Annotated in this window: 46 protein-coding genes, 1 tRNA gene and 1 riboswitch (2 of these 48 cut by a window edge); of the genes, 33 read left to right on the top strand and 14 right to left on the bottom strand. The window is 72.5% G+C overall.

Features of this window, described 5'->3' with window-relative positions; genetic code table 11:
• Together IE108_RS16730 and IE108_RS16725 are read left to right on the top strand one after the other, a co-directional pair.
• Nucleotides 1-1,956, top strand: partial view of an SUKH-4 family immunity protein gene (locus IE108_RS16730; RefSeq protein ID WP_064728299.1) — the 3' portion only. It extends 660 nt beyond the left edge of the window; only the last 1,956 of its 2,616 coding nucleotides appear in the window; its start codon lies beyond the left edge, outside the window; its stop codon occupies nucleotides 1,954-1,956.
• A 165-nt stretch (nucleotides 1,957-2,121) separates the two neighbouring features.
• On the top strand, nucleotides 2,122-3,012 hold the full coding sequence (locus IE108_RS16725; protein WP_064731798.1) for a hypothetical protein: 891 nt from the start codon (nucleotides 2,122-2,124) through the stop codon (nucleotides 3,010-3,012).
• A gap of 31 nt (nucleotides 3,013-3,043) precedes the next feature.
• On the opposite strand, the gene IE108_RS16720 is transcribed toward IE108_RS16725, so the two are convergent.
• Both IE108_RS16720 and IE108_RS16715 read right to left on the bottom strand, forming a co-directional pair.
• Nucleotides 3,044-4,654, bottom strand: a complete 1,611-nt coding sequence (locus IE108_RS16720; RefSeq protein ID WP_161346038.1) for a sodium/solute symporter — start codon at nucleotides 4,652-4,654, stop codon at nucleotides 3,044-3,046.
• Nucleotides 4,651-5,112 carry a DUF485 domain-containing protein gene (locus IE108_RS16715; protein ID WP_064728297.1) on the bottom strand — a complete coding sequence of 154 codons (462 nt, stop codon included), beginning with the start codon at nucleotides 5,110-5,112 and terminating at the stop codon, nucleotides 4,651-4,653. Before IE108_RS16715 ends, IE108_RS16720 begins: the two co-directional genes overlap by 4 nt.
• A 508-nt stretch (nucleotides 5,113-5,620) precedes the next feature.
• Between IE108_RS16715 and IE108_RS16710 the strand changes: the two genes are divergently transcribed.
• The 3 genes from IE108_RS16710 (at nucleotide 5,621) to mfd (ending at nucleotide 13,042) form a co-directional block, all read left to right on the top strand.
• Complete coding sequence (locus tag IE108_RS16710; RefSeq protein ID WP_064728296.1) at nucleotides 5,621-6,409, top strand: ABC transporter ATP-binding protein; 789 nt, start codon at nucleotides 5,621-5,623, stop codon at nucleotides 6,407-6,409.
• A complete protein-coding gene (locus IE108_RS16705) occupies nucleotides 6,406-8,970 on the top strand; it encodes an ABC transporter permease (RefSeq protein WP_064728295.1) in 2,565 nt (854 codons plus the stop codon). The genes IE108_RS16710 and IE108_RS16705 overlap by 4 nt, the downstream gene beginning before the upstream one ends.
• 538 nt (nucleotides 8,971-9,508) lie before the next feature.
• Nucleotides 9,509-13,042, top strand: coding sequence for a transcription-repair coupling factor (mfd, locus tag IE108_RS16700; protein ID WP_064728294.1), 3,534 nt, complete (start codon nucleotides 9,509-9,511; stop codon nucleotides 13,040-13,042).
• A gap of 101 nt (nucleotides 13,043-13,143) precedes the next feature.
• Here the strand turns inward: mfd and IE108_RS16695 are convergent, their stop codons facing one another.
• Entirely contained in the window at nucleotides 13,144-13,344 is a 201-nt protein-coding gene (locus IE108_RS16695; protein WP_064728293.1) for an antitoxin, read from the bottom strand.
• A 135-nt stretch (nucleotides 13,345-13,479) separates the two neighbouring features.
• Here IE108_RS16695 and IE108_RS16690 point away from each other — a divergent pair, with 135 nt between their 5' ends.
• The 14 genes from IE108_RS16690 to IE108_RS16625 all read left to right on the top strand — a co-directional run bounded on the left by IE108_RS16690 (nucleotide 13,480) and on the right by IE108_RS16625 (nucleotide 28,865).
• Nucleotides 13,480-14,250, top strand: a complete 771-nt coding sequence (locus IE108_RS16690) for an HNH endonuclease family protein (protein ID WP_064728292.1) — start codon at nucleotides 13,480-13,482, stop codon at nucleotides 14,248-14,250.
• A gap of 121 nt (nucleotides 14,251-14,371) precedes the next feature.
• The gene (locus IE108_RS16685; protein WP_064728291.1) at nucleotides 14,372-14,935 is read left to right on the top strand and encodes a hypothetical protein; all 564 of its coding nucleotides are present in this window, start codon (nucleotides 14,372-14,374) and stop codon (nucleotides 14,933-14,935) included.
• 38 nt (nucleotides 14,936-14,973) lie between these two features.
• Nucleotides 14,974-16,464, top strand: coding sequence for a serine/threonine-protein kinase (locus IE108_RS16680; RefSeq protein ID WP_257784800.1), 1,491 nt, complete (start codon nucleotides 14,974-14,976; stop codon nucleotides 16,462-16,464).
• A 147-nt stretch (nucleotides 16,465-16,611) separates the two neighbouring features.
• Nucleotides 16,612-17,259, top strand: coding sequence for a SurA N-terminal domain-containing protein (locus tag IE108_RS16675; protein ID WP_064728289.1), 648 nt, complete (start codon nucleotides 16,612-16,614; stop codon nucleotides 17,257-17,259).
• A gap of 65 nt (nucleotides 17,260-17,324) precedes the next feature.
• Entirely contained in the window at nucleotides 17,325-18,302 is a 978-nt protein-coding gene (locus IE108_RS16670) for a nucleoside triphosphate pyrophosphohydrolase (protein WP_189397680.1), read from the top strand.
• Nucleotides 18,299-19,603: a cytochrome P450 family protein gene (locus tag IE108_RS16665; protein WP_064728287.1), complete on the top strand. Its 1,305-nt coding sequence runs from the start codon at nucleotides 18,299-18,301 to the stop codon at nucleotides 19,601-19,603. The genes IE108_RS16670 and IE108_RS16665 overlap by 4 nt, the downstream gene beginning before the upstream one ends.
• A gap of 142 nt (nucleotides 19,604-19,745) precedes the next feature.
• On the top strand, nucleotides 19,746-20,774 hold the full coding sequence (locus tag IE108_RS16660) for a LysM peptidoglycan-binding domain-containing protein (protein WP_064728286.1): 1,029 nt from the start codon (nucleotides 19,746-19,748) through the stop codon (nucleotides 20,772-20,774).
• A gap of 183 nt (nucleotides 20,775-20,957) precedes the next feature.
• Nucleotides 20,958-21,124, top strand: a riboswitch (cyclic di-AMP (ydaO/yuaA leader).
• Between the two features lie 3 nt (nucleotides 21,125-21,127).
• Nucleotides 21,128-21,844, top strand: a complete 717-nt coding sequence (locus IE108_RS16655; protein ID WP_064728285.1) for a transglycosylase family protein — start codon at nucleotides 21,128-21,130, stop codon at nucleotides 21,842-21,844.
• Nucleotides 21,845-22,092: 248 nt separating this feature from the next.
• Nucleotides 22,093-23,373 carry a phosphopyruvate hydratase gene (gene eno, locus IE108_RS16650; protein WP_079030721.1) on the top strand — a complete coding sequence of 427 codons (1,281 nt, stop codon included), beginning with the start codon at nucleotides 22,093-22,095 and terminating at the stop codon, nucleotides 23,371-23,373.
• 99 nt (nucleotides 23,374-23,472) lie between these two features.
• Entirely contained in the window at nucleotides 23,473-23,955 is a 483-nt protein-coding gene (locus IE108_RS16645; protein ID WP_064728284.1) for an FtsB family cell division protein, read from the top strand.
• Between the two features lie 45 nt (nucleotides 23,956-24,000).
• The gene (locus IE108_RS16640) at nucleotides 24,001-24,552 is read left to right on the top strand and encodes a DUF501 domain-containing protein (RefSeq protein WP_064728283.1); all 552 of its coding nucleotides are present in this window, start codon (nucleotides 24,001-24,003) and stop codon (nucleotides 24,550-24,552) included.
• Complete coding sequence (locus IE108_RS16635) at nucleotides 24,549-25,490, top strand: Ppx/GppA phosphatase family protein (protein WP_064728282.1); 942 nt, start codon at nucleotides 24,549-24,551, stop codon at nucleotides 25,488-25,490. Before IE108_RS16640 ends, IE108_RS16635 begins: the two co-directional genes overlap by 4 nt.
• 418 nt (nucleotides 25,491-25,908) lie before the next feature.
• Nucleotides 25,909-27,318, top strand: coding sequence for an NAD(P)/FAD-dependent oxidoreductase (locus IE108_RS16630; RefSeq protein ID WP_079163534.1), 1,410 nt, complete (start codon nucleotides 25,909-25,911; stop codon nucleotides 27,316-27,318).
• Nucleotides 27,319-27,548: 230 nt separating this feature from the next.
• On the top strand, nucleotides 27,549-28,865 hold the full coding sequence (locus IE108_RS16625) for an SAM-dependent methyltransferase (protein WP_064728280.1): 1,317 nt from the start codon (nucleotides 27,549-27,551) through the stop codon (nucleotides 28,863-28,865).
• A 72-nt stretch (nucleotides 28,866-28,937) separates the two neighbouring features.
• Here the strand turns inward: IE108_RS16625 and IE108_RS16620 are convergent, their stop codons facing one another.
• On the bottom strand, nucleotides 28,938-31,469 hold the full coding sequence (locus IE108_RS16620) for an ABC transporter permease (protein WP_064728279.1): 2,532 nt from the start codon (nucleotides 31,467-31,469) through the stop codon (nucleotides 28,938-28,940).
• 80 nt (nucleotides 31,470-31,549) lie between these two features.
• A complete protein-coding gene (locus tag IE108_RS16615) occupies nucleotides 31,550-32,320 on the bottom strand; it encodes an ABC transporter ATP-binding protein (RefSeq protein WP_064728278.1) in 771 nt (256 codons plus the stop codon).
• Between the two features lie 416 nt (nucleotides 32,321-32,736).
• Here IE108_RS16615 and IE108_RS16610 point away from each other — a divergent pair.
• The 4 genes from IE108_RS16610 (at nucleotide 32,737) to IE108_RS16595 (ending at nucleotide 37,657) form a co-directional block, all read left to right on the top strand.
• Nucleotides 32,737-32,820: transfer RNA gene (locus IE108_RS16610), tRNA-Leu, on the top strand.
• Nucleotides 32,821-33,009: 189 nt separating this feature from the next.
• A complete protein-coding gene (locus IE108_RS16605; RefSeq protein WP_064728277.1) occupies nucleotides 33,010-34,188 on the top strand; it encodes a 4-hydroxybenzoate 3-monooxygenase in 1,179 nt (392 codons plus the stop codon).
• A gap of 168 nt (nucleotides 34,189-34,356) precedes the next feature.
• A complete protein-coding gene (locus tag IE108_RS16600; protein ID WP_064728276.1) occupies nucleotides 34,357-35,277 on the top strand; it encodes a Bax inhibitor-1/YccA family protein in 921 nt (306 codons plus the stop codon).
• A 547-nt stretch (nucleotides 35,278-35,824) separates the two neighbouring features.
• Entirely contained in the window at nucleotides 35,825-37,657 is a 1,833-nt protein-coding gene (locus IE108_RS16595; RefSeq protein WP_229851886.1) for an FG-GAP repeat domain-containing protein, read from the top strand.
• Between the two features lie 116 nt (nucleotides 37,658-37,773).
• Here the strand turns inward: IE108_RS16595 and IE108_RS16590 are convergent, their stop codons facing one another.
• Nucleotides 37,774-38,004, bottom strand: a complete 231-nt coding sequence (locus IE108_RS16590; protein ID WP_064728274.1) for a DUF4287 domain-containing protein — start codon at nucleotides 38,002-38,004, stop codon at nucleotides 37,774-37,776.
• A gap of 103 nt (nucleotides 38,005-38,107) precedes the next feature.
• Here IE108_RS16590 and IE108_RS16585 point away from each other — a divergent pair, with 103 nt between their 5' ends.
• The gene (locus IE108_RS16585) at nucleotides 38,108-38,419 is read left to right on the top strand and encodes a hypothetical protein (RefSeq protein ID WP_181849167.1); all 312 of its coding nucleotides are present in this window, start codon (nucleotides 38,108-38,110) and stop codon (nucleotides 38,417-38,419) included.
• Nucleotides 38,420-38,437: 18 nt separating this feature from the next.
• Here the strand turns inward: IE108_RS16585 and IE108_RS16580 are convergent, their stop codons facing one another.
• The 3 genes from IE108_RS16580 to IE108_RS16570 form a co-directional block, all read right to left on the bottom strand.
• The gene (locus IE108_RS16580; protein WP_064728272.1) at nucleotides 38,438-39,247 is read right to left on the bottom strand and encodes a hypothetical protein; all 810 of its coding nucleotides are present in this window, start codon (nucleotides 39,245-39,247) and stop codon (nucleotides 38,438-38,440) included.
• 296 nt (nucleotides 39,248-39,543) lie between these two features.
• Complete coding sequence (locus IE108_RS16575) at nucleotides 39,544-40,764, bottom strand: acetyl-CoA C-acetyltransferase (RefSeq protein ID WP_064728271.1); 1,221 nt, start codon at nucleotides 40,762-40,764, stop codon at nucleotides 39,544-39,546.
• A 278-nt stretch (nucleotides 40,765-41,042) separates the two neighbouring features.
• On the bottom strand, nucleotides 41,043-42,065 hold the full coding sequence (locus IE108_RS16570) for an SGNH/GDSL hydrolase family protein (protein WP_064728270.1): 1,023 nt from the start codon (nucleotides 42,063-42,065) through the stop codon (nucleotides 41,043-41,045).
• A gap of 169 nt (nucleotides 42,066-42,234) precedes the next feature.
• Between IE108_RS16570 and IE108_RS16565 the strand changes: the two genes are divergently transcribed.
• Entirely contained in the window at nucleotides 42,235-43,620 is a 1,386-nt protein-coding gene (locus tag IE108_RS16565) for a cystathionine beta-synthase (RefSeq protein WP_064728269.1), read from the top strand.
• 366 nt (nucleotides 43,621-43,986) lie between these two features.
• Here the strand turns inward: IE108_RS16565 and IE108_RS16560 are convergent, their stop codons facing one another.
• Complete coding sequence (locus tag IE108_RS16560) at nucleotides 43,987-44,421, bottom strand: hypothetical protein (protein WP_079163533.1); 435 nt, start codon at nucleotides 44,419-44,421, stop codon at nucleotides 43,987-43,989.
• 97 nt (nucleotides 44,422-44,518) lie between these two features.
• Entirely contained in the window at nucleotides 44,519-44,977 is a 459-nt protein-coding gene (locus tag IE108_RS16555) for a protein-tyrosine phosphatase family protein (RefSeq protein ID WP_064728267.1), read from the bottom strand.
• Nucleotides 44,978-45,089: 112 nt separating this feature from the next.
• Between IE108_RS16555 and IE108_RS16550 the strand changes: the two genes are divergently transcribed.
• Both IE108_RS16550 and IE108_RS16545 read left to right on the top strand, forming a co-directional pair.
• Entirely contained in the window at nucleotides 45,090-45,968 is an 879-nt protein-coding gene (locus IE108_RS16550; protein ID WP_064728266.1) for a MurR/RpiR family transcriptional regulator, read from the top strand.
• Between the two features lie 111 nt (nucleotides 45,969-46,079).
• Entirely contained in the window at nucleotides 46,080-46,667 is a 588-nt protein-coding gene (locus tag IE108_RS16545) for a hypothetical protein (protein ID WP_064728265.1), read from the top strand.
• A 93-nt stretch (nucleotides 46,668-46,760) separates the two neighbouring features.
• On the opposite strand, the gene IE108_RS16540 is transcribed toward IE108_RS16545, so the two are convergent.
• A complete protein-coding gene (locus tag IE108_RS16540; RefSeq protein WP_064731797.1) occupies nucleotides 46,761-48,146 on the bottom strand; it encodes a type III PLP-dependent enzyme domain-containing protein in 1,386 nt (461 codons plus the stop codon).
• 178 nt (nucleotides 48,147-48,324) lie between these two features.
• Here IE108_RS16540 and hutU point away from each other — a divergent pair, with 178 nt between their 5' ends.
• The 4 genes from hutU to hutI are packed head-to-tail and all read left to right on the top strand — an operon-like array spanning nucleotide 48,325 to nucleotide 53,775.
• The gene (gene hutU / locus IE108_RS16535; RefSeq protein WP_064728264.1) at nucleotides 48,325-49,998 is read left to right on the top strand and encodes a urocanate hydratase; all 1,674 of its coding nucleotides are present in this window, start codon (nucleotides 48,325-48,327) and stop codon (nucleotides 49,996-49,998) included.
• Nucleotides 49,995-51,212 (top strand): allantoate amidohydrolase, encoded by a 1,218-nt coding sequence (locus IE108_RS16530; RefSeq protein ID WP_064728263.1) that lies wholly within the window; start codon nucleotides 49,995-49,997, stop codon nucleotides 51,210-51,212. Before hutU ends, IE108_RS16530 begins: the two co-directional genes overlap by 4 nt.
• Complete coding sequence (locus IE108_RS16525) at nucleotides 51,209-52,558, top strand: formimidoylglutamate deiminase (RefSeq protein WP_064728262.1); 1,350 nt, start codon at nucleotides 51,209-51,211, stop codon at nucleotides 52,556-52,558. The genes IE108_RS16530 and IE108_RS16525 overlap by 4 nt, the downstream gene beginning before the upstream one ends.
• A 41-nt stretch (nucleotides 52,559-52,599) precedes the next feature.
• Nucleotides 52,600-53,775 (top strand): imidazolonepropionase, encoded by a 1,176-nt coding sequence (hutI, locus tag IE108_RS16520; RefSeq protein ID WP_064728261.1) that lies wholly within the window; start codon nucleotides 52,600-52,602, stop codon nucleotides 53,773-53,775.
• Between the two features lie 67 nt (nucleotides 53,776-53,842).
• Here the strand turns inward: hutI and IE108_RS16515 are convergent, their stop codons facing one another.
• A complete protein-coding gene (locus IE108_RS16515) occupies nucleotides 53,843-54,769 on the bottom strand; it encodes an RNA polymerase sigma factor SigF (protein ID WP_064728260.1) in 927 nt (308 codons plus the stop codon).
• A gap of 240 nt (nucleotides 54,770-55,009) precedes the next feature.
• Between IE108_RS16515 and IE108_RS16510 the strand changes: the two genes are divergently transcribed.
• The gene (locus IE108_RS16510; protein WP_064728259.1) at nucleotides 55,010-55,387 is read left to right on the top strand and encodes an STAS domain-containing protein; all 378 of its coding nucleotides are present in this window, start codon (nucleotides 55,010-55,012) and stop codon (nucleotides 55,385-55,387) included.
• A gap of 197 nt (nucleotides 55,388-55,584) precedes the next feature.
• A complete protein-coding gene (locus tag IE108_RS16505) occupies nucleotides 55,585-56,214 on the top strand; it encodes an ATP-binding protein (RefSeq protein WP_064728258.1) in 630 nt (209 codons plus the stop codon).
• Nucleotides 56,215-56,249: 35 nt separating this feature from the next.
• Here IE108_RS16505 and IE108_RS16500 read toward each other — a convergent pair whose 3' ends face one another.
• On the bottom strand, nucleotides 56,250-57,671 hold the 3' portion of the coding sequence (locus IE108_RS16500) for an APC family permease (protein ID WP_064728257.1). 84 nt of this gene lie beyond the right edge of the window; 1,422 of the gene's 1,506 nt are visible here — the last part of the coding sequence; its start codon lies off the right edge, out of view; its stop codon occupies nucleotides 56,250-56,252.

The following is a 57,671-nucleotide window of genomic DNA, read 5'->3' as shown; positions in this document are numbered from 1 at the left end:
CTGCCGCACACCGTGTTCTCGCCGCCGCTGAGCGGCGCCGACGACGAGACGCCGCCGCCCGCGACGCCGGACGCCAAGACGGCGCTGATGTCGGGCGGCAGTTCGCTGCCGCCGACGGCGCTGTCGCCGGCGCTCGACGACCCGGCCGGGCCGGCCGCGTCCGCCGGTGCGGGCACGCCGCCGCCCGGTCCCGGTACGCCTCCCCCGGTGCCGTCCGCCGGTCCGGGTGTGCCCGCCGCCCCGTCCAGGCCGCTCCCGCCCGACGCGGGGGACATCGCCGACGCCGCGACCAGCAAGGCGGCGCCTCCGCCGCGCCGCGGTGGTGCTCCGGCCACGCCGCCTCCGCCCGGTGCCCCGGGTGTGCCGGGCGGGCGGCCGGGTGGCACGCCGCCGCCGTCGGGGACACCGGCGCCGGGTGCGCCGGCGGGCGGTTACGTGCCGACCCAGTTGGTGTCCTCGCTCGGTCCCGAGGGGCCGGGGGCGCCTGGTGGCCCGGGTACGCCGGGTGGACCCGGCACGCCGCCTCCGCCGGCTGCGCAGGGGACGCCGCCCGGACCGCAGGCGCCGGGCACCCCGCCGCCGCCGAGCACGCCGGGTGCCCCCGGTGCGACGCCGCCGGGCGGCATGCACCACGCCGCCACGATGCTGGCCGACCCGGGCCGCACGGGCGGCGGTGCGCCGCAGCCTCCGGGTCCCCCCGGTGCACCTGGTGCCCCCGCGGCTCCCGGTGCGCCCGGTGGCCCGGGGATGCCGCCGCCCCCGCCCGCCGCTCCGGGGTCCGCGGGCGGCGCGGGCGGTGCCGTGCACCACGCGCAGACCGTGCTGGCCGCGCCCTCGCTGGGCGGTCCCGGTGGAATCGGCGCGCCTCCGCCGCCGCCCGGCGCGCCGGGTGTCCCCGGTGGCGGGCAGCCGATGCCGCCCGGAGCCGTGCCGCCGCCCGGTCAGCCGCAGGCGTACGGCTATCCGCAGCCGCCCGCCGGTCAGCCGACCGTCGGCCCGGGCTACCAGGCCGTGCTCCGCTACCGCGCCCACGACGGCTCCGAGCAGCAGCTGATCCGGCGTTCGGCGCCGGGCACGCCGCACCCGGAGTGGCAGATGTTCCACGAGCTGCGGTCCATGAACGTGCCGCCGGACCAGGTGCTGGAGCTGCACACCGAGCTGGAGTCGTGCGAGCTGCCGGGCGCGTACTGCGCGCGGATGATCCGGGAGCAGTGGCCGCAGGCGCGGATCACCTCGATCGCGCCGTACGGCACGGACCACGCGAGCCGGCAGCAGGGCATGCGGGAACTCCTCGCGCACCAGGGCGAGCTGCACCAGGTGGCCGACGGCCCGGCCCGTCCGGCTCCGGTGCGGGCGCCGCTGCCCCAGGTGCAGCCGGTGCCGCCGGTGCCGCCGGAGGTCATCGGGCAGGAGCTGGGCGGCGCGTTCGGACCGGGCGTCTTCCGGTTCGAGCAGGCCGCGGTGTCCCGGCAGGGCGTGCCGCCGGTCGTGGCGCACACGCTGGTGGCCGCGGGCCTGCCGATGGACATGGGGCCGTTCTTCTGGGCGCAGGCCCAGCCGGGCCGGCCGGTGCCGACGCTGGCGGAACTCGCCGCCGAGCGGGGGGTGCAGCCGGCCCCGGACGCGGGCTCGTACCTGGTCGTCGGCAGCGACTTCGGCCGCGCGGTCTGCGTGCAGTACGGCACCGCGGCCATCGTGGCGGTGCCCGTGGAGGCGGGGCCGGGCGGTGCGCCGGTGCCGCCGCAGTTCGTGAACTCGGGGCTGCCGGAGTTCGCGCGCTCCCTGGCGCTGCTGGGCCGGATGTGGCGGCTCAGGTTCGGTCTGAACCAGGAGCAGGCGGGCCGCTGGACCGTCGACTTCCAGGCGCAGCTGGCGGCGCTGGACCCGGCGGCGCTGGGCTCGCCGGAGAGCTGGTGGTCGGTGCTGCTGGAGCAGATGTGGGACGGGCTGCTCTGAGGCGGCGGCGTTCCTGACGCGACGGAGGGCGGGGCCCGGTCGACCGGTGAGGCGACCGGGCCCCGCCCTTTGCGTGCGGTGTGTCGCATTATGAGGGCTTACGTCCGATCCATAAAGTCGGTTAAGTCCATTTAGTGCGGCAGGTTCACCACAGGGGTGATCAGCATGAGCAGCGCAGCGGCGACTGACGACGGATTCGCGACCGTACGCGGGCGTGAGCGCGGCTACCGTCCGGAGCAGGTGGAGGAGTACGTCGCGGCGCTCTCCGGCGACCGCGACGCCGCCTGGGAGCGGGCCGCCCGGCTCACCGTGCTCGCCCGGGAGATGGAGGAGGACCTGGACGACCTGCGGGACGAGGTCGCTCAGCTCACCACGCAGGATTACGAGGCGCTCGGGGAGGGCGCGCGGCGGCTGTTCCGGCTCGGTGAGGAGGAGGCCGAGGCGGTGCGGGAGCGGGCGCGCGGCGCGGGCGAGGACGGGATGCGCGAGGCGCGGGCGTACGCGGACGGCGTGCTGGAGGCGGCCCGGGCGCAGGCCGACGCGGTGCGCGCGGAGGCGGACGAACGGGCCCGGCAGCGGCTGCTCGTGGCCCGTGCGGAGGCCGACGAGGTGCGCGTCGGGGCGCGCCGCGAGGTCAAGGCGGGGCGCGGCGAGGTGCTGTCCGTGCTGCGCGAGGCGCGGGCGCACGCCGAGGGCACGCTCGCCGACCTCGAACGGGAGCACGCCGGGCGGCTGGCCGACGAGGAGCGGGCCGAGGCGGAGCGGGCCGAGGCGCTGGACGCGCACCACGCGGAGGCGGTCGCGCGCGCCGAGGAGGGCGTGCGCGAGGCGGAGCGGGCGCTGGCCGAGGAGGGCGAGGCGGCCCGCCGTACCCAGGAGGAGGCGCGGGCCCGGGCGGCCGAGGTGGTCGCCGGGGCCCGGGTGCGGCAGGAGGAGATCGTCCGCGAGACCGAGCGGGTGCTGCGCGAACACGGGGAGCGGTGGGACGAGTTGCAGGCCCACATGGCCTCCGTGCGCAGCAACCTCAGTTCGCTGACGGGCCGGGCGGTCGAGTAGACCGCCCGGGACCGCCGTGCGGCCCGCGGCGTCAGCCGCCCCTGCGCACCGCGCCCGCCAGGATCCAGCCCTCCACCGCCTCGTACTGCCGGCGCTGCTCCTCGGCCTTGCGCCGGCCGGAGAGCATGGTGCCGATCCACCCGCAGGCGAAGCCGAACGGGATGGAGACCAGGCCGGTCGTGGTGAACGGGAACCAGTTGAAGTCGGCCTCGGGGAAGGCGGAGACGGGTGAACCCGAGACCAGGTTGGTGCCCGGCATCAGCAGCAGGACGGCCAGCGAGCCGCCGATGAGGGTGGCGAGCAGTCCGGTGCGGGTGTAGCGGCGCCAGAAGAGGCCGTAGACCAGGGCGGGGGCTATGGCCGAGGCGCCGAGGCAGAACGACAGCGTCACCAGTGGCTGGAGGCTGCGGTGCTGGACCAGGGTCGCCAGGATGATCGCGGGGACCCCGACGGCCAGCGCGGAGACCCGGGCGAGGGCCATCTCGCGGCGCGGCGACATCTCCCTCACGCGGGTGGCGAAGACGTCGTGCGCCAGGGAGTTGGCGCAGGCGAGGATCATGCCGCCGACGGAGGCGAGCAGGGTGAGGAAGACGGCCGTGGTGACCGTCGTGAAGAGGAACGTTTCGGCGGTGGACACCTCGGGGCCGAAGGCGGCCTGTGAGCCGAGCAGGTAGGCGGTGTTGCCCTGCGGATCGACGGCGGCCACCACCGCCCGCCCCACCAGCGCCGTCGCGCCGAAGCCGATGACCGTGACGACCAGCACGAACAGCGCCACGCTGGACACCGCCCAGGACATCGAGCGGCGCACCTGGCGGGCCGAGGACGCGGTGTACATGCGCATGGTGACGTGCGGGAGGCAGGCGCCGCCGAGCACGACGGTCAGGTGCGCCGTGATCATGTCCGCGTCGGGGTGGGGCCCGCCGGCGAACTGGAGCCCCGAGTGCAGGAAGGCCGAGCCGGCCCCGCTGCGGTCCGCCGCCGCGCCGAACAGCGCGCCGGGGTCCCAGTCGAAGCGGTGCAGGATCAGCACGGCCACCACGGCGCCCGAGCCGAGCAGCATCACGATCTTGAGGATCTGGATGAGGGCGGTGCCCTTCATGCCGCCGATCGCCGCGTAGCTGATCATCAGCACGCCCAGCCCGATGATGCACCCGGTCTCCAGCGACTCGCCGGAGAAGCCGAGCACGAAGGCGAGCAGCTGGCCGGTGCCCGCGAGCTGCACCAGCATCAGCGGCAGCAGGGCGGCGAGGGTGACCGCGCAGGCGACGACCCGCACGGCCCGGCCGGGCATCCGGCGGGCGAGCGCGTCGCCCATGGTGAACCGGCCCGCGTTGCGCAGGGGTTCGGCCAGCAGGAACATCAGCAGCATCAGGGACAGGGCGGTGCTGAGCGCCAGTACGACACCGTCGTGGCCGAACAGGGCGATGACCCCGCCGGTGCCGAGGACGGACGCCGCCGAGATGTAGTCGCCGGCGATCGCGAGGCCGTTGCGCATCGGGGACAGGGAGCTGTACCCGGTGTAGAACTCGTCGAGGTCGTCCCGGTCGGGGCCGGTCATCACGCACAGCAGCAGCGTGACGGTGGCGACCGCGGTGAAGCCGACCAGGGACATGGTCTGCGCGTTGCCGCTGAACTCCGTCATCGGCCCGCCCCCCGCCGGGCGTCCAGTTCGGCCTCCTTGCGGATGCGGTCGGCGAGCGGGTCCACGCGGCGCCGGGCGGTCTGCTCGTAGAGCGCGATCGCCAGCCAGGTGACCGGCAGCTGGACCAGGGCGAGCAGCAGTCCGGTGGGCAGCCCGTCGGTGACGGTGCCGGTCATGAAGCCGGGCGCGTAGGCGGACAGGAGCAGGAACAGCGTGAAGTAGCCGAGCGCGGTGAGCGTGGCGGTGCGCCGCTGCCAGCGGTAGGCGCCGCGCAGCACCCGCAGGTCGCGGTGGCTGCCCAGCGGATCGCGCCGCCGGCTCCGGTGGGGCGCCTGGTGGGGGGCCGGCGCGTGGGGCGGAAACGGCGGTGGAGAGGGCGGCTGGTACGGCGGTTGGTACGGCGGTTGATGCGCCGGTGGCGGGTGGTGCGGGTACGACGGGGACGGGTCGTAGGTCATCCCGGTTCTCCTTGCGCGGCTGGGGTCCGAGCGACGGACCGCAGGGAGGTGGGGGGTGGGGAGCCACGCACGTTACTCGCCAGTCACCTCCTGCGCTGCCTTTTGGCCGAACTGGACGGTCGGTATGCCCGGCGGCGTGCGCGCGCTTGCTCCTCACGTGACGGAAGGGTGGAGGCTCGGTGCGTCCAAGGGTGGAGACCGACCCCGAGTACTGCTCCACCGAAGGGTGGACAGCCCCTAGGGGTACCTCCGTACTACGGCTCGGGGAGGGTTCGTACCGACGGAGGACGAGAGGGGCCGGGGGGCGTCCTTAATCTGGCTTTACGCCGCTGGGGGGCGGCGGACCGGACCCGCGGGGGTGGGGTTTTCCCCCGCAGAAGAGTGCGCTGAACACCAGCGCGCCCGCCCCGTGGTTCCGGCCAGACTCTTCGGGACGGCAGCACGGCACCCCGCGACAGCGCGAGACGGCACCGGCGGCTCACTCGATGACCGACATAGGAGACTTGACATGACATCGGCCGTAAGTATTCCCACGCACGGGGGCACCGGAGGGCGTACGGCCGTTGCCGCGCGAGCGCGGCAGGTCGTGAAGGCCTACGGTTCGGGTGAGACGCGCGTGGTCGCCCTCGACCACGTGGACGTGGACATCGCCCGCGGGCAGTTCACCGCCATCATGGGGCCGTCCGGCTCCGGCAAGTCCACGCTGATGCACTGCCTGGCCGGCCTGGACACGGTCACCAGCGGGCAGATCCACCTCGACGAGACCGAGATCACCGGCCTCAAGGACAAGAAGCTCACGCGGCTGCGCCGGGACCGGATCGGCTTCATCTTCCAGGCGTTCAACCTGCTCCCGACGCTCAACGCGATCGAGAACATCACGCTGCCCATGGACATCGCCGGCCGTAAGTACGACAAGGCCTGGCTGGACCGGGTCGTGGAGACCGTGGGGCTGGCCGGGCGGCTCAAGCACCGGCCCACCCAGCTCTCCGGCGGCCAGCAGCAGCGGGTCGCGGTGGCCCGGGCCCTGGCCGCCCGGCCCGAGATCATCTTCGGCGACGAGCCGACGGGCAACCTCGACTCGCGGGCCGGCGCCGAGGTGCTGGGCTTCCTGCGCCGCTCGGTCACCGAACTGGGCCAGACCATCGTCATGGTCACCCACGACCCGGTCGCCGCGAGCTACGCGGACCGGGTGCTGTACCTCGCCGACGGCCGGATCGTCGACGAGATGCTGAGCCCGACCGCCGAAGCCGTCCTCGACCGCATGAAGGACTTCGACGCCCGGGGGCGCACGTCATGACCGTCCTCAAGACCTCGATGCGCAACTTCTTCGCGCACAAGGGCCGGATGGCGCTCTCGGCGGTGGCGGTGCTGCTGTCGGTGGCGTTCGTGTGCGGCACCCTCGTGTTCACCGACACGATGAACACCACCTTCGACAAGCTCTTCGCCGTCACCTCCTCCGACGTGACGGTCATGCCCAAGGACGCCAAGGCCGAGGACACCCCGCAGAACGGCGTGCCCGAGGCCCTGCCCGCCGCCGCACTGGAGAAGGCCCGGACGGCCGAGGGCGTCAAGTCCGCCGAGGGCGCCGTCAGTTCGATGAACGTCACGGTCGTCGACGGCGACAACGACAACGTCGGCGCCACCAGCGGCGCCCCGACGATCGCCGGAAACTGGACGCGGAACGACCTCCGGTCCATGGAGATCACCAGCGGCCACGCCCCGCGCGGCCCCACCGAGGTGATGGTCGACGCCGACACCGCCGACAAGCACGACCTGAAGCTCGGCGACGAACTGCGCACCATCGCCCAGACCGGCGACTTCAAGGCGAAGATCGTCGGCATCGCCTCCTTCACGGTGACCAACCCCGGCGCCGCCGTCGTCTACTACGACACGGCCACCGCCCAGCGCGAACTGCTCGGCGCCACCGGCAGGTTCACCCAGTTCAACGTCACCGCCGAGGCCGGGGTCTCCGACGCGCGGCTCAAGCAGAACGTCGCCGCCGCCCTCGACGGCCCCTACAAGGTCCAGACGGCCAAGGAGAACTCCGACGAGAACCGCGAGGGCATCGGCGAGTTCATGGACGTCATCAAGTACGCCATGCTCGGCTTCGCCGGCATCGCGTTCCTGGTCGGCATCTTCCTCATCATCAACACCTTCTCCATGCTCGTCGCGCAGCGCACCCGCGAGATCGGCCTGATGCGGGCCATCGGCTCCTCGCGCCGGCAGGTCAACCGCTCCGTGCTGACCGAGGCCCTCTTCCTCGGTGTCGTCGGCTCGGTCCTCGGCGTGGCCGCCGGTGTCGGCATCGCCGTCGGCCTGATGAAGCTGATGTCCGCCGCGGGGATGAACCTGTCCACCGACGACCTCACCATCAAGACGGCGACCCCCGTGGTCGGCCTGGTCCTGGGCATCGTCGTCACCGTCCTGGCCGCCTACCTCCCGGCCCGCCGCGCGGGCAGGATCTCCCCGATGGCCGCCCTGCGCGACGCCGGCACGCCGGCCGACGGCAAGGTCGGCCGGATCCGCGGCCTGATCGGCCTGGTGCTCACCGGCTCCGGCGCCGCCGCCCTGCTCACGGCGGCCGGGGCCGACAAGGCGAGCGACGGCTCGCTGATGCTCGGCGCGGGCATCGTGCTCTCCCTGATCGGCTTCGTCGTCATCGGCCCGCTGCTGGCCGGCTTCGTGGTCCGGGTCATCAGCGCGGTGCTGCTGCGCGCCTTCGGTCCCGTCGGCCGGCTCGCCGAGCGCAACGCCCTGCGCAACCCGCGCCGCACCGGCGCCACCGGCGCGGCCCTGATGATCGGCCTCGCCCTGGTCGCCTGCCTCTCGGTGGTCGGCTCCTCCATGGTCGCCTCGGCCACCAGCGAGCTGGACAAGACGGTCGGCGCGGACTTCATCGTCCAGGGCAACCAGCGGATCGTGCCGAAGGCCGAGAAGGCGATGCAGGACACGCCCGGCCTGGAGCACGTCACCCGCTACAAGATGCTCGACGCCACCCTGACCTCGCCCGACGGCAAGACCGACGACGAAGGCGTCACGGCCGCCGACCCGACCTACGCCGAGGACGTGCGCCGCGCCACGACGGAGGGCAAGCTCTCCGCCGCCTACGGGCCGGACGCCATGTCCGTCGGCTCGGACTACGCCGAGAAGCACGGCGTCCACGTCGGCGACACCCTCTCGGTCGCCTTCAAGGGCGGCGAGACGGCGAAGCTCAAGGTCGCCGCGATCACCAGCGACGACGTGGCCATCGACCAGGGCGCCCGGTACATGAGCATCGACACGATGCGGAAGTACCTGCCGGCCGAGAGCGTCCCGCCGAACACGATCATGTTCGCCAAGGCCGAGGACGGCAGGGGCGACCAGGCGTACGCGGCGCTGAAGAAGTCCATGGACGCCTACCCGCAGTACCAGGTGGCCGACCAGACCGACTACAAGCAGGAGCTGAAGGACCAGGTGGGCCAGCTGCTGAACATGGTCTACGGCCTGCTCGCCCTGGCGATCATCGTGGCGGTCCTCGGCGTCGTGAACACCCTGGCCCTCTCGGTGGTCGAGCGGACCCGCGAGATCGGCCTGATGCGGGCGATCGGGCTCTCCCGCCGCCAGCTGCGCCGCATGATCCGCATGGAGTCCGTCGTCATCGCCCTCTTCGGCGCGCTGCTCGGCCTCGGCCTGGGCATGGGCTGGGGCGCCACGGCGCAGAAGCTCCTCGCCCTGGAGGGACTGAACGTCCTCGACATCCCGTGGCCGACGATCATCGGCGTCTTCATCGGCTCGGCCTTCGTGGGCCTCTTCGCCGCCCTGGTCCCGGCGTTCCGGGCGGGCCGCATGAACGTCCTGAACGCCATCGCCACCGAGTAGCACCCGACGGCCACCGCACACGGGGGTTGCGGGGGAAACCCGGCGCCGGAAGCCACGAGGCTCCCGGCGCCGGGTCCTTTGCGCGTCAGCCCTTCAACCCACGGAGCGGTCCGTCCTCCGGGCGCTCACTCCGCAACCCACCGAGCGGCCCGTCCCTCCGGGCGCTCACCCAGCAACCGGCCGAGCGGTCCGTCCCTCCGGGCGCTCACCCCCACCGAGCCGCCCGTCACCCCGGGGGTCCGCCCTGCAACCCGCCGAGCCGCCCGTCACCCCGGGGGTCCGCCCTGCAACCCGCCGAGCCGTCCCCGCCCGGGCGTCCACCTCTCCACCCACCGAGTCGGGTGGTGGGTGGGCACAGGCCGGGGGTCCAGGGGGCGGAGCCCCCTGGTACGGCCACCGCGACGCCGCACACCCACCACCCGGCGCCATCCACAGCCCCCGACGCCGCCGCCCGAGGCGTCGTAGGCTGGAGACCCCCGGCCCTCACCGCGTCGGGCTACTCGTGTTGCCCCACACCAGGACGGAAAGCGCCCCCTCCATGAGCCTGCACGGTCTGCTCGACGCCGTCGTCAAGGACACCGCCCTCGCGGAAGCGATCTCGGCGGCCGCAGACGGCAACCGCATGCACGTCGACCTCGTCGGCCCGCCCGCGGCCCGCCCCTTCGCGATCGCCGCCCTGGCCCGCGAGACGTCCCGCCCCGTCCTGGCGGTGACGGCGACGGGACGCGAGGCGGAGGACCTGGCCGCGGCCCTGCGCTCCCTGCTGCCCCCCGAGGGCGTCGTGGAGTACCCCTCCTGGGAGACCCTGCCGCACGAGCGCCTCAGCCCCCGCAGCGACACCGTCGGCCGCCGCCTCGCCGTCCTGCGGCGCCTGGCCCACCCCCGCCCCGACGACCCCGAGACCGGCCCGGTCTCCGTCGTCGTCGCCCCCGTGCGCTCCGTGCTCCAGCCGCAGGTCAAGGGCCTCGGCGACCTGGAGCCCGTCGCCCTGCGCACCGGCGAGAGCGCCGACCTGGAGGCGACCGTCGAGGCCCTGGCGGCCGCGGCGTACGCGCGCGTGGAGCTGGTTGAGAAGCGCGGCGAGTTCGCCGTCCGCGGCGGCATCCTGGACGTCTTCCCGCCGACCGAGGAGCACCCCCTCCGGGTCGAGTTCTGGGGCGACGACATCGAGGAGATCCGCTACTTCAAGGTCGCCGACCAGCGCTCCCTGGAAGTCGCCGAGCACGGCCTGTGGGCCCCGCCCTGCCGCGAGCTGCTGCTCACCCCGGACGTGCGCGAGCGCGCCGCCGCCCTCGCCGAGGACCACCCCGAGCTGGGCGAGCTGCTCGGCAGAATCGCCGAGGGCATCGCGGTCGAGGGCATGGAGTCCCTGGCCCCCGTCCTCGTCGACGACATGGAGCTGCTCCTCGACGTGCTGCCCAAGGGCGCCATGGCCGTCGTCTGCGACCCGGAGCGGGTGCGCACCCGGGCCGCGGACCTGGTGGCGACCTCGCAGGAGTTCCTCCAGGCGTCCTGGGCCGCCACCGCCGGCGGCGGCGAGGCGCCGATCGACGTCGACGCGGCCTCCCTGTGGTCCATCGCGGACGTCCGGGACCGCGCCCGCGAGCTGGACATGATGTGGTGGTCGGTCTCCCCCTTCGCCGCCGACGACGCCCTCGACGAGGCCGACACCCTCAAGCTCGGCATGCACGCCCCCGAGACCTACCGCGGCGACACCGCCAAGGCACTGGCCGACACCAAGGGCTGGCTCGCCGACGGCTGGCGCGCGGTCTACGTCACCGAGGGCCACGGTCCGGCCGCCCGCACCGTCGAGGTCCTCGGCGGCGAGGGCATCGCGGCCCGGCTCGACAACGACCTGGGCACCCTCGGCCCCTCCGTCGTGCACGTCTCCTGCGGCTCGATCGACCACGGCTTCGTCGACCGGAACCTCCGGCTCGCCGTCCTCACCGAGACCGACCTGACCGGCCAGAAGGCGGCGGGCCGCGAGGGCGCCCGGATGCCCGCCCGGCGCCGCAAGACCATCGACCCGCTCACCCTGGAGACCGGCGACTACATCGTCCACGAGCAGCACGGCGTGGGCCGCTACATCGAGATGGTGCAGCGCACCGTGCAGGGCGCCACCCGCGAGTACCTGGTCGTGGAGTACGCCCCCGCCAAGCGCGGCCAGCCCGGCGACCGGCTCTACATCCCCACCGACCAGCTGGAGCAGATCACCAAGTACGTCGGCGGCGAGGCCCCCACCCTGCACCGCCTGGGCGGCGCCGACTGGACCAAGACCAAGGCCCGCGCGAAGAAGGCGGTCAAGGAGATCGCCGCCGACCTGATCAAGCTCTACAGCGCCCGGATGGCCGCCCCGGGACACGCCTTCGGCGCGGACACCCCCTGGCAGCGCGAGCTGGAGGACGCCTTCCCCTACGCGGAGACCCCGGACCAGCTCACCACCATCGCCGAGGTCAAGGACGACATGGAGAAGACGGTCCCCATGGACCGCCTGATCTGCGGCGACGTCGGCTACGGCAAGACCGAGATCGCGGTCCGCGCCGCCTTCAAGGCGGTCCAGGACGGCAAGCAGGTCGCCGTACTCGTGCCGACGACCCTGCTGGTCCAGCAGCACTTCGGGACGTTCAGCGAGCGCTACGCCCAGTTCCCGGTGAGTGTGAAGGCGCTGTCCCGCTTCCAGACCGACACCGAGTCCAAGGCCACCCTGGAGGGCCTGCGCGAGGGCTCGGTGGACATCGTCATCGGCACCCACCGGCTGTTCTCGTCCGAGACGAAGTTCAAGGACCTGGGCCTGGTCATCGTCGACGAGGAGCAGCGCTTCGGCGTCGAGCACAAGGAGCAGCTGAAGAAGCTCCGCGCCAACGTCGACGTGCTGACCATGTCGGCCACCCCCATCCCGCGCACCCTGGAGATGGCGGTCACCGGCATCCGCGAGATGTCCACCATCACCACCCCGCCGGAGGAGCGCCACCCGGTGCTCACCTTCGTCGGCCCCTACGAGCAGAAGCAGATCGGCGCCGCCGTCCGCCGCGAGCTGCTGCGCGAGGGCCAGGTCTTCTACATCCACAACCGCGTCGAGTCCATCGACCGCGCGGCGGCCCGGCTGCGCGAGATCGTCCCCGAGGCGCGCATCGCCACCGCCCACGGCCAGATGTCCGAGCAGGCCCTGGAGCAGGTCGTGGTCGACTTCTGGGAGAAGAAGTTCGACGTCCTGGTCTCCACGACGATCGTCGAGTCCGGCATCGACATCTCCAACGCCAACACCCTCATCGTCGAGCGCGGCGACAACTTCGGCCTCAGCCAGCTGCACCAGCTGCGCGGCCGGGTCGGCCGCGGCCGGGAGCGGGGCTACGCGTACTTCCTCTACCCGCCGGAGAAGCCGCTGACGGAGACCGCGCACGAGCGGTTGGCGACCATCGCCCAGCACACCGAGATGGGCGCGGGCATGTACGTGGCCATGAAGGACCTGGAGATCCGCGGCGCGGGCAACCTGCTCGGCGGCGAGCAGTCCGGCCACATCGCCGGCGTCGGCTTCGACCTGTACGTGCGGATGGTCGGCGAGGCGGTCGCCGACTACCGGGCCTCCCTGGAGGGCGGGGTCGAGGAGGAGCCGCCGCTGGAGGTCAAGATCGAGCTTCCGGTCGACGCGCACGTCCCGCACGACTACGCGCCCGGCGAGCGGCTGCGGCTCCAGGCGTACCGGTCCATCGCCTCCGCCAACAGCGAGGAGGACGTCAAGGCCGTACGCGAGGAACTCGTCGACCGCTACGGCAAACTGCCGGAGCCGGTGGAGAACCTGCTGCTGGTCGCGGGCCTGCGCATGCTCGCGCGGGCGTGCTCCGTGGGCGAGATCGTGCTCCAGGGCAACAACATCCGCTTCGCGCCGGTCGAGTTGCGCGAGTCCCAGGAGCTGAGGCTGAAGCGGCTCTACCCCGGCACCGTCATCAAGGCCGGCAGCCACCAGGTCCTCGTACCGCGCCCGAAGACCGCGAAGGTCGGCGGCAAGCCGCTGCTCGGGCGGGAACTGCTCGGCTGGGTCGGGGAGTTCCTGACCTCGATCCTGGGCTCGTAGGACGCGCCCGGCGACCGCCGGGAACCGGTGAAGCCGTCCCCGGGACATGCGGCTGACGCATGCCCGCGGACGGCTTCACCGGTTCTGGACGCGCCGAGCGGCTACCGCTGCTCCGGCCCGTCACCGCCCCGCTCGCGGCCGAAGCCGAGCTTGCCCTCGGCCTGCTGCTGCGCGGCGTCGACCTGCTTCTCGTACTTGCCGCCGGTGCGCTGGTTGACCTGGCGCTCGGCGGCGTCGGACATCTTCCGTGACTTGTCCTTGTCCTTGCCGGCCATGCTCTTGACCTTGTCGAGGATGCCCATGCAGCAGCTCCTTCCGAGACGTGACTCACTGTCGAAGGTACGACAGATATGTCCGGCATGCCCACTAAAGCCCTCTATGGTCCAGACCTCTCCGTCGCTACGGTGATACCGGCAACGACCAGGGGAGGGGCGCGCATGACGCGGCACAGCAGGATCCGGACCGGATGGACCGCGGGCGCGGCCCTCGCACTGGCCCTGGTCAGCGGATGCGAGGGACTGGAGGACGGCGCCGCCGGCCCCGCGGACAGCGGCGCCGCCGCCCCCGCCGCCGGACCGGCCGTCAGCCCCCTGCGCAACCCGGACGGCACCGGCCCCGGCCTCGCCCCCGTCACCGGGGACGGCCCCGAGAAGACCGCCCGCGACCTCATCGAGGACCTGGCGACCAAGGGACGCGGCCCGAAGACGGGCTACGACCGCGACGAGTTCGGCTACGCCTGGATGGACTCCGCCGACGGCGTCCCCCTCGCCCGCAACGGCTGCGACACCCGCAACGACCTCCTCCAGCGCGACGGCCAGGACGTCCGCTTCCGCTCCGGCTCCGACTGCGTGGTCGTCGCGATGACCCTCGACGACCCCTACACCGGCACGACCATCGAATTCCGCAAGCAGGACGCGAGCGAGGTCCAGATCGACCACGTCGTGCCCCTCTCCTACAGCTGGCAGATGGGCTCCTCCCGCTGGACCGAGGGCAAGCGCAGGCAACTGGCCAACGACCCGCTCAACCTGATCCCCGTCCAGGGCCGCGCCAACTCCGCCAAGCGCGACTCCGGACCCGCCGCCTGGCTGCCCCCGGCCAAGCCGGTCCGGTGCGCGTACGCGGTCCGCTTCGCCCAGGTCGCCGCCAAGTACGACCTCGCCGTGACCGCCCCCGACCGGCAGGCGATGCTCCGCCAGTGCGGCGGCTGACACCAGCGGGATCAGCCGCAGTGATCAGGTCGACAACGGTTCGGTACAACCCCGGGCCCCCTGCCGGTGTCGGCCTATACGCTCGACGCGACATCCGCCCGACCCAGTACCAGGAGCAGCCATGCACGGCCACGGCTACACGCAGCCGGCGAAGCAGCCACCCTCACCCGGGTATCTGGTCTCCCTGCGCGTGCTGTTCGTGACCCTGTCGGTCCTCAGCTGCGGCTTCCTCACCTGGGTGATGCTGCTGCGCCTCGCGGTCGTCACCCGCAGGTCCGTCGACTGGGGCCTGTTCGTCGCCGTCCTGGCCACCGACATCCTCAGCGTCGTACTGATCGGCACCGAACCCGGCGAAGAGATCCACACCACCGGCGGCTACACCGGACTCGTGCTGCTCCTCGGCACCCTCGTCGCCGTGATCGCCTATTACATCGCCGCGGACGTACGCCACTTCCAGCAGCAGCGGTACGGCGGCTACGCCCCGGCCCCGGGCTACGGCTACCCGCAGCAGCCCGCCCCGCCCTACACGGCCACCACCGTGCCCCAGCAGACCGCCCCGCCGCCCCCGAACCACGCACCCCCGCCCGCCCGCATCGACCAGGTCCGCGCCGAACTCGACGAACTCAGCGACTACCTGCGCCGCCACGACGGCAACGGCGGCCCCGGCCACCAGGGCGGAGCGTGAACGCGACGGCGGGCCGGGTCGTCGCCGACCGCTACGAGCTGTCCCACCTCGTCGGACAGGGCGGCATGGGCCAGGTCTGGACCGCCTACGACCGGCGGCTCGACCGGCGCGTCGCCGTCAAGCTGCTGCGCCCGGACAAGGTGGCCGGGCACGAGGCCGACGAACTGCGCCACCGCTTCGTCCGCGAGTGCCGGGTCACCGCCCAGGTCGACCACCCCGGCCTGGTCACCGTCCACGACGCCGGCAGCGAGGGCGAGGAACTCTTCCTCGTCATGCAGTACGTCGACGGCGCCGACCTCGCCGACCACCTCGCCGGACACACCCCCTACCCCTGGCAGTGGGCGGTCGCCGTGGCCGCCCAGCTGTGCGCCGTACTGAGCGCCGTGCACGCCGTGCCGATCGTCCACCGCGACCTCAAGCCCCGCAACGTGATGGTCCGGCAGGACGGCACCGTCACCGTGCTCGACCTGGGCGTCGCCTCCGTCATGGACGCCGACACCACCCGCCTCACCCACACCGGCACCCCCATCGGCTCGCCCGCCTACATGTCGCCCGAGCAGGCCATGGGCGGCGCCGTCGGCCCCTACACCGACCTGTACGCGCTCGGCGTCGTCCTGCACGAACTACTCAGCGGCGACGTGCCGTTCGCCGGCTCCACCGCCCTCGGCACGCTCCACCGCCACCTCTACGAACCGCCGCTGCCCGTCCGACGCGTCCGCCCCGAGGTCCCCGAGGCACTCGAAGCACTCGTCCTGCGGCTGCTCGCCAAGGACCCGCAGCACCGCCCCGACTCCGCGCAGGAGGTGTACGAACACCTCGCCCTGCTGCTCCCCGCGCGCGGCACGCCCACCGGCCGCGCCCAGGACCCCACCCGCCCCTTCGTCCGCCCGCACGCCCCCTGGCCCGACCGCGCCCGCACCCCCGCACCCCGGCCCGCCCCCGCACAGCCCCCCGCCCAGGCCGGCCGCCCGGACGTCGCCCGCGCCGTCGACGAGGTCAAACGCCTCCTCGGCGAGGGCCGCATCACCCAGGCCGTCGACATCCTCGGCGCCATCCTGCCCACCGCCGCCGAACAGCACGGCGAACGCTCCCCGGTCGTCCGCACCCTGCGCCGGCAGTACGCGGCCACCCTCATGGACGACGGCCAGTACCGGCGCGCCCTGCCCGAACTGCGCCGCCTCGCCGACGAACGCGCCGCCGAGGCCGGCCCGGCCGACCCCCAGTGCCTGCGCCACCGCTACGACGCCGCCCAGTGCCTGGAACAGCTCGGCGAACCGGCCGCCGCCCTCGCCGAGTACCGCGCGCTGCTCCCGTACTACGAGAACCAGTACGTCGCCGGCGACCCCGACCTCGCCCACGACGTCCGCCGCCGCGTCGGCCACCTGCTGCTCGCCCTCGGCGACCGCCCAGCCGCCCACGACACGCTCGCCCGGCTGCTGCACGACGTCGAACGCCGCCACGGCCCCGGCCACCCGCTCGCCTCCGACGTCCGCCGCACACTCCACTGGCTGGGCCGGATGCACGGCTGACCCGCACCCCGACGCGCGGCGGCGGGGCGGTGCCCGAAGTCCCGGTGAATCGTTGGTCCAATGGGTTGGCCAGAGCCGGGCCACTGCCTAACATCGATCATCGCAAGACCTTGTGCACCGTCGCACAATCTCCAACGGGAGGTCTCCTTGCACCGCCGCCGTCGCCCCGCGCTCCTCCTCACCGCCGCGATCGCCGCCGCGGCACCCCTGCTCACCGCCTGCGGCGGCGACGCGCATCCCGGCGCCGCGGCCGTCGTCGGCGACCAGCGCATCACCGTCTCCCAGCTGGAGAACCGCGTCGACGAGGTCCGCGCCGCGCAGCGCGCCGCCGTCCCGGACGACACCCAGTACCAGCAGGTCGTCGCCCGCACCGGCACCCTCACCCGCGACACCCTGCACGGCATGGTCCTGGACCAGGTGCTGCACCGCGCCGCCCAGGACGCCGGCGTGACCGTCACCCGCAAGGAGACCCAGGCCATGCGCGCGGGCCTCCAGGAGCAGGCCGGCGGCGCCAAGCAGCTGGAGACGGCCTGGCTCCAGCAGTACGGCGTCGCCCCCGCCCGCCTCGACGAGAACCTCCGCCTCCAGCTGGAGGCCCAGAAGCTCGCCGAGAGCCTCGGCACCGACACCAGCCGCCCCGAGTTCTGGCAGGCCCTGTCCAAGGCCTCCGCCAAGCTCGACGTCGACCTCAACCCGCGCTACGGCACCTGGGACGTCCAGAAGAGCAGCCGGGTCAACGCCGAGACGCCCTGGGTACGCGAGATCACCGCCGCGGGGAGCCAGAAGACGGCGTAACGCTCCCGCGCACGCCCCCTGTGGACAACTCGGGGGGCGTCCGGACCATGCGTTACGTTCGGGGAGTGAACGCAACCACCGCCGACGCGGCCGCCGCCGACCCCGGCCGGATCGTCCTGCTCACCACCAGCCACCGCGTCGCCCCCGGCCTGCTCTCCTGGCCCGCCTGGCAGGCCCTGCGCACCGCCGACCGCGTCCTGTGCGCCGACGGGACCCACCCCCAGCTGCCCTACCTGCGAGAGGCGGGCATACCGGTCGACGAGGCCGCCCCGACCGCCGAGGAACTGGTCGCCGTCTGCGCCGGCGGACACACCGCGGTCGTCGTCGCGACCGGCGAGGGCGACCCCGCGCTCACCGACGGCCTGGCCCGCCTCGCCGGCTCCGGCCGGGTCCGGATGCCCGAGCTGGAACTGCTCCCCGCCTCCTACGACCTCCCCGGCGCCCGCCTCCTCGACCTGGTCCAGGTCATGGACCGCATCCGCCTCGAATGCCCCTGGTCCTCCCGGCGCACCCACGAGAGCCTCGCCAAGTACGCCATCGAGGAGGCCTACGAACTCGTCGAGGCGATCGAGGACGGCGACCGCGACGAACTGCGCGAGGAACTGGGCGACGTCCTCCTCCAGGTCGTCTTCCACGCCCGCATCGCCGAGGAGGACCCCGACGCGCCGTTCTCCGTCGACGACGTGGCCGGCACCATCGTCGACAAGCTCATCCACCGCCACCCCCACGTCTTCGGCGACGAGACCGCCGCCACCCCCGAGGACGTCCGCGAGCACTGGCTGCGCACCAAGGCCGCCGAGAAGCAGCGCACCTCCGTCACCGACGGCGTCCCCCTCGGCCAGCCCGGCCTCGCCCTCGCCGCCAAACTCGCCTCCCGCGTCCGCCAGGCCGGCCTCGACGTCCCCCTCCCCACCGGCGAGGGCATCGGCTACGACCTCCTGACCCTCGCCGCCCGCGCGGAGTCCGAGGGCACGGACCCGGAGGCGGCCCTGAGAGCGGCGGCACGGGCGTACCGGGACGCGATCCGGGGGGTCGAGGGGTGACCTCCCAGCCGCCCGCCGGACCCGCCCCCGAGCTGTTCACCTGGGAGTTCGCCACCGACCCCTACCCCGCCTACGCCTGGCTGCGCGACCACGCCCCCGTGCACCGCACCCGGCTGCCCAGCGGGGTGGAGGCCTGGCTGGTCACCCGGTACGCCGACGCGAAGCAGGCCCTCGCCGACCCGCGGCTCTCCAAGAACCCGGCCCACCACGACGAGCCCGCGCACGCCAAGGGCAAGACCGGCATCCCGGGGGAGCGCAAGGCCGAGCTGATGACCCACCTGCTGAACATCGACCCGCCGGACCACACCCGGCTGCGCCGACTGGTCAGCAAGGCGTTCACCCCCCGGCGGGTCGCCGAGTTCGCGCCCCGGGTGCAGGAGCTGGCCGACGGCCTCATCGACCGGTTCGCGGCCGACGGCTCCGCCGACCTGATCCACGACTTCGCCTTCCCGCTGCCCATCTACGCCATCTGCGACCTGCTCGGTGTCCCGCGCGAGGACCAGGACGACTTCCGGGACTGGGCGGGCATGATGATCCGTCACGGCGGCGGACCGCGCGGCGGTGTCGCGCGGTCGGTCAAGAAGATGCGGGGCTACCTCGCCGACCTCATCCACCGCAAGCGCGCCGCGCTGCCGTCCGAACCGGGCCCCGGCGAGGACCTCATCTCGGGCCTCATCCGCGCCTCCGACCACGGCGAGCACCTCACCGAGAACGAGGCCGCGGCGATGGCCTTCATCCTTCTGTTCGCGGGTTTCGAGACCACGGTCAACTTGATCGGCAACGGGACCTACGCCCTGCTCACCCACCCCGAGCAGCGCGCCCGCCTCCAGTCCTCCCTCGCCGCCGGCGAACGGGGCCTGCTGGAGACCGGCGTCGAGGAACTGCTGCGCTACGACGGTCCGGTGGAGCTGGCCACCTGGCGCTTCGCCACCGAGCCGCTCGACGTCGGCGGAGAGCGGATCGCGGCGGGCGATCCCGTCCTCGTCGTCCTGGCCGCCGCCGACCGGGACCCGGCGCGCTTCACCGACCCGGACACCCTGGACCTGGCCCGCCGCGACAGCCAGCACCTCGGGTACGGCCACGGCATCCACTACTGCCTCGGCGCCCCGCTCGCCCGGCTGGAGGGCCAGACCGCGCTCGCCACGCTCCTCACCCGCCTCCCCGACCTGAGCCTCGCCGCCGATCCGGGCGAACTGCGCTGGCGCGGCGGGCTCATCATGCGGGGTCTGCGCACTTTGCCCGTCTCGTTCACGCCGTCCGCGTCAGCACCCGGCAACGGTGCGTCGTCAAGGCAAACCTGACACGCCCTCAACTCTGTGATCTTCACGTGATCCGCGCGGCATGAACTTGTGACAAGCGATCATCTGCCTATACGTTCACGAACCAGTGTGGCGACGAGCATCACCCGCCGCACGGTCCCCGTCGTCTGTGAAAGGTCGTCGCATGCTCTCCGGGAACGGTCGTCATCGCCGCCCCCGCCAGGCTCCCGCACTGGTCGTCGCCGCCGGAGTGACCGGCTCCGCCATCGCCATCCCGCTGCTCGGCGCCACCGGCGCCCACGCGGCCGGGGCGAACTGGGACCAGATCGCCGAGTGCGAGACCGGCGGCGCCTGGAGCCAGAACGCCGGGAACGGCTACTACGGCGGCCTCCAGCTCCCCCAGGAGGCGTGGGAGCGGTACGGCGGTCTGGAGTACGCGGCCAGCGCCGACCAGGCCAGTCGCTCCCAGCAGATAAGAATCGCCGAGAAGCTGTACGCGGACCAGGGCATCGCCGCCTGGCCGACCTGCGGACTGCTCGCGGGTCTGGGCAACCCCCCTGGGGCCACCGGCGCCACGGGTGCGACCGGTGACGGCTCGTCGGAGGAGTCGCGGTCAACGGAAGAGCCGGAGACCCCGGAATCGGCCGGGTCCTCCGCCGGTTCCAAGACGCCCGAGTCGACCGCCTCCTCGAAGACGCCGGATTCGTCCGAGTCGTCCGCTTCGCCGTCTCCGTCGGAGTCGACCGAGGGGTCGGACTCGTCCCCCAAGACGTCCGGTTCGTCCCCTTCGCCGTCCACCTCGCCCTCGTCGGGCACCTCTGACGCCCCGTCCGACGGCATGGATCAATCCGCCAAGCCGGACACATCACCCGAAAGCGACTCCCGTGCCACCGCTGAACCGGACGGCGCCGACCGCTCGTCGGGCTCCGGCAAGCACCGCGGCGGCAGTGCGGACGAGGGCGGGCGCTGGAAAGGGCTCACCGACAGCACCTCGGGCCGGCACGCCTCGCGTGACGGAGGGTCGAGGGAGGCCGACGACGGCTCCTACATGGTCCGCTCCGGGGACAATCTCTGGGCCATCGCCGACTCCCTTGGCGTCGACGGCGGATGGCGTGCGCTCTACTCCGACAACGAGCGGGTCGTCGGCCAGGATCCCGACCACATCCTGCCCGGTCAGACGCTCACGGTCACGGGCGAATCGGGCGAAAAGTAGAGGGAGTTCACGTCACGGTTCGAGGCTCTATGTCCGTTTTGGATCTCGTGAGAGATAGGTCTCAGAAGCCGTGATCGTCTTTGAAAATCCGCGGAGCGCGTGTCTACGGTCATGACCGCTCGCCACCGCGGGCCCCGACAGCCGCAACGCCGAATCCTGCCAGCGGCCGTACGGGAACAGTCGTCGCGTCAAGCGCCGAAGGCAGGAGCGGGGGACCCAAGGTAAGCGCCGCACCGGGCAGTTGCGCCGGAGCGGCTAGGGGTGGAGCCGAGTTCCGCGAGGAACCCGGCCGGGCAACTCAACCGGCCCGAACCCGACAGCTCACCTCGCAGGCGTCGGTGAGGGGATCAACCATGCTGTTTTCCGGCAAGGGCAAGCACCGTCGTCCGTCCAAGGCCACTCGCGTCATCGCCGTCGCCGGCGTGACCGGTGCCGCCGTCGCCGCCCCGCTGATGGCGGCCGGCAACGCCTCCGCCGCCACCACCTCCGAGTGGGACGCCGTCGCCCAGTGCGAGTCCGGCGGCAACTGGTCCATCAACACCGGCAACGGCTACTACGGCGGCCTGCAGTTCTCCGCCTCCACCTGGTCCGGCTACGGCGGCACCCAGTACGCCGCCACCGCCGACCAGGCCAGCAAGGCGCAGCAGATCGAGATCGCCGAGAAGGTGCTCGCGGGTCAGGGCAAGGGTGCCTGGCCGGTCTGCGGCACCGGCCTGTCGAACGCCGCGAACACCGGTGGCGGCTCCGCCGAGAGCCAGGACAGCGGTTCGCAGAGCGCGGACGGCGGCGCCGACCGCTCCGCCGAGCAGAAGGCCTCCCGCTCCGACGAGCGCCCGGCCGTCGAGCCGAAGGCCGAGAAGAAGACCGAGAAGAAGACGGTCACCACCCCCACCGGCAAGAAGGTCGAGAAGGGTGACGGCGAGTACAAGGTGGTCAAGGGCGACACCCTGAGCTCCATCGCCGAGAAGCACGAGGTCAAGGGCGGCTGGGCGAAGCTGTTCAAGCTGAACGACGACATCGTCGACGAGGCCGACCTGATCTACCCGGGCCAGCAGCTGCACCTGAAGTAAGCGGCGGCTCCCGCGACTCCCGCCCCGGTGCGTGTTCCCCCCGTACGCACCGGGGCGGGATTTTTGCGCCCGGCGTCACGGAAACCTCTTTGTTCCGTTCAGAAACAATTTACTCTCGGTTCTGTCCAGCGGGTGGGCGATCGGCTGGCCGATCGCCCGGAGCCGGTTAGGCTCGGTCCCGCAGAGCCGACGCGGTCCTGCGGACCCGCGCGTCACACCGAAGCGTCACATTGAAGAAGGAGATGCTCGTGCCGTCCATCGACGTCGTCGTAGCCCGGGAAATCCTGGACTCCCGAGGCAACCCCACGGTCGAGGTCGAGGTCGGCCTCGACGACGGCAGCACGGGTCGTGCCGCCGTTCCGTCCGGCGCCTCCACCGGTGCCTTCGAGGCCATCGAACTCCGTGACGGCGACCCGGGCCGTTACCTCGGCAAGGGCGTCGAGAAGGCCGTCCTCGCCGTCATCGAGCAGATCGGCCCGGAGCTGGTCGGATACGACGCCACCGAGCAGCGCCTGATCGACCAGGCCATGTTCGACCTGGACGCCACCGACAACAAGGGCTCGCTCGGCGCCAACGCCATCCTCGGCGTCTCCCTCGCCGTCGCCCACGCCGCCTCCGAGGCCAGCGACCTGCCGCTCTTCCGCTACCTGGGCGGCCCGAACGCGCACCTGCTGCCGGTGCCGATGATGAACATCCTGAACGGCGGCTCGCACGCCGACTCCAACGTGGACATCCAGGAGTTCATGATCGCCCCGATCGGCGCGGAGTCCTTCTCCGAGGCCCTGCGCTGGGGCGCCGAGGTCTACCACACGCTGAAGAAGGTCCTGAAGAACAAGGGCCTGGCCACCGGCCTCGGCGACGAGGGCGGCTTCGCCCCGAACCTCGGTTCCAACCGCGAGGCCCTCGACCTCATCCTCGAGGCGATCAAGGAGGCCGGCTACACCCCCGGCGAGCAGATCGCCCTCGCGCTCGACGTCGCCGCGTCCGAGTTCTACAAGGACGGCTCCTACGCCTTCGAGGGCAAGAACCGCACCGCCGCCGAGATGACCGAGTACTACGCCGAGCTGGTCGAGGCGTACCCGCTGGTCTCCATCGAGGACCCGCTGTTCGAGGACGACTGGGACGGCTGGAACACCATCACCGCCAAGCTCGGCGACAAGGTGCAGCTCGTCGGCGACGACCTGTTCGTCACCAACCCGGAGCGCCTGGCCCGCGGCATCGAGGAGAACTCGGCCAACGCGCTGCTGGTCAAGGTCAACCAGATCGGTTCGCTGACCGAGACCCTGGACGCCGTCGAGCTGGCCCAGCGCAACGGCTTCAAGTGCATGATGTCCCACCGCTCCGGCGAGACCGAGGACGTCACCATCGCCGACCTGGCCGTCGCCACCAACTGCGGCCAGATCAAGACCGGCGCCCCGGCCCGCTCCGAGCGCGTCGCCAAGTACAACCAGCTGCTGCGCATCGAGGAGATCCTCGACGACGCCGCGGTGTACGCCGGCCGCAGCGCGTTCCCGCGCTTCAAGGGCTGAGCACCACCCCGGTAGGCAGCGTCGTACGTACGTCCCCGTACTCGGTCCCGTACCGTGTGCGGGGACGTACGCACGTGTGGACTTAAGGCGGGGACAGCCATGGCGGTGAAGGACCGGGACCGTTTCTCCACCGCGACCAGGATCCGGATCATCGGGGAGCAGACCGCGGCCCGGGTCTACCGCTCGCAGACCAGGCGCCAGGCCCGCCGCTCCCGGCTGACCGGCCGGGCCGCGCTGCTCGCGATGGTGTTCTGCTCGCTCGTCGTGGCCCTCGCCTACCCGATCCGGCAGTACGTCGCCCAGCGCGCCGAGATCGCCGACCTGCGGCGCGAGCAGCAGGAGACCCGCGACCGGGTCGAGGAGCTGCGCGACCTCAAGGCGCGCTGGCAGGACGACGCCTACGCCGAGCAGCAGGTCCGGCTGCGGCTGCACTACGTGATGCCGGGGGAGACGGGGTTCGTCGTCGTCGACCCGGACGCGGCCAGGAAGGCCCGCGCCGAGTCCGGCGGTGCCGACCGCCCCTGGTACCGCAACGTCTGGGACGGCGTCGACAAGGCCGACGCCGCCGCCCGCCGGCCGTGAACCGACCGCGCCGGCACCGAACAGGAAGACCAGCAGAAGACAGTCATGCAGACTCCCCCGCCGACCACGCCGCGCACCGAGCCCACCGACGCGGACGTGCAGGCCTTCAAGCAGCAGCTCGGCCGTCCTCCGCGCGGCCTGCGCGCCATCGCGCACCGCTGTCCGTGCGGACAGCCGGACGTCGTGGAGACGGCGCCGCGGCTGCCCGACGGCACGCCCTTCCCGACGCTGTACTACCTGACGTGCCCGAAGGCGGCCTCCGCCATCGGCACGCTGGAGGCCAACGGCGTGATGAAGGAGATGACCGAGCGCCTGGCCGCCGACCCCGAGCTGGCCGCGGCCTACCGTGCGGCGCACGAGGACTACGTCCGGCGCCGCGACGAGATCGAGGAGCTGACCGGCTTCCCGAGCGCGGGCGGCATGCCGGACCGGGTCAAGTGCCTGCACGTGCTGGTCGCCCACTCGCTGGCGGCCGGGCCCGGCGTCAACCCGCTGGGTGACGAGGCGATCGCCATGCTGCCCGAGTGGTGGCGCAAGGGGCCGTGCGTGACGCCCGCCGGGCTCGCCGGTTCCGCCGAAGGGGAGGACGCCCAGTGACCCGTGTCGCCGCCGTCGACTGCGGTACGAACTCGATCCGGCTGCTCGTCGCGGACGCCGACCCCGCCACGGGTGAGCTGACCGACCTGGACCGGCGCATGACCATCGTGCGGCTCGGCCAGGACGTCGACCGCACCGGGCGGCTGGCGCCTCAGGCGCTGGAGCGGACCTTCGCCGCCTGCCGCGAGTACGCGGGGATCATCAAGGAGCACGGGGCCGAGCGGCTGCGCTTCGTGGCGACCTCCGCCTCCCGGGACGCGGAGAACCGCGACGAGTTCGTGCGCGGGGTGCTGGACATCCTCGGGGTGGAGCCGGAGGTCATCTCGGGCGACCAGGAGGCGGAGTTCTCCTTCACCGGGGCGACCCGGGAGCTGGCCGGGCGCGACGACCTGGACCGGCCCTACCTGGTCGTGGACATCGGCGGCGGCTCCACCGAGTTCGTGGTGGGGGACGCGCACGTGCGCGCCGCCCGTTCCGTGGACGTCGGCTGCGTGCGGATGACCGAGCGGCACCTGGTGCACGGGGGCGCGGTGACCGACCCGCCCACCGGGGCGCAGGTGGCGGCGATGCGGGCGGACGTCGAGGCCGCCCTGGACCTCGCCGAGGAGACGGTGCCGCTGCGCGAGGCGCGCACGCTGGTCGGGCTGGCCGGGTCGGTGACGACGGTGTCGGCCATCGCGCAGGAGCTGCCGGAGTACGACTCGGCCGCCATCCACCACTCCCGGGTCTCCCGTGACCGGGTCCGGGAGATCACCGACTGGCTGCTGCGCTCCACGCACGCCGAGCGGGCGGCCGTCCCCTCGATGCACCCGGGCCGCGTCGACGTGATCGCGGCGGGCGCGCTGGTGCTGCTCTCGATCATGGAGCGGACGGGCGCCGAGGAGGTCGTCGTGAGCGAGCACGACATCCTCGACGGCATCGCGTGGTCGGTCGCGTAGCCCCGCGCGGCACCACTGTGAGCAGGACGGACGACGATTGAGCGGCCGCCGGGGGGCCTTGCGGGCCTCCCGGTGACGTCCCGTCGGGAAAGTTCGTGAAGTTCTTCACAAGGAATTGGGCCCTGTCGGACGACGAAAGTGCGGTCGTTGACCCTTTTGGGGCTTCAACTGCCCTTTGAACGTGTTCAGGACGGTGCTTGCGAGGTGCCCCGGAGAGGGGTCGCATGTGGGTGGTCCACCCTCCCCGGAGGGGCGGATGGGCAGCTCACGCGGCATTGACAACGGGGTGCGGGGTGGGCCGGTTCCGCGCCTCACCATGATCTCCGTCACGTGAGTGGCGGATGGTAACACAGACCTCACAGGAGCTTGTGAAGGGGCGCACGAACGACCCCCCCGGGACGGGTGGATACTCGATGGCATGAGCACCACGGAGCGTCCCAGGATCCTCGTAGTAGGCGGTGGGTACGTAGGCCTGTACGCAGCTCGACGCATCCAGAAGAAGATGCGTTACGGCGAGGCGACCGTCACCGTCGTCGACCCGCGGTCGTACATGACCTACCAGCCCTTCCTCCCCGAAGCCGCCGCCGGCAGCATCTCCCCCCGACACGTCGTCGTCCCCCTCAGGCGCGTGCTCCCCAAGGCGGAGGTCCTCACCGGCCGGGTCACCACCATCGACCAGGACCGCAAGGTCGCCACGATCGCCCCGCTGGTGGGCGAGGCGTACGAGCTGCCGTTCGACTACCTGGTCATCGCCATGGGCGCGGTCTCCCGCACCTTCCCGATCCCCGGCCTCGCCGAGCAGGGCATCGGCATGAAGGGCATCGAGGAGTCCATCGGCCTGCGCAATCACGTCCTGGAGCAGCTGGACAAGGCCGACTCCACCACCGACGAGGAGATCCGCCGCAAGGCGCTCACCTTCGTCTTCATCGGCGGCGGTTTCGCCGGCGCGGAGACCATCGGTGAGGTCGAGGACATGGCGCGCGACGCGGCCAAGTACTACACGAACGTCTCCCGCGAGGACATGCGCTTCGTCCTCGTCGACGCCGCCGACAAGATCCTCCCCGAGGTCGGCCCCAAGCTCGGCCAGTACGGCAAGGAGCACCTCGAGGGCCGCGGCGTCGAGGTCTACCTGTCCACCTCCATGGACTCCTGCGTCGACGGCCACGTGGTGCTGAAGAACGGCCTGGAGGTCGACTCCAACACCATCGTGTGGACGGCCGGCGTCAAGCCCAACCCGGCGCTCTCCCGCTTCGGCCTGCCGCTGGGTCCCCGCGGTCACGTCGACTGCGAGCCGACCCTCCAGGTCAAGGGCACCGACTACATCTGGGCCGCGGGCGACAACGCCCAGGTGCCGGACCTCGTCGGCCGCAAGGCGGGCAACGAGAACGCCTGGTGCCCGCCGAACGCCCAGCACGCGCTGCGCCAGGCCAAGGTCCTCGGCGACAACGTGATCTCCGGCATGCGGGGCTTCCCGCAGAAGGAGTACAGCCACGCCAACAAGGGCGCGGTGGCGGGCCTCGGCCTGCACAAGGGCGTCGCGATGATCGTCATGGGCAAGATGAAGATCAAGCTCAAGGGCCGTCTCGCCTGGTACATGCACCGTGGCTACCACGGCATGGCGATGCCGACGTTCAACCGGAAGATCCGCGTCTTCGCGGACTGGACCCTCGGCATGTTCCTGAAGCGCGAGGTCGTCTCCCTCGGTGCGATGGAGACCCCGCGCGAGGAGTTCTACGAGGCCGCCAAGCCGGCCCCGGCCGTGCCGAAGGCCGAGCCTGCCGAGCCCGCCGAGCAGAAGAAGACCGGGGAGAAGGCCAAGGCCTCCTGACCCGGGCCTCCGGACGCCGGTAGTACCCGCGGTACCCCGAAGGGGCCGCCCGCCATCCGTGGTGCGGGCGGCCCCTTCGCCGTGCGCGGCCGGGCCACCGCCCGCCGCGAGACCGATGGTGTGTACAAGTATTTTGCCGAGTCGTGACGCGCGCCGGGGACTGTGCCGCGGGCTCCCAGGTGTTTACGTGGTGTTGGACATTCCGGGATCGCACGTCACGGAGGTACGCCATGGCTGACGCCGCGCTGCGGCTGCAGAACCTCTTCGAACAGTTGCTGGGAGCACCCCTGAGGGTGCGCATCCGCGCCTGGGACGGTTCCGAGGCGGGCCCGCCGGGCGCGCCGGCCCTCGTCGTCCGCAACCGCAGGGCGCTGCGCCGCCTGCTGTTCAAGCCGGGCGAACTCGGCCTGGCCCGCGCCTGGGTGGCCGGCGACCTCGACGTCGACGGGGACCTCTACACCGCCCTCGAATCGATGGCCGGGCTCCTCTGGGAACGCGGTGAGGACGCCCGCGGCACCGCCGAGGCGCTGCGCGATCCCGAGGTCCGGGCCGCCGTGCGCGGACTGGTGCGGCTCGCCGGGCCGCCGCTGCCGCCCGCGCCCCCGCCGGAGGAGGTCCGCCGGGCCCGCGGCCACCTGCACACCAGGCGCAGCGACAGACGCGCCATCAGCCACCACTACGACGTGGGCAACGACTTCTACGAACTCGTCCTCGGCCCGTCCATGGTGTACTCCTGCGCCTACTGGGCGGCCCCGCCCGCCGGGGGCGGCACCCTGGAGGACGCCCAGCGCGACAAGCTCGAACTCGTCTGCCGCAAGCTCGGCCTGAGCCCAGGTCAGCGCCTCCTAGACGTCGGCTGCGGCTGGGGCTCCATGGCGATCCACGCGGCCCGGGAGCACGGCGTGAACGTCGTCGGCGTGACGCTCTCCCAGGAACAGGCGGCCTACGCCCGCAAGCGCGTCGCCGACGAGGGCCTCACCGACCGGGTGGAGATCCGCGTCCAGGACTACCGGGACGTGGCGGACGGACCGTACGACGCCATTTCCTCCATCGGCATGGCCGAGCACGTAGGCGCCGAGCGCTACCTGGAGTACGCCACCGACCTGCACCGGCTCCTCAAGCCCGGCGGACGGCTGCTGAACCACCAGATCGCCCGCCGCCCCCAGCGGGACGAGTCCGCCTACCACGTCGACGAGTTCATCGACGCCTACGTCTTCCCCGACGGCGAACTCGCCCCCGTCGGCACCACCGTCACCCAGCTGGAACGGGCGGGGTTCGAGGTCCGCGACGTGGAGGCGATCCGCGAGCACTACGCGCTCACCCTGCGCCGCTGGGTCGCCAACCTGGAGGCCGAGTGGACGGCGGCCCTGAAGCTGGTCAGCCCCGGCCGGGCCCGCGTCTGGCGGCTGTACATGGCCGCCTCCGCGCTCGCCTTCGAGCGCAACCGGATCGGCGTCAACCAGGTCCTCGCCGTGAAGACCCCCGACTCGGGCGCCTCCGGGATGCCGTTGCGGGCCCGCGTGTGGGGCGAGCCCGACCGGGCCTGACCGCACCCGACCCCGAAGGGCCGGGCTCCCGTGCGGGGAGCCCGGCCCTCGGTGTGCCGCGTCGCGGCGAGGTCATTCGGCCTTGATCGCGTTCAGCATGTTCAGCCGGGCGGCGTTGCGGGCCGGCCACATGGCGGCCAGGACGCCCACCAGAGCGGCCAGCACCACGAAGATCCCGATCCGGCCCCAGGGCAGGACCAGCGCGTACCCCGGGATGCTCTCCGCGACGGTCTCGCCGATCGCCCAGCCGAGGAACGTGCCGAGCCCGATGCCGACCACCGCGCCGAACACCGAGATGACGACGGCCTCCAGCCGCACCATGCGCTTCACCCGGCGCCGGTCCAGACCGATCGCGCGCAGCATGCCGATCTCCTGCTGCCGTTCGAAGACGGACATCGCGAGGGTGTTGACCACGCCGAGGACCGCGATGATCAGGGCCATCGCCAGCAGGCCGTACATGACGTTGAGCAGGGTGTTGATGGCGCCGCCGAACTCGTCGCGGATGTCCTGCCGGTCCATCACGGTGATCGCGGGGTTGTCGCCGAGCGCGTCGACGAGGACCTTCTCGTTCGCCGCCGACTGGCCGCCGTCGGTCTTCACGAAGATCTGCCGGATGGACGGCTTGGCCTCGTGCCCCGCCACGACCTTCCGGTCCACCAGGACGGGGGAGAGGAACTCGCTGTCCTTGTAGACGGCACCGACCGTCAGCTTCGCCTTCTCGTCGTCGTCGAAGGTGACGGAGACGGTGTCGCCGGGCTTCCAGCCCCTGCTCTCGGCCGTCTTCTCGGCGACCGCGATCCGGCCCTGGGCGAGCGAGGCCGCGTTGCCGCTGACGGTGTCGACGGTCAGGACCTTCTCGATGTCGCCGGGGGTGACCGCCGAGGCGGACACGAAGTCGCCGTCGACCCGGAAGTAGGCGTCCTGCTGCGGGGACACCGCGGACACGCCGTCGGCCTTCTCCAGGGCCGTCAGCGCGGACCGGTCGAGGTCGCCTCCGTTCGCCATCGAGATCATGTAGTCGGCCCTGATGTTGTCCGTGGTCATCTTGTCGATGGCCGCGCCGACCGTGACGCCGAGCACCGACAGCGCGGTCACCAGCGTCAGCCCGATCGCCAGCGCCGAGGCGGTGGCGCCGGTACGGCGCGGGTTGCGGACCGCGTTCTGGCCGGCCAGCTTGCCCGCCACCCCGAAGGGCCCGACGAGCAGCGGACGGACGAGTGCGATCACGGGCCGGGACAGCAGCGGGATGAGGACGATCACGCCGATCAGCGCCAGGAACGCGCCCGCGCCGATGTACAGCCGGCCGTCGTCGCCGCCGGTCGAGGCACCGGCCACGATCCCCACCGCGCCGAGGGCGGTGACGGCCGCGCCGATCGAGTTGCGCAGCACCAGCGACTTGGTGGTGGCCGCCGCGTGGACGCTGTTCATGGCCGCCACCGGCGGGATCTTCGCGGCCCGGCGGCCCGGCAGCCAGGCGGCGAACACCGTGATCAGCACGCCCACCGCGAACGCCGCGACCACCGGGGTGGCGGACAGGACCAGCGGCCCGGCCGGCATCTTCATGTCGAGCGCGGCCATGCCGGAGCGCAGCCCGACGGCCAGACCGACGCCGAGGCCGAAGCCGACGGCCGAGGCGACCAGACCCACCACCGCGGCCTCGGCGAGCACCGAGCGGGTGACCTGCCTGCGGGACGCGCCGACCGCCCGCATCAGGGCGATCTCCTTGGTGCGCTGGGCGACCAGCATCGTGAACGTGTTGGAGATCAGGAAGATGCCGACGAAGAGCGCGATGCCCGCGAAGCCGAGCAGGACCTGCTTGAGGTTGCCCATGCCCTGCTCGATCTGGTCGGCCTGCTCGTCCGCGAGCGCCCGGCCGGTCTGGGCGTCGGCGTTCTCGGGCAGCAGCGGCTCGACCGCCTTCAGGACCCGCGCGTCGTCGGCCTCGGGGGCGGCGGCGACGGTGGCGGTCTCGAAGTAGCCGGGCTGGAGGTACTGCTTCTGGGCGACGGCGGTGTCGAAGAGGACGAGGCTGCCGCCGGCGTTGACGGCGCCGTCCTCGGTGGTGAACACACCGCTGAGGGTGTACTCCTTCACCGGGCCGTTGGTCGCGACGCGCACCCGGTCGCCGACCTTGTACTCACCCTTGCCGGCGGACTCCTCGTCCAGCGCGATCTGGTCGTCCTTCACCGGGCCCGAGCCGTCGGTGAAGGTGTACGCGGTGTCCTTGCCGTCCTTGCCGGGCGCGAAGTTGGAGCCCTTGTTGGACCAGCCGACGCCGATGAGCTTCCCGTCGGGGTCGGCGACGCCGGCGAAGCCCTCGACGCGGCCGTACACCCCGGAGACGCCGTCCACGGCGGAGATCTTGTCGAGGACCTCGCCGGAGAGGCCGGGCTCCTCCTTGGGGTTGTCCGGGTCGGCGTGCGAGCTGACGGCGACGGCGACGTCGTCGTAGCTCTTCGCGGACTGGTTGCGGAAGGCGTTGGAGAGGGTGTCGGCGAAGACCAGGGTGCCCGACACGAACGCCACGCCGAGCATCACGGCGAGCACGGTCATCAACAACCTGGCCTTGTGCGCGAAGACGTTGCGCAAGGCGGTACGGAACATGGGGGTCTTCTCTGTCCAGACGTACGGGCGTACGGGGTACGGGGTGGGAGCGGTCGGCGGGCGGCGGGCGGACGGGAACGTCAGCTGGTGCGGCCCTTGGCGTCGAACCGCTTCATGCGGTCCAGCACCGCGTCGGCCGTCGGCCCGTACAGCTCGTCGACGATGCGCCCGTCGGCGAGGAAGACCACCCGGTCCGCGTAGGCCGCGGCCACCGGGTCGTGGGTCACCATCACCACGGTCTGGCCCAGCTCGCGCACCGAGTTGCGCAGGAAGCCCAGCACCTCGGCGCCGGAACGGGAGTCGAGGTTTCCGGTCGGCTCGTCACCGAAGATGATCTCCGGCCGGGAGGCGAGCGCCCGGGCCACGGCGACCCGCTGCTGCTGGCCGCCGGAGAGCTGGGCGGGGCGGTGCCCGAGCCGGCCGGAGAGGCCGACCATCTCGATCACGGAGTCCACCCACTGCTTGTCCGGCTTGCGGCCCGCGATGTCCATCGGGAGGGTGATGTTCTCCAGCGCGGTCAGCGTCGGCAGCAGGTTGAACGCCTGGAAGATGAAGCCGATCTTGTCCCGGCGCAACTTGGTCAGCTGCTTGTCCTTCAGCGTCCCCAGCTCGGTCTCGCCAATGCGCACGGAGCCGGAGGAGAAGGTGTCGAGGCCGGCCACGCAGTGCATCAGCGTGGACTTGCCGGAGCCGGAGGGGCCCATGATGGCGGTCAGCTCGGCCTGCCGGAAGTCGATGGAGACCCGGTCCAGGGCGACCACCTGGGTCTCACCCTGGCCGTAGATCTTGGACAGCTCCGTGGCGCGTGCGGCCACGACGGTGGACCGGTCGGCGATGGGTGCGGTGGTCACGGGAAGGGCGCTCCTGTCGGTACGGCGTGTGCTCGGGGACGTTCTCCATCGTTCCGTCCGCACGGCGCCGTGTAGTCAGCCGCTGTTCCGGTTTCGGGGGGCGACTTCGGTCGGACGGCCCCGGCCCGGTGTCATACCTGCGGATGACGGGCGCCCCGGAGGCGGGCACCTCGCCCGGGTGTCGCGGGGCGGGGGCCGTAACAGGGCGGGCGCCCTCATCGGCACGGTGAAATCCCGTCATTCCGCATGCGCGGCGGGTCGTCGCACGCAAGGCTGTTGGCTTGTGCTGATGGCCCGACCCGGAACCTGATGACCCCTCAGGCGCCAATAAAATAAGACAACATCGCACCTCCCGCCCACGGTCGGGGAGGTACGTCCCGATAGGCTCAAGGCACTCGACGCGGAGCCCATGGCCTGCCCGGATGGTGGAATGCAGACACGGCGAGCTTAAACCTCGCTGCCCCTTCGAGGGCGTGCCGGTTCAAGTCCGGCTCCGGGCACTTCCGACGTTTCCCTTCTGATCCCCGGGCGCTCTTCCCCGGACCGTTGACAGCGGTGTGCGTGTGGCCGGAAACTCGGCCCGACGGTGAGTGAAAGAAATTTCACCACGCGAACCCGCTCGAACGAACTCCCTCGAACGAACCCCCTCGAACGAACCGCATCCGGGACGCACGACGAAGGGACGACCGATGCGCACCACCGTCGGCATCATCGGGGCAGGCCCGGCCGGACTCCTGCTGGCCCGGCTGCTCCACGGCGCCGGGATCGACTCGGTCGTCCTGGAGAGCCGCGACCGCGCCTACGTCGAACGCCGGCAGCGCGCCGGGATCCTGGAGCAGGGCACGGTGGACGTGCTGCGCGCGGCCGGGGCGGGGGAGCGGATGGACCGCGAGGGGCTGCGCCACGACGGCATCGAGCTGCGCTTCGCCCGCAGGCGCCACCGGGTGGACTTCCCCGCGCTCACCGGCGGCAGGTCGGTCATGGTGTACGCGCAGACCGAGGTCTGCAAGGACCTCATCGCCCTCCAGCTGGCGGACGGCGGGCCCCTGCTGTTCGAGACGGAGGCGCTGGCCGTGGAGGGCGCCGGGGGCGACCGCCCGCGCCTCCGCTTCCGGCACGGGGGCGCCGGGGGGAGCGAGGACGTCCTGGAGTGCGACTACGTCGCCGGCTGCGACGGCTTCCGGGGCGTGGCCCGGCGCGCGGTCCCGGACGGGCGCACCTTCGAGCGGACCTATCCCTTCGGATGGCTCGGCATCCTCGCCGACGCCGCCCCCTCCCACGACGAGCTGGTCTACGCCCGCCACGACCGCGGCTTCGCCCTCCTCTCCATGCGCTCCCCGTCGGTCTCCCGCCTCTACCTCCAGGTCCCGGCGGACACGGACGCCGGCGACTGGAGCGACGAGGAGATCTGGGACGAGCTGGAGCGCCGCTTCGAGACGGACGACGACTGGACCCTCCGGCGGGGGCACATCACCCAGAAGTCCGTCACCCCGATGCGCTCCCACGTCCACGAGCCCATGCGGCACGGCCGCCTCTTCCTGGCCGGGGACGCCGCGCACATCGTGCCGCCCACCGGCGCCAAGGGCCTCAACCTCGCCGTCGGCGACGTCGTCACCCTCGCGCGGGCCCTGGTCCACCGCGTCGCCACCGGCTCCGAGGAGCTGCTCGACGCCTACTCCGCCACCTGCCTGCGCCGCGTCTGGCAGGCCGAGCGGTTCTCGTACGACCTGACCACCCTGCTGCACCGCGCCCCGGGCGCGACGCCCTTCGACGACCGCCTCCAGGTGGCCCGCCTGGACCGGATCGCCTCCTCCCGTGCCGCGGAGACCGACCTCGCCGAGGCCTACACCGGGTTCCCGATCGGGTGAGCGGCCCGGCACGTCCCGCGGGGCCCCGGCCGTGAGGGGAATCACTGATCGGCGTAGCGTGTTGTGCGCCAGAGCGAGGGAAAGATCCTCCCCAAGCAGTAGGGTCATTCCTTTGCCGTTCTATTACTCTTGAGCCAAGGCTGCGCCGTGTGGCCATGGAGGAGTGAAATGAGGAGCAGAAACCCGGTCTTCTCGCGACGGGGGTTCAGCCGCGACAACGGCTACGCGGGCTTCAACGCCGCGCCGCAGGCCGGGGGACCCGCCGTCGCCACGCAGGGCAACCCGTACGCGCAGGGCACGCAGGGCAACCCGTACGCCCAGCCGGCCGACAACCCGTACGCGCAGAACCCGTACGCCCAGCAGGACCTTCAGTACGGCACGCCGCCGCAGGCGCCGGCCACCACCGGCCGGATGACGATGGACGACGTTGTCATCCGCACCGGCAGCACGCTCGGCGTGCTCGTGGTGGCCGCCGCGCTCGCGTGGGCGCTGCTGCCCGTGGACGACGCGAACATCGGCCGCTCCTACGGCATCGGTATCGGTGCCGCGCTGATCGGCATGGTCCTGGCGCTCGTCCAGTCCTTCAAGCGCAAGGCCTCGCCCGCGCTGATCCTGTCGTACGCCGCGTTCGAGGGCGTCTTCCTCGGCGTCGTCTCCAGCGTCGTCGACAACCGGATCGCGGACGGCGCGGCCATGCAGGCCGTGATCGGCACGATGGCGGTCTTCGCCGGTGTGCTGATCGCGTACAAGGCCGGCTGGATCCGCGTCAACCGCCGCTTCTACGGCTTCGTGATGGCGGCGGCGCTCGGCTTCGTCTTCCTGATGATGGTGAACCTGCTGTTCGCCGTCTTCGGCGGCGGCGACGGCCTCGGCTTCCGCAGCGGTGCGCTCGGTGTCGTCTTCGGCATCGTCGGCGTCATCCTCGGCGCCTGCTTCCTCGCCCTGGACTTCAAGCAGGTCGAGGACGGCCTCTCCTACGGCGCCCCGCGCGAGGAGGCCTGGCTCGCCGCCTTCGGCCTCACCCTGACGCTGGTCTGGATCTACCTCGAGTTCCTGCGACTCATCGCGATCTTGAACAGCAACGACTGACGTACCGCGCGCAGCGCCGAACGCATCACAGGGCCCCGGGCTTCGAAGCCCGGGGCCCTGTGTGTTCGGGTCGACATTCTCGTACAACCATACGAATCCTTCGTGAGTCTGATCGGGCGCATCGCTTACGTGGCCGATCTTCCCCCGGGGGTTCACCTTGCAGCTCCGCTCCACCCGCACCCGCCTCTCGACGGCTGTCCTCGCAGTCCTCGCCGTCACCGCGCTCGGTGCGGGCACGCTGACGTCCGCCCCGGCCACCTTCGCCGCGCCCGGTGCTTCGCCCCGAACTCCCTCGGCCCCCCGGTCCTCGGTGCTGCCGGTCTTCCCGCCGGACGTCCAGATCGCCCAAGCGGGCGTTGGTGGGTTCTTCGGGTACTCGTTCACTCCGGACGGAGAGCGGGAGCTGCGCTGGTGGCCCTACGGAGGCGGGGCTCCGACGTTGCTCGACTATCCGCGCGGCGGGGGGTGGGCCACGTCGGGGGGTGACGTCGTCGCACTCGGAGACGACAACTGGAGCGCCCAGATGCGTTCCCTCACGTTGCGGAACATGGCCGACCCGTTCGCGCCCGGTGTCGACATCGACCTGGGTGCGCTGGGCGGAAACTATGTCGCGGTCCTCAGCCCCACGAGCGTGCTCGCTCAGCTCACCGCGGAGGACGGCACGGCGGAACTGCACATCGTGAGCAAGGACGGTGCCGAAACGAGCAGCCGCAAGATCGCGGGTCTGCCGTCCGACGCCACTGATTTCACCGGCTCGAGCGTGCAGGGCGGTGTCGTACTCGTCGGGTACGAGACAGGCCCTGCGAACGCGCGGACCGGCGGCCGCGCGTTGATCGACCTCGCGGACGCGAGGGCCTCCGAGTCCTACGCCTCCGCCGACTCAGGATACGACTTCAGTCACCTCATGTTCTCCGGCACGCACGTCGCCTGGCTCGACTACAAGTCGGGTACAGGAATGTACGTCACGTCGGTCGACCGTGTGACGGGTGAGGAGAAGCGGACCGTTCTCGGCGCCCGAGACGGAGAGTGGTACACCGAGCTCGTGGGCGGCTGGCTGGTGTACGGGCGGCCGTCGAGCCCGGTTCGGGCCGTCTCGCTGGGCGACGGCGAAGAGGTCGAGCTCGCCGAGAGCGGGTCGGGCTCGGCGATGGCGGAGGACGGCAGCGCCCTCGTGACCGGCACGCGGGCCGTCGACGGGGAGGGGCTGTTCCGGATCAGGGCGGGAGACGACGGCAGGCCGACGGTGACCAAGGTGGCGGACGTGGGTACGCCCGCCGGTGTCGAGATCCAACAGGCGCACGTTCCCGCGGTGGCCGACCTCGACCGGACGGGCGGCCAGGTGAACCTGGGCTGGACGTTGTCGCGTGCCGATGCCCGTCTGGATCTCACGCTCACGCACGTCGGTACCGGCAAGGAGCTCCGGACGCGCGTCAATGCCCCGGCTACGGGCACCCGATTCAGCTACGTCTGGGACGGCACCATCGCTGGGGTGGACGCTCCGAACGGCGCCTACACGGTGACGGCCGTGGCAGCCTCACTCGACGGGACGGGCGAGCCCGCTCTCCAGCGCACGGGTATGACGGTGGAGCGGACGGCCAACCCGCACGACTACACCGACAATGGCTCCACCGATCTCCTCGCCCGCGACGCCTCGGGCGTTCTCTGGCGCGACGATCTGCAGGACCGTCCTTTGGACGGCCAGGTCAAGCCGGTCCAGCGCTCACGGGTCGGCGGCGGCTGGCAGACCTACAAGCAGATCGAGGCCGTCGGCGACCTCGCGGGGTCATCCGACGGAGACCTGGTCGCCCTTGATTCTTCCGGCGTGCTCTGGCACTACCTCGGCAAGGGCGACGGCACCTTCGCGACCCGCGCACGCGTCGGCGGTGGCTGGAATGTCTACGACAAGCTCACCGGTGGCTCGGACCTCGACGGTGACGGTCGCACCGATCTCCTTGCCGCGGACACGACCGGCGTGCTGTGGTTCTACAAGGGCACCGGCTCGACCGCCGCCCCCTTCGCCGCCCGTGTGCGGGTCGGAGGCGGCTGGGGCGTCTACAACCAGATCACCGCCGTCGGTGACAACGCCGGCACGGCCGCAGGGGACCTCGTCGCACGTGACAAGGACGGCGTGCTGTGGCTGTACCAGGGCAAGGGCGGTGGCCAGTTCTCCTCCCGTGTGCGGGTCGGCGGCGGTTGGGGTGTGTACACGCACCTCGTGGGTGCCGGCGACGTCGACAGTGACGGGATTCCTGACCTGATCGCGTACGGGGCGGGCGGCACATACCTCTATCACTCGACCGGCTCCAGCACGGCCGTCTTCATCCGCCGGACCACGTCGGTGTACGGGGGTGAGGGAAGCAAGTTCAACAACATCGCCTGACTCCGATGGCGCGGGTCGTCCTGCAGGCGACCGCACGCACTGATTCACCCCGCCGGGAGGCGACCCGGCGGGGTGAAGGGATCAGGAGGCCGGCCGGTGTTCGGGCCGGGACGGTCTCACAGCAGGTTGCGCGCGGCCCTTCTCAGGTCGTACTCGTGGACGATCGCCTTCGCGTGGCCGTACGCGAGGTTGTGTTCGTGGCGGAGCCAGCTGACCTTCTCCTCGAAGCGGAAGAGGGAGGGGCCGTCCTCGACGGCACGCAGCCAGTCGGAGATCTCACGACCGGTGCACTGGGGGATGCGGGCGAGCAGATTGCGGTGGGTCTCCTCGGAGAAGACTTGGGACATCGGCGCCTCCGGGCGAAAGGGGATGTAGGCCGGTCCTTCAGGTCACCGTGCCTGAGTGTTCGCCCGTTGGCAACAGTCCCGGACGGCCGCGTACGCTCGCGCCGTGGTTGATACGACGCCTTTGACCCGTGCCGTGGACGACTTCGCCGACCGGCTGCGAGCCGCCCCGCAGAGCAGACTGCAACGCGGTGCCGCCGCCGAGGCACTGGAGCTGGCCAGGGAGTTGGCCCGGCGGGCCCAGCTGATCGAGGAACCGGGAGGCGAGCCGCGCCTGATGCCCGACGCGGGGATGTTCGCCGCCGCCGACCAGATCGCCGTCGCCGCACACGACCTGGCCCTCGTCCTGAAGGACGAGGGCCAGGTGGAAGAGGCGGCGGCGCTGGTGGAGGAGGCCCGCAAGCGGGCCGGGGTCTAGCCCCCGGGCCGCCCCGCGCTACAGGGAGGCGATGACGCGGTCCGCCAGGATGTACACGTTCTCCTCGCCGCACGCGAAGGTCAGCGTGTAGGCGCCGGAGATGCCCGAGCCGCCGAGCAGGTACGGCGTCTGGCCCGCGCCCAGCGCGTCCGCCAGGCGCTCCGCGGTCTCGCGGTGTCCGGGGGTCATGCACAGGGTGGTGCCGTCGGCGAAGACGTACACGTCGAGCGTGCCCAGCGGGCCCGGGCGGACGTCGGCGAGGGTGACGCCCGACTCGGCCAGTTCCTCCAGGGTGGCGACGGTCCGCTCGTGGTCGTTCACGGCCGGCGCCTGGTTCGGTACGAAGTCCGGGTGGGAGGGGTGCCGGCGGCGGGCGGCGGCCAGCTCGGCGGAGTCCCGCGGGCCGGCGTGGCCGAGGTCCTGCGCGGACGCCTCGTCGCCGTCCCCGAGCGGCTCGACCACCGGCTCCAGGCCCACGAGGTCGGCCTGGCGCGGAAGGAACAGCTCGCTGTCGCTCAGTCCGAGGAGCAGGGGCGTGTCCGACCCGTCCCGGGACTCCTGGGCGGCCCAGAAGGCCCGCGCCTCGGCGAGTTCCCGCTCGCGCTCCTCGGCGAGCGCCTCCGCGACCGCCGCGCGTATCTCCTCGGCGTCGGCGGTGGTGCGGGCGGCGGGCACTCGGCCCCGTACGGCGGCGGCCCGGCTCTCGGCCAGCTCGGCGCGCAGGGACGTCACCTGCCGGCGCAGCACGAGAACACTGCGCAGGACGGCGACGCCCACGGCGCCGGTGGCGGCCGTGGTGAGCAGCAGGGCGATCGGCATGGCGCTCACTGACGTACTCCCGGTTCAAAGTCGACCCCCGACTTCCTACATCAGCTTGAAGGGAGGACTAACCGCCTGTCAGTGCGTAACGTCACGAAACGGACAGGACTTTGGGCCCGAGGGGAGGGGGTGCGGCTGGTCTGACCTGCGTAAATCAAGGGGGTGCGAGAGGTAGGTCACATCCTGGGGGAGATTGAGTCACAAAACGGCCCAGAACCCTGGGTGGACAGGGTCCCGGGCCGTCGTGTCACGCAGGGTCCCCCGGAGGCTACCGACAGTCCTTCGGCCGCCCTCGGATCCGGCCGTCAGCTCAGGCGCTCGATGACCATGGCCATGCCCTGGCCGCCGCCGACGCACATCGTCTCCAGGCCGAACTGCTTGTCGTGCCACTGGAGGGAGTTGATGAGCGTGCCGGTGATGCGGGCGCCGGTCATGCCGAACGGGTGGCCGACGGCGATGGCGCCGCCGTTGACGTTCAGCTTCTCCAGCGGGATGCCGAGGTCGCGGTAGGAGGGGATGACCTGCGCGGCGAACGCCTCGTTGATCTCGACCAGGTCGATGTCGCCGATGCCCAGCCCGGCGCGGGACAGCGCCTGCTTGCTGGCCTCGACCGGGCCCAGGCCCATGATCTCGGGGGAGAGGCCGGAGACACCGGTGGAGACGATGCGGGCGAGCGGGGTCAGCCCCAGCTCGCGGGCCTTGGTGTCGCTCATGATCACGAGGGCGGCGGCGCCGTCGTTGAGCGGGCAGCAGTTGCCGGCCGTGACCAGTCCGTCCGGGCGGAACACCGGCTTCAGGCCCTGGACGCCCTCCAGGGTGACGCCGGCGCGGGGGCCGTCGTCCTTGGCGACGACGGTGCCGTCGGGGAGGGTCACGGGGGTGATCTCGCGCTCCCAGAAGCCGTTCTTGATGGCTTCCTCGGCGAGGTTCTGGGAGCGGACGCCGAACTCGTCCATGTCCTGGCGGGTGACGCCCTTGGCGCGGGCGAGGTTCTCCGCGGTCTGGCCCATCGCGATGTACGGGTCGGGCACCAGGCCGTCCTCGCGCGGGTCGTGCCAGCTGGTGCCCTCCTGCTGGGCGACGGCCGCGGTGCGGGCCTCGGCCTCGGCGAAGAGCGGGTTGCGCGTGTCCGGCAGGCTGTCGGAGTTGCCCTTGGCGAAGCGGGAGACCATCTCGACGCCGGCCGAGATGAACACGTCGCCCTCGCCCGCCTTGATGGCGTGCAGGGCCATGCGGGAGGTCTGGAGCGACGAGGAGCAGTACCGGGTGACGGTGCAGCCCGGCAGGTGGTCCATGCCCATCTCGACGGCGACGATCCGGCCGAGGTTGTTGCCCTGCTCGCCGCCGGGCAGACCGCAGCCGAGCATCAGGTCGTCGATGTCCCGCGGGTCCAGCTCGGGCACCTTGGCGAGCGCCGCCTGGATGATCGTGGCGGCCAGGTCGTCGGGGCGCAGGTCCTTGAGGGAGCCCTTGAAGGCCCGGCCGATGGGGGAGCGGGCGGCAGAGACGATCACGGCTTCGGGCATCACGGCTCCAGTGGAGAGGCGGTGGGCGGCTGCTGGGGAAGTTACCCGGACGTATGGCCTGGGTCACGGGTGTGGGGGTGTGACATGGGCCGCAACTTTCTAAGCGCTTGCTTTTGTCTCCGGCGGTGGGGCGGTTCCTTGTCGTGCGGGGCGTGTCCGTGCCGTGCGGGGGCTGGGGGTGCCGTCCCTGGGGGCTGCGCCCCCAGACCCCCCTTCGGCCTGGACGGCCTCGTCCTCTAACGCCGGACGGGCTGAGAACCCGGTGACCGTCCTCCGCCCTACCTCGGCTGTGCCGACGGTGTCGGCTCCGTCTCCGAGACCCTGCGGCGCCGGCGGCGCTTGAGCAGGGCCCACGGCCCCCGGGGCCCCGTCGGCATCGCCGCCGCGACCTCCGTGCCGGCCTCGGACGCCGCCTCCGCCGCCGCCCGGGCCACCGGGAGGAAGCCCTCGCGGCGCAGGGCGTCGGGGTGCTCCTCCTCGGCCGGCCACAGGCCGAGCGCGGCGCACACCGAGGGCAGTACCGCCATCGCGGCCGTGGCGTACCCCTCCGCGGAGGGGTGGTAGTTGTCGGGGCCGAACAGCTCCCGCGGGTTCTCCGCGAACTCCGGGCCCAGCAGGTCGCCCAGCGACACCGTGCGCCCGCCCTGCTCGACGACGCCGATGGTCTGCGCCGCCGCCAGCTGCCGCGAGGTGCGCCGGGCCAGCCAGCGCAGCGGCTGGCGTACCCGCTCGATGGTGCCGAGGTCCGGGCAGGTGCCGACCACCACCTCCGCGCCGGCCGTGCGCAGCCTCCGTACCGCCCCCGACAGGTGCCGGACCGACTGGGTCGCCGGCATCCGGTGGGTGACGTCGTTGGCGCCGATCATGATCACGCAGATGTCGGGCACCCGGCCGTGGTCCGCGAGGACCAGCGCCACCTGCCGGTCCAGGTCGTCCGAACAGGCCCCCGGCGCCGCGACCGAGCCCAGCTCCACCCGCCGCTCCGCCACCGCGGCCAGCCCCGACGCCAGCAGTGCGCCCGGCGTCTGACCGGCCCGGTGCACACCCTGCCCGGCGGCCGTGGAGTCGCCCAGCATCATCAGCCGCAGCGGCTCACCCGTCGCGGGCAGGCCGTCGCCGTACAGACCCCGCGCGTTCGGCACCCGGTCGGGCGTGCCGATGCCCACCCGGCGCCTGGCCAGCTGCACCTCCGCCAGCAGCAGACCCACCGCCGCCGCACCCGCCAGCCCGATCCCGCCGCCGCCGTAAGCCGCGCCGGCCGCGATCCGGCGCGCCACCCTCGCTCTGGACATGCTCGTCATGCGTCGCCGCCACCTCCTCCAAGCCGTACACCCACTCCTTGCCCCGTACGGACGGTCGCCCAATCTCAACGGGGAGTGAACGACCTTCACGAGGCACGGCCGGGTGCGCAGGCCATAGGCTGGCCGAACCGATTAGTAACCCCATCCTTTGCGGCATCCGGAGACCACGGTGCATTTCCACGACTCGATGATCAGCCTCGTCGGCAACACCCCGCTGGTGCGGCTCAACAGCGTGACCAAGGGCATCAGGGCAACCGTCCTGGCCAAGGTGGAGTACTTCAACCCGGGCGGCTCGGTGAAGGACCGCATCGCCCTGCGCATGATCGAGGCCGCCGAGAAGAGCGGAGAGCTGCAGCCCGGCGGCACCATCGTCGAGCCCACCAGCGGCAACACCGGCGTGGGCCTCGCGATCGTGGCCCAGCAGAAGGGCTACAAGTGCATCTTCGTCTGCCCTGACAAGGTGTCCACCGACAAGATCAACGTGCTGCGCGCCTACGGCGCCGAGGTCGTCGTCTGCCCGACCGCGGTCGACCCCGAGCACCCGGACTCCTACTACAACGTCTCCGACCGGCTGGTCCGCGAGACGCCGGGCGCCTGGAAGCCGGACCAGTACTCCAACCCGCACAACCCGCTCTCCCACTACCACTCCACGGGTCCCGAGCTGTGGGAGCAGACCGCCGGCCGGATCACCCACTTCGTGACCGGCGTCGGCACCGGCGGCACCATCTCCGGCACCGGCCGGTACCTGAAGGAGGTCAGCGACGGCGGCGTGCGGGTGATCGGCGCCGACCCCGAGGGGTCCGTCTACTCCGGCGGCTCCGGCCGGCCGTACCTGGTGGAGGGCGTCGGCGAGGACTTCTGGCCGACGGCCTACGACCGGGACGTGGCCGACGAGATCGTCGCCGTCTCCGACAAGGACTCCTTCCAGATGACCCGCCGCCTCGCCAAGGAGGAGGGCCTGCTGGTGGGCGGCTCCTGCGGCATGGCCGTCGTCGCGGCGCTGGAGGTGGCCGCGCGGCTCGGCGAGGACGACGTGGTGGTCGTCCTGCTGCCGGACAGCGGACGCGGCTACCTCAGCAAGATCTTCAACGACGAGTGGATGGCCGACTACGGCTTCCTGGAGGACGCCGGCCCCAGCGCCCGCGTCGCCGACGTCCTGAACCACAAGGAGGGCGACCGCATCCCCTCCCTCGTCCACATGCACCCGGACGAGACGGTCGGCCAGGCCATCGAGGTGCTGCGCGAGTACGGCGTCTCGCAGATGCCCATCGTCAAGCCGGGCGCCGGCCACCCGGACGTGATGGCCGCCGAGGTCGTCGGCTCGGTCGTGGAACGCGAGCTGCTGGACGCCCTGTTCACCAAGCGCGCCTCGCTCGACGACCCGCTGGAGAAGCACATGTCCGCCCCGCTGCCGCAGGTGGGCTCGGGCGAGCCGGTCGAGGACCTGATGTCGGTGCTCGGCGGCGCCGACGCGGCGATCGTCCTCGTCGAGGGCAGGCCGACCGGCGTGGTGAGCCGGCAGGACCTGCTGTCCTTCCTGGCCCGGGGGAAGTAGGCCCGGTGCTGTCCGGCCGCTGAACACCCGGTGGGCGGTGCCCGGCCGAGCCGCTCCGCGATCGTCGTGGACTTCGCGGAAGTGGTACGCGCACGTCACGTGCGCGCAGCAGTCGCTTAACACGCGACCGGCAGAGTGTGCGGTGTCGGCAGGGATTGGGAGCGGCTCCCCGGTCCCGCCGGCGCCGAACGGCGTCACGGACCTTCCGGAGCGGCTCCCGGACCTCCAAGGACGCCAAGGGCGCGCCGCCCGGCCGTGAGGCCGGGCGCTCCGCGTCCCCCGCGGGGACCGCCGTCGTCCCGCCCCCCAGCGATGGGGGTGCGGCGGTCCCCGCGCAGTCTTCCCCGGGTGCTCCCCGGGGCTCGCTCAGTCCTCCCAGGCGTCGTCCCGCCCGGCACGGCCCCGGCGTGCGAACAGGCCCGGGTTGGTGCGCGCGGCCTGCACGACGTTCACCCCGACGATGCCCGCCCAGGCGACCAGCAGCCCGGGGAGGTCGGCCACCCCGCCGCCGATCGCGGACAGCGGGACCGCCAGGACGAGCGAGACGATGCCGAAGCCGAAGCGCTCGCCGAAGGAGTCCGTGGGCCTCGGCGACCGGCTCTCGCGGGCCGTGGTCATCTGCCGCTCCGCCAGCTGCCGGCGCACCCTGCGTTCCACCGCGCCGTCGATGCGCTGGTCGACCTTCTCCAGGAACGAGTCGACCAGCGCGGACTCGTACTCCTCACCCAGCTCCCTGCGGGTCTGCAGGGTGGCGTCGAGTTCCTTCTTGAGGTCGGCGTCCCGCGCGTCCATTCCCGTCATGCCACTCAAGGTAGGCGGCGGAGGGCGCGGTGGCACTGGGGACAGCCCCCCTATCCGCCGGGGGAGGGCCCGTAGGGGTCCGCGCGGGGGCGGGGTCTCAGGCCCGGCCGGTCCCCTCGGCGCCCGCGGCGTGGACCCGGCGGACGAAGCGCCGCTGCCAGGGCACCTCGACGGCACGGGCGTGGTAGTTGCGCCGCACCCACCTGACCGCCTCCCCGGGGTCCATGCCTTCGAAGACGCAGATCGCGGACAGCGCGGTCCCGGTCCGGCCGATGCCGCCCCCGCAGCAGACCTCCACGCGCTCGCCCGGCGCGCGCTCGTAGGCGTCGCGGAGCCTGTGCATCGCGTCCACCGGGTCGGCGGGGAGCCAGAAGTCCCGCCAGCGCACCCAGACCGACTCCCACGGCGGGCTGGGCGGCTCGTGATCCGTCAGATGCACGGCGAACGTCGGCGTCTGACCCGCCGGCAGCTCGTGACGGAGGCCGCGCCCCCTGAGCCTGCGTCCCGACGGCAGCTCGACCAGCCCGGGGCCGTCGGCGTTCCATAATTCGGTCATCCCTAGTCCTGTCCCCTCGGTCCGTCGCGCTCGGCATCGTGCCCTCCGGCGCCTCGCTGTATAACGGTATGCAGTGACCGGGCGACGTGAATAGACCGAGGGGGAGCACGCCATGAGCGGGACCAGCGGGGCCGGGGCGCGTGGGGGGACGGGCGGGGCCGACAGCCCGGCCGCACGGCTCCAGGCGCTCTTCGAGGGGCACCGGCTGACGCCGACCCAGCGGCGGATCGCCCACAGCATGGTGCGCCGGGCGCCCGAGGTGCCCTTCCTGTCGAGCGTCGAGCTGGCCGAACTGGCCGGGGTCAGCCAGCCGTCGGTGACCCGCTTCGCCGTCGCCCTCGGCTTCGACGGATACCCGGCCCTCCGCCGCCACCTGCGCGAGGTCGCCCCGGCGGAACCCGCCGCCGGCACCGACGACCGCAACGAGTACCAGCAGGCGGTGCTGGCCGAGATCGAGAACCTGCGGCACCTCGCGGAGGTGCTGGCCGACCCCGGGCCGGTGGCCGAGGCGGGCCGCCTGCTCGCCGGGAGCCGTCCGCTGCCGGTGCTCGGCCTGCGGGCCGCCGCCGCCCAGGCGCACGGCTTCGCCTACTTCGCGGCCAAGGTCCACCCGGACGTCCGGCTGCTCAACGAGGGCGGCACCATGCTCCACGACCGCGTCGGCGCCGCCGTCCGGGCCGGCGCCACCGCCCTGCTCTGCTTCGCCCTGCCCCGGCACCCGCGCGAGGTCGTCGACGCGCTCACCCACGCCAAGGAGGCCGGGCTCACGGTGGTGACCGTCGCCGACTCCGCCTTCGCGCCGGTCGCCAAGGTCTCCGACCTCCTGCTGCCCGCCGCCGTCGGCACCGGCCTCGCCTTCGACACGGCCTGCGCGCCGATGCTGCTGGGCCGGGTGCTCCTGGAGGCGATGTGCGACGACCTGCCGGACGCGCAGGCGCGGCTGGAGGAGTTCGACGCCGAGGCGGTGGCGCGCGGTCTGTTCGTGGAGTGACCCCGACGGCGGACGCGTTCTCAGACTCGTCTCAGCTTGCCCCGTTACCGTGCTGCGCCTGACCGCCCTCGGGCGTGTCCGCACGGTCGGGAACGGGACGGGAGGCAGGACGTGGCGCGCGCAGGACAGGTGGGGCTGGCCCGGGTCGCGGTCGTCGTACGGGCGGGGGCCGCGCCGCTGTGGTGGCTCGGCGTCGTCGCGGCGGGCGTCGGCGTGCTGGTGCCGGGGCTGACCGGACGCCGGATCGGGGTACTGGCCGGCGCCGCGCTGTTCGTCGTCGCGACGGCCGTCGGGGCTTGGGCCCGGCGCGGGCGCTACACGGCCCTCGCCGCCTCGGCCGCACGCGCCGGCCGGCACGACGTCCTCCAGGACCGCGCGGTGACCCTGCGCAACTGGCGGCGAGGTCACCGCTGGTGGCTGCTCCTCGCCTTCCTCGCCGCGCTGGGCAGCGCCTTCGCGGTGCCCGCCGCCGGCGGTCTGCTGATGGCCGGCTGCGGTGCCGGGCTGTGGCTCAAGTCCGCCTGGATCGGCCGCCGCGAGCAGTCCGGCGAGGCCCTGCTCTGGGTCCGCGTGGACTGGCTCGCCCACAGCGGCGGCCGCCCGGCGGGCAAGACGGTCAGGGCCTACCGCGGCACGGGCCTCGCGGCAGGCGACGCGGCCCCGGGAGGCGCGAGGAGGAAGGCGCGGACACCGGCCTGACCCGGGGCGCGCCCCGCCCCGGCCGGTGGCGCGGGGCGGTGACGTCATGCGGCTTTGCCGCGTGGGCGCGACCAGCCACGACGGACCGATGGCCTACGAGCGACCGGAACCCCCGCGGCGAACGGCCTCGGTCAACGCGTCGGCACGTCCTCCTCCGGCCTCGGCCACGATCTCCTCGACCCGCTGCTCCTCACGCACGGTCGCGAAGGAGACGCTCCCGTCCTCGTCGGAGACGAACCCGTACACCCCGGGCCGCGCCAGCGAGTTGTACGCGTAGTGGTGCGCGAAGTAGTACGCGCCGGTGTCCAGCGCCGCCGCGTAGTCCCCCTGCTCCAGCAGCGGCATCGCCCGGCCCACGGCCAGCAGGTCGCCCGCGAAGCACGCCGGTCCCGCCACGTCCTGGACCACGTCGGGCCCCTCCTTGGGCATGCCCTTGCCGTCGTACGCCGCTATCCGCAGCGGCCAGGCCCCCGGCGCGTACACCGTCCGCGTCGCCACCTGCACGCCCGCGTGCGTCACCGCGACCGGCCGCCCGCCCGCGCTCTTGGCGTACTCCACCCGCGCCACCACCGTGCCGTGCTTGGCGAGCAGCGACCGCCCGAACTCGGTGACCAGCCCGTACCGCCCGTCGAAGAGGCCCGGCACCCTCTCGCGCAGCACGCGCGCGTACTCGGCGTAGGTGGGCGACTCCTCGTCCGAGCCGAAGTTCACCGGCAGTCCGCCGCCGATGTCGAGGGTGTCGACCTGCCGCCGCCCCGCCCGTTCGTTGATCTCCTCGGCGAGCGCGTACGCCTCGGCCACGCCCTCGGCCATCAGGGTGAGCGGGATGCCCTGGGAGCCGGTGTGGGTGTGCAGCCGGGTCAGCCAGGGCCGGTCGAGGTACGCCCGCACCACCCACTCGCGGGCCCCCTCGTCGCGCAGCGCCACACCGAACTTCGAGGTGGCGGTCGCCGTCGAGAGCGCCTCGATGGAGCCGCCGCCGACCTGCGGGTTCACCCGTATCCCGAGGGGCGAGGCGGTGTCGGGCAGCGCCTTCACCAGGGCGTCGAGGCGCTCCAGCTCCTGGGGGTTGTCCGCGTTGACCGCGATCCCCAGCTCCAGCGCCTCCCGCAGCTCGGCCGGGGTCTTCGCGGGCGAGTCCAGCACCGTCCGCTCCGCCGGCACCCCAGCGGCGCGGGCCAGCGCCAGCTCGCCGGGGCTCGCCACCTCCACGCCGATGCCCTCCTCGTGCAGCAGCCGCAGCACCGGGACCAGCGGGGTCGCCTTGACCGCGAAGGCGTGCAGCACGGGCGTACCGGGCGCCGTCACCGCCTCGAACGCCACCCGCAGGGCCGCCGCCGACTCCCGGATCCCGGCGACGTCCAGCAGTCCGACGATCGGGACGTCCGGCCCGAGCAGCCCCTGCTCCACGGCGGCCCGCACCGCCCCGTCCCGCCGCACGGCCCGCTCCGTGCCCGTGCCGCCGAGGTCACCGCTCATGCCCGTGCCGTCGCTCACGCGATCCTCCCTGCCGTCGCTTCCTGCCTGTACATCCAGCCAAACACTCGCACGCGCCCGGCGCGGGACACGAACGTATTGACTAGTTCTATTCACGAAGCGAGTATGTGAATATCCGTAGCAACAAATCCGCCGGGAGCAAGCCACCAGGAGGCACACCATGTCCGGACCCCGCCCCGTCCGAGCGCCGCGAGGCATGACGCCGAGTGCCCTGGGATGGCAGCAGGAGGCCGCCCTGCGGATGCTGCAGAACAACCTCGACCCCGAGGTGGCGGAGCACCCCGACAAGCTCGTCGTCTACGGCGGCACGGGCAAGGCGGCCCGCGACTGGCGCTCCTTCGACGCCATGGTCCGCACCCTGGAGAAGCTCAAGCAGGACGAGACGATGCTCGTCCAGTCCGGCCGCCCGGTCGGCGTCATGCAGACCCACGAGTGGGCCCCGCGCGTCCTCATCGCCAACTCCAACCTCGTCGGCGACTGGGCCAACTGGGAGGAGTTCCGCCGCCTGGAGGCCCTCGGCCTGACCATGTACGGCCAGATGACCGCGGGCTCCTGGATCTACATCGGCACCCAGGGCATCCTCCAGGGCACCTACGAGACCTTCGCCGCCGTCGCCGCCAAGAAGTTCGGCGGCACCCTCGCCGGGACCATCACCCTCACCGCCGGCCTCGGCGGCATGGGCGGCGCCCAGCCCCTCGCCGTCACCATGAACGACGGCGTGGCGATCTGCGTCGACTGCGACCCGCGCGCCATCGACCGCCGCATCGAGCACCGCTACCTCGACGTGAAGGCCGACTCCCTCGACCACGCCCTCCAGCTGGCCACCGAGGCCCGGGACCGGCGCGAGCCGCTCTCCATCGGCGTCCTCGGCAACGCCGCCGAGCTGGTGCCGCGGCTGCTCGCCATGGGCGCGCCCATCGACATCGTGACCGACCAGACCTCGGCCCACGACCCGCTGGCCTACCTGCCCACCGGCATCGCCTTCGAGGACATGGCCGACGCCGCCCTCAAGGACCCGGCGGGCTTCACCACCCGCGCCCGCGAGTCCATGGCCCGGCACGTCGAGGCCATGGTCGGCTTCCAGGACGCCGGCGCCGAGGTCTTCGACTACGGCAACTCCATCCGCGGCGAGGCCCAGCTGGCCGGCTACGACCGGGCCTTCGCCTTCCCGGGCTTCGTACCGGCGTACATCCGCCCGCTGTTCTGCGAGGGCAAGGGCCCCTTCCGCTGGGCCGCCCTGTCCGGCGACCCCGCCGACATCGCCAAGACCGACAAGGCGATCCTCGACCTCTTCCCGGAGAACGAGTCGCTGGCCCGCTGGATCAAGCTGGCGGGGGAGCGGGTCCACTTCCAGGGCCTGCCCGCCCGGATCTGCTGGCTCGGCTACGGCGAGCGCGACAAGGCCGGCGAGCGCTTCAACGACATGGTCGCGAGCGGCGAGCTGGCCGCGCCCGTCGTCATCGGCCGCGACCACCTCGACTGCGGCTCCGTCGCCTCCCCGTACCGCGAGACCGAGGCGATGCTGGACGGCTCGGACGCCATCGCCGACTGGCCGCTGCTCAACGCCATGGTCAACGTGGCCTCCGGCGCCTCCTGGGTCTCCCTCCACCACGGCGGCGGCGTCGGCATGGGCCGCTCCATCCACGCCGGGCAGGTGACGGTCGCCGACGGCACCGCCCTCGCCGGCGAGAAGATCCGCCGCGTCCTCACCAACGACCCCGGCATGGGCGTCATCCGGCACGTCGACGCCGGGTACGACATCGCCGACTCGGTCGCCGGGGAGCGGGGCGTGCGGGTCCCGATGCGCGAAGGCCGCGAGGGTGGCGCCGCGTGAGCTTCCACAGCATGTGGGCGGAGCTGCTGCCGATGGGCCGCAGCTCCGCCTCCGGCGGATACCGCCGCTACGCCTGGACGGGCGCCGACGCCGACTGCCGCACCTGGTTCCAGGAGCAGGCCGAGGCGCGCGGCCTCGCCTACGAGACCGACCGCAACGGCAACCAGTGGGCCTGGCTCGGTGACCCGGCCGCGGGGAACGCCGTAGTCACCGGCTCCCACCTGGACTCGGTGCCCGACGGCGGCGCCTTCGACGGGCCGCTCGGGGTGGTCTCCGCCTTCGCCGCCCTGGACGAGCTGCGCGGGAGGGGAGCGCGATTCACCAGGCCGCTCGGCATCGTCAACTTCGGCGACGAGGAGGGCGCCCGCTTCGGCCTCGCCTGCGTCGGCTCCCGGCTCACCGCGGGGGCGCTCACCGTGGAGCAGGCGCACCGGCTGACCGACGGTGACGGCGTCACCCTGCCCCGGGCCATGGAGGACGCCGGGTACGACCCCGACACCCTCGGCGCCGACCCCGAACGGCTCGCCCGCATCGGCGCCTTCGTCGAACTCCACGTCGAGCAGGGCCGCGCCCTCGACCTGTCCGGCGACCGGATCGGCATCGCCTCCGCCATCTGGCCGCACGGCCGCTGGCGGTTCGACTTCCGGGGCGAGGCCAACCACGCCGGCACCACCCGCCTCGCCGACCGCCGCGACCCGATGCTGCCCTACGCCGAGACCGTGCTCGCCGCCCGTCGCGAGGCCGAACTCGCGGGCGCCGTCGCCACCTTCGGCAAGGTCGGCGTCGAGCCCAACGGCGTCAACGCCATCCCCTCCCTGGTCCGCGGCTGGCTCGACTCCCGCGCCGCCGACCAGGAGAGCCTGGACGCCGTGGTCTCCGGGGTGGAGCGGGCGGCCCGCGAGCACGCCGCGGCGCACGGAGCGGACCTGGACGTCGTCCGCGAGTCCTTCACGCCCGTCGTCGAGTTCGACCACGCCCTGCGCGACGAACTCGCCCGCATCCTGGGCGGCGCGACCGAGCTGAAGGTCCCCGTGCTCGGCACCGGGGCCGGACACGACGCCGGAATCCTCTCCGGCCGCATCCCGACCGCCATGCTGTTCGTACGCAACCCCACCGGCGTCTCGCACTCCCCGGCCGAGTCCGCCGCCGAGGACGACTGCGTGGCCGGGGTGATCGCACTCGCCGACGTACTGGAAGGGCTGGCCTGCACGTGACCCCCACCGAGCGGACCCGGACCTACTGGCTGGAGCACGCCTGGCTCGGCACCCACGTCGAGCCGGGCGTCGCCGTCGACGTGGCGGACGGCCGCATCACCGCCGTCCACCAGGACACCCCCGCCCCGCCGCCCGGCGCCGAGATCCTGCGCGGCCTGACCCTGCCCGGCCTGGCCAACGCCCACAGCCACGCCTTCCACCGCGCCCTGCGCGGCACCGTCCAGGTCGGCTCCGGCACCTTCTGGACCTGGCGCGAGGTCATGTACTCCGTCGCCGACCGGCTGACCCCGGACACCTACCTCGACCTGGCCCGCGCGGTGTACGCCGAGATGGCGCTGGCCGGCATCACCGCCGTCGGCGAGTTCCACTACGTCCACCACGCGCACGGCGGTACCCCGTACGCCGATCCCAACGCGATGGGCGAGGCGCTGATCGAGGCCGCCGCCGAGGCCGGGATCCGCATCACCCTCCTCGACACCTGCTACCTGTCCGCCGGCTTCGGCGAGCCCCCCAACGCCCACCAGCGGCGGTTCTCCGACGGGACGGCGGACGCCTGGGCGCAACGCTCTTCACTTCTCAAGGAACGGGATCACGCACGGATCGGGGCCGCGATCCACTCCGTACGGGCCGTGCCCGCCGAGCAGTTGGCGACCGTGGCGCAGTGGGCCGCCGAGCGGCGGGCCCCGCTGCACGTGCACCTGTCCGAGCAGACCGCGGAGAACGACGCCTGCCGGCGCGCCCACGGCCGCACCCCCACCCGGCTGCTGGCCGACCACGGAGTGCTGGGCGAGCGCACCACCGGCGTGCACAACACCCACCTCACCGACGAGGACGTCGCCCTGCTCGGCGGCAGCCGCACCGGCACCTGCATGTGCCCCACCACGGAACGGGACCTCGCCGACGGCATCGGCCCCGCCACCGCCCTCCAGCGGGCGGGCTCACCGCTCTCCCTCGGCTCCGACAGCCACGCCGTCGTCGACCTGCTGGAGGAGGCGCGCGCCATGGAGCTGAACGAGCGCCTGCGCACCCGCACCCGGGGCCACTGGACCGCCGCGGCCCTGCTGCGCGCCGCCACCGCCGACGGCCACGCCGCCCTCGGCTGGGACGACACCGGCCGGATCGAGACCGGCGCCCGCGCCGACCTCGCGACGGTCGCCCTCGACTCCGTCAGGACGGCCGGGCCACTGCCCAGGCTCGGCGCCGAGACGGCCGTATTCGCCGCGACGGCAGCGGACGTACGGCACACGATCGTGGGCGGACGGCACGTCGTACGCGACGGGGTGCACACCCTCGTACCCGAGGTCCCGCGGTCCCTCGGACGGGCCGTGGAAGCCCTGCGCGCGTAGAACCGACCACCGACCGCCCCCACGAGGACGCCACCGACGCCATGAGCACCAGCACCGTCATCACCAACATCGCCGCACTCGTCACCAACGACCCCTCCCTCGGTGACAACTCTCCGCTCGGACTGGTCCGGGACGCGGCCGTCGTCATCGACGGCGACCGCGTCGCGTGGACCGGTGAATCAAGCAAAGCACCCGCCACTGACAACCGGGTCGACGCCGGCGGCCGGGCGGTCCTGCCCGGCTTCGTCGACTCGCACTCGCACCTCCTGTTCGGCGGCGACCGCACCGAGGAGTTCAACGCCCGCATGTCCGGCCGCCCCTACAGCGCCGGCGGCATCCGCACCACCGTCGCGGCCACCCGCGCCGCGAGCGACGCGGAGCTGGAGGCGGGCCTGACCCGCTACCTCGCGGAGGCGCTGCGCCAGGGCACGACGACCTTCGAGACCAAGTCGGGCTACGGACTGACCACCGCCGACGAGGCCCGCGCCCTGCGCGTCGCGGCCCGCCACACCGACGAGGTCACCTTCCTCGGCGCCCACATCGTCGCCCCCGAACTCGCCGACGACCCCGCCGCCTACGTCGCGCTGGTCACCGGCGAGATGCTCGACGCCTGCGCCCCGCACGCCCGCTGGATCGACGTGTTCTGCGAGAAGGGCGCCTTCGACGGCGACCAGGCCCGCGCCGTCCTGACCGCCGGCCGCGCGAAGGGGCTGCACCCCCGCATCCACGCCAACCAGCTCTCCTACGGCCCCGGCGTCCAGCTCGCCGTCGAACTCGACGCCGCCAGCGCCGACCACTGCACCCACCTCACCGACGCCGACGTGGACGCCCTGGCGGCCGGGAACACGGTCGCCACGCTGCTGCCGGGCGCCGAGTTCTCCACCCGGGCCGAGTGGCCGGACGCCCGGCGGCTGGTCGACGCGGGGGTCACGGTCGCGCTGTCCACCGACTGCAACCCGGGGTCGTCCTTCACGTCCTCGGTGCCGTTCTGCGTCGCGCTCGCGGTGCGGGACATGGGGATGACGCCGGACGAGGCGGTCTGGTCGGCCACCGCGGGCGGCGCCGCGGCCCTGCGCCGGGACGACGTCGGCCGCCTCGCACCGGGCGCGTACGCCGACCTGACCCTCCTGGACGCCCCGAGCCACGTGCACCTCGCCTACCGTCCGGGCGTGCCGCTGGTCAGCGGGGTGTGGCGGCGCGGCGTGCGCGTGGTCTGACCATGCCGAAGGGGGCGGTCCGACCTCTCGGACCGCCCCCTGGAGGACGAGCGTCACCCGGCGGGGATCACTCCTCGACCGTGAGCCCCTTGCGCAGCCGGACGAGGGTGCGCGACAGCAGCCGTGAGACGTGCATCTGGGAGATGCCCAGCTCCTCGCCGATCTCCGACTGGGTCATGCCGGCGACGAACCGCAGCGAGAGGATCTTCCGGTCCCGCGCGGGCAGCTCGGCGATCAGCGGCTTCAGCGACTCGACGTACTCGATGCCCTCGAGCCCGTGGTCCTCGTAGCCGATCCGGTCGGCGAGCGCGCCCTCGGCGTCGTCCTCCTCCGGCTGGGCGTCCAGCGAGGAGGCGGTGTAGGCGTTCGACGCCGCCATGCCCTCGACGACCTCGTCCCGGGACAGCCCGAGGTGCTCGGCCAGCTCGGTCACCGTGGGGGCGCGGTCGAGCCGCTGGGCCAGCTCGTCGCCCGCCTTGGCGAGGTCGAGCCGCAGCTCCTGGAGGCGGCGCGGAACGCGCACGGACCACGAGGTGTCGCGGAAGAAGCGCTTGATCTCGCCGATGATGGTCGGCATCGCGAACGTGGGGAACTCCACACCGCGCGACATCTCGAACCGGTCGATCGCCTTGATCAGGCCGATGGTGCCGACCTGGATGATGTCCTCCATCGGCTCGCTGCGCGAGCGGAAGCGGGAGGCGGCGAACTTGACCAGAGCGAGGTTCAGCTCGACGAGCGTGTTGCGTACGTACGCGTGCTCGTGCGTGCCTTCCTCCAGCGTCTCCAGTCGCTCGAAGAGGGTCTTGGACAGAGCCCTGGCGTCCGCCGGAGCGACCTCGTCGTAGGCGGGGATGTCCGGAAGCCCGGCGAGTGCGCCGTCGTGGTCGACGACGGCGTCGGGGTGCTCGATGGGATCCAGATGTTCCGGAGGGAGTGTCGACGTCGCTTCCTGGGTACGCGATCCGTCGAGCCGGGGTGACATGGTGTCCTCCATCGTTCTCGGCATACGGCTGCCGAAGCCAGATACGTGCACTGCGGTGTGCGGCGCCTCCAAAGCCGGCCGTGTCGTTTGACGTGTCGTACTAGGCCTACCGGGTTTACCGAGGCGATCGCAAGTGTGTTCTGACCGGTTATGTCCGTTTGTGTGCGGTTGTTCGGGTGTCGCAGTGCGTTCGGAAGGCGTAGTGTTCGAGGTCGTCAGCTAGCAGTCATGACCTCGGGAGAGAGAAACGGCATGGACCGCGGGACGGTCGGCAGTGCCCAGTCGGGCCGGCTTCTGGTCGAGGTACGGGAAGAGGGCCCCAGTGCCGTCGTGACCCCGGCGGGTGAGTTGGATCATCACACCGCCGATCTGTTGCGTGAGCCGCTGGAGGAGTGCCTCGCCAAGGGATTCAACCGGCTGGTCGTCGATTGCTCGCGCCTGGAGTTCTGCGACTCCACGGGACTCAACGTCCTGCTCGGCGCGCGGCTGAAGGCGGAGGCCGCAGGGGGCGGTGTGCATCTGGTGGCCATGCAGCCGGTGGTGGCCCGTGTGTTCGAGATCACGGGGGCCGAGGCGGTCTTCACCCTGCACGACACGCTTGCGGCCGCTCTGGCCGTCGAGTCCGACTGAGCTGGTCCTTGACCGGCCGGCGGCGGGTTGCCTGCGCCTCGCGGGACGGGCGTTTTCGCCCCCTCCCGTGTTTCGTGCCGAATACAGGGGTGTTCGGACGGCCCGCTCGGGCAGGAGAGACCCAGAGTCTGCTGTGTACGACTTTCCTGACCAAGACTTTGAAATGTGAACTGGTGGATCGGTGAGGTGAAGCGCTGATGAGCACCACCCGGCCTTACTCGCCGGGCGACCGCGGACCGGAGCCCGGCGGCGCTTCCGGGGCGTCCGAGGGGGACGTGCCCGGGACCGGGGAGTCCGAGGGGGGCGGTGTGTCCGCAGTGATGGGCGCGCCCGTGCCCGCGTCCGCGGGGGCGTCCGCGTCTTCGTCCGCCGGCCAGGCCGCGGCTCCGGCCGCCCCCGGGCCCGTCTCCGAGGGCGGGCGGCAGGTCCGCGTGCTGAGCTTCGAGGACGCGAGCGGGGTCGTCCCGCTCGCCCGCGACTTCACCCGCGAGGCGCTGTACGCGTGGGGCTGGCTGCCCTCCGCCACCGCCGACCAGCGGGCCGCCGCCGAGGACGTCCTCCTCGTCGTGTCCGAGCTGGTCACCAACGCCTGCCTGCACGCCGAGGGGCCCGACGAGCTGCGGATCGCCTTCGAGCGCAAGGTGATCCGGCTGGAGGTCTCCGACCGCGGCAACGGCCAGCCGGCGCCGCGCACCCCCCACCGGGCCGGACGCCCGGGCGGCCACGGCATGTTCATCGTCCAGCGGCTGTGCCTGGACTGGGGTGTGCTGCGGACGCCGGGAGTGGCGGGCAAGCGGGTCTGGGCCGAGCTGGGCGCACCGGGCTAGGGCCGGTCCGATCCAGGGGCGGCCCTGTCCCGGGTCTAGTCCCGGTTCGTCTCGCCGGGGCCCGTGCGCGCCGTCGCCGGGTCCGGGATGGCGTTGCCCGCCGGCGCGTCGCTGCGGCCGTAGTGGTGGGTCGTGAACATGTAGACGAGGCCCACCGCCACCACGATGCCGCCGCTGAGCAGCACGATCCAGTTGTCGTACCAGGGGACGTCCGGTGTGCGGGGCCAGGAGATGTTGATGATGGCGAACAGGCCGTAGGCGAGCGCCCCGGCGTTCACCAGCAGCCCCCAGCGGCCCAGCCGGAACTCGCCGCTCGGCCGCCACCCCTTGAGCCGCGCCCGCAGCGCGGCGAGGACGACCATCTGGAACGCCGCGTAGATGCCCAGGATCGCGAACGAGACGATCTTGGTGAGGGCGTCCTCGGAGATCAGCGAGCCCACCGCGATCAGGGCCGGGACGACCGCGGCGAGCAGCAGCGCCCACTCGGGCACCGCGCGCTTCGCCGAGAACTTCCGCAGCAGCCGGTGCCCGATGATCATCTCGTCCCGGGCGTACGAGTAGATCAGCCGTCCGGCCGCGGCCTGGAGGCTGATCGTGCAGGACAGGAACGAGATCAGGACCACGGCCATCACCAGCCGGGCACCCGCCTCGCCGAGGGCGTCGAAGAGCACCCGCACCACCGGGTCGCTGTCCTCGCCCGAGATCACCGCCCGGTAGTCGACGACCGCCAGCAGCAGCGTCAGGCAGGTGAACGTCGCCGCCGCCCCGCCGACGTAGATCGTGCGCCGCATCGCCTTGGGGATGACCTTGCCGGGATGCGCCACCTCCTCCGCCACGTCCCCGCACGCCTCGAAGCCGTAGTACTGGTAGAAGCCGATGATCGCGGCGCCCAGGAAGACGGGCAGGTAGGAGCCGTCGCCGGCCGCGCCGTAGTCGTCGAAGAGCACGCCGAGGCCGTGGAAGCGGTGGGTGACGAGCAGGATGACGCCGACGACGAGCGCGCCGATCAGCTCCGCGCCGAAACCGATCAGCGCGGCCCACGACAGGGCCTTGGTGCCGGCGTAGTTGATCAGCACGGCGATGACGATCAGGGCGATCGTGCACAGCACCGTGGTGTGCACGGTGGCGTCGTAGCCGAGCAGGATCGCGATGTAGGGCCCCGCCCCGTACGCCACCGAGGTGATCGTGACGAGCAGCGCCCACAGGTACACCCAGCCGGTCATCCACGCCCAGCGCTTGCCCCACAGCCGGCGCGCCCACGGGTAGACCCCGCCCGCGATCGGGTACTGCGCGACGACCTCGCCGAAGACCAGGGCGACGAGGAACTGCCCGCAGCCCGCCAGCACGAACGCCCAGATCATCGGCGGGCCGCCGTCGGCGAGCGCGGTGCCGAAGAGGGTGTACGTGCTCACCACCGGGGACAGGTAGGTGAAGCCGAGGGCGAAGTTCGCCCACGG

Origin of the sequence: Streptomyces parvulus (genome assembly GCF_014648855.1) — a bacterium.
GTDB classification, from domain to species: domain Bacteria; phylum Actinomycetota; class Actinomycetes; order Streptomycetales; family Streptomycetaceae; genus Streptomyces; species Streptomyces parvulus.
The sequence above is the reverse complement of the archived record's forward strand: the minus strand, read 5'-3'. Positions and strand labels throughout refer to the sequence as shown.

Coding starts and splice junctions, on each gene's coding strand:
- IE108_RS16725 (WP_064731798.1), top strand. CDS start 2,122: ATGAGCAGCGCAGCGGCGACTGACGACGGATTCGCGACCGTACGCGGG.
- IE108_RS16720 (WP_161346038.1), bottom strand. CDS start 4,654: ATGACGGAGTTCAGCGGCAACGCGCAGACCATGTCCCTGGTCGGCTTC.
- IE108_RS16715 (WP_064728297.1), bottom strand. CDS start 5,112: ATGACCTACGACCCGTCCCCGTCGTACCCGCACCACCCGCCACCGGCG.
- IE108_RS16710 (WP_064728296.1), top strand. CDS start 5,621: ATGACATCGGCCGTAAGTATTCCCACGCACGGGGGCACCGGAGGGCGT.
- IE108_RS16705 (WP_064728295.1), top strand. CDS start 6,406: ATGACCGTCCTCAAGACCTCGATGCGCAACTTCTTCGCGCACAAGGGC.
- mfd (WP_064728294.1), top strand. CDS start 9,509: ATGAGCCTGCACGGTCTGCTCGACGCCGTCGTCAAGGACACCGCCCTC.
- IE108_RS16695 (WP_064728293.1), bottom strand. CDS start 13,344: ATGGGCATCCTCGACAAGGTCAAGAGCATGGCCGGCAAGGACAAGGAC.
- IE108_RS16690 (WP_064728292.1), top strand. CDS start 13,480: ATGACGCGGCACAGCAGGATCCGGACCGGATGGACCGCGGGCGCGGCC.
- IE108_RS16685 (WP_064728291.1), top strand. CDS start 14,372: ATGCACGGCCACGGCTACACGCAGCCGGCGAAGCAGCCACCCTCACCC.
- IE108_RS16660 (WP_064728286.1), top strand. CDS start 19,746: ATGCTCTCCGGGAACGGTCGTCATCGCCGCCCCCGCCAGGCTCCCGCA.
- IE108_RS16655 (WP_064728285.1), top strand. CDS start 21,128: ATGCTGTTTTCCGGCAAGGGCAAGCACCGTCGTCCGTCCAAGGCCACT.
- IE108_RS16645 (WP_064728284.1), top strand. CDS start 23,473: ATGGCGGTGAAGGACCGGGACCGTTTCTCCACCGCGACCAGGATCCGG.
- IE108_RS16640 (WP_064728283.1), top strand. CDS start 24,001: ATGCAGACTCCCCCGCCGACCACGCCGCGCACCGAGCCCACCGACGCG.
- IE108_RS16630 (WP_079163534.1), top strand. CDS start 25,909: ATGAGCACCACGGAGCGTCCCAGGATCCTCGTAGTAGGCGGTGGGTAC.
- IE108_RS16625 (WP_064728280.1), top strand. CDS start 27,549: ATGGCTGACGCCGCGCTGCGGCTGCAGAACCTCTTCGAACAGTTGCTG.
- IE108_RS16620 (WP_064728279.1), bottom strand. CDS start 31,469: ATGTTCCGTACCGCCTTGCGCAACGTCTTCGCGCACAAGGCCAGGTTG.
- IE108_RS16605 (WP_064728277.1), top strand. CDS start 33,010: ATGCGCACCACCGTCGGCATCATCGGGGCAGGCCCGGCCGGACTCCTG.
- IE108_RS16600 (WP_064728276.1), top strand. CDS start 34,357: ATGAGGAGCAGAAACCCGGTCTTCTCGCGACGGGGGTTCAGCCGCGAC.
- IE108_RS16595 (WP_229851886.1), top strand. CDS start 35,825: ATGGCCGACCCGTTCGCGCCCGGTGTCGACATCGACCTGGGTGCGCTG.
- IE108_RS16590 (WP_064728274.1), bottom strand. CDS start 38,004: ATGTCCCAAGTCTTCTCCGAGGAGACCCACCGCAATCTGCTCGCCCGC.
- IE108_RS16575 (WP_064728271.1), bottom strand. CDS start 40,764: ATGCCCGAAGCCGTGATCGTCTCTGCCGCCCGCTCCCCCATCGGCCGG.
- IE108_RS16570 (WP_064728270.1), bottom strand. CDS start 42,065: ATGACGAGCATGTCCAGAGCGAGGGTGGCGCGCCGGATCGCGGCCGGC.
- IE108_RS16560 (WP_079163533.1), bottom strand. CDS start 44,421: ATGACGGGAATGGACGCGCGGGACGCCGACCTCAAGAAGGAACTCGAC.
- IE108_RS16555 (WP_064728267.1), bottom strand. CDS start 44,977: ATGACCGAATTATGGAACGCCGACGGCCCCGGGCTGGTCGAGCTGCCG.
- IE108_RS16550 (WP_064728266.1), top strand. CDS start 45,090: ATGAGCGGGACCAGCGGGGCCGGGGCGCGTGGGGGGACGGGCGGGGCC.
- IE108_RS16540 (WP_064731797.1), bottom strand. CDS start 48,146: ATGAGCGGTGACCTCGGCGGCACGGGCACGGAGCGGGCCGTGCGGCGG.
- hutU (WP_064728264.1), top strand. CDS start 48,325: ATGTCCGGACCCCGCCCCGTCCGAGCGCCGCGAGGCATGACGCCGAGT.
- hutI (WP_064728261.1), top strand. CDS start 52,600: ATGAGCACCAGCACCGTCATCACCAACATCGCCGCACTCGTCACCAAC.
- IE108_RS16515 (WP_064728260.1), bottom strand. CDS start 54,769: ATGGAGGACACCATGTCACCCCGGCTCGACGGATCGCGTACCCAGGAA.
- IE108_RS16510 (WP_064728259.1), top strand. CDS start 55,010: ATGGACCGCGGGACGGTCGGCAGTGCCCAGTCGGGCCGGCTTCTGGTC.
- IE108_RS16505 (WP_064728258.1), top strand. CDS start 55,585: ATGAGCACCACCCGGCCTTACTCGCCGGGCGACCGCGGACCGGAGCCC.